General features: G+C 49.0%; 57 protein-coding genes, 1 pseudogene and 5 riboswitches (1 of these 63 cut by a window edge). Of the genes and pseudogenes, 20 read left to right on the plus strand and 38 right to left on the minus strand.

Going from position 1 to position 56,875, the window contains the following annotated elements; all coding sequences use genetic code 11:
• Window positions 1–269: 269 nt before the first annotated feature.
• From KNP94_RS11145 to mtnK, 13 genes are all read right to left on the minus strand, one after another.
• Window positions 270–1,181, minus strand: coding sequence for a proline dehydrogenase family protein (locus KNP94_RS11145; RefSeq protein WP_215115654.1), 912 nt, complete (start codon window positions 1,179–1,181; stop codon window positions 270–272).
• 92 nt (window positions 1,182–1,273) lie between these two features.
• Window positions 1,274–2,578, minus strand: coding sequence for an NCS2 family permease (locus KNP94_RS11150; RefSeq protein ID WP_029332579.1), 1,305 nt, complete (start codon window positions 2,576–2,578; stop codon window positions 1,274–1,276).
• Window positions 2,579–2,713: 135 nt separating this feature from the next.
• Window positions 2,714–2,815, minus strand: a riboswitch (purine riboswitch).
• Between the two features lie 79 nt (window positions 2,816–2,894).
• Window positions 2,895–3,377 carry a hypothetical protein gene (locus KNP94_RS15935; RefSeq protein WP_251132635.1) on the minus strand — a complete coding sequence of 161 codons (483 nt, stop codon included), beginning with the start codon at window positions 3,375–3,377 and terminating at the stop codon, window positions 2,895–2,897.
• 772 nt (window positions 3,378–4,149) lie between these two features.
• Window positions 4,150–4,686, minus strand: coding sequence for a hypothetical protein (locus KNP94_RS11160; RefSeq protein ID WP_214767147.1), 537 nt, complete (start codon window positions 4,684–4,686; stop codon window positions 4,150–4,152).
• Window positions 4,687–4,987: 301 nt separating this feature from the next.
• A complete protein-coding gene (gene guaA / locus KNP94_RS11165) occupies window positions 4,988–6,508 on the minus strand; it encodes a glutamine-hydrolyzing GMP synthase (RefSeq protein ID WP_088838417.1) in 1,521 nt (506 codons plus the stop codon).
• 129 nt (window positions 6,509–6,637) lie between these two features.
• Window positions 6,638–6,739, minus strand: a riboswitch (purine riboswitch).
• A gap of 37 nt (window positions 6,740–6,776) precedes the next feature.
• Window positions 6,777–8,849, minus strand: coding sequence for a transglutaminase TgpA family protein (locus KNP94_RS11170; RefSeq protein ID WP_214805480.1), 2,073 nt, complete (start codon window positions 8,847–8,849; stop codon window positions 6,777–6,779).
• Window positions 8,846–9,928 carry a DUF58 domain-containing protein gene (locus KNP94_RS11175; protein WP_088836260.1) on the minus strand — a complete coding sequence of 361 codons (1,083 nt, stop codon included), beginning with the start codon at window positions 9,926–9,928 and terminating at the stop codon, window positions 8,846–8,848. Before KNP94_RS11175 ends, KNP94_RS11170 begins: the two co-directional genes overlap by 4 nt.
• Window positions 9,925–10,881 carry an AAA family ATPase gene (locus KNP94_RS11180; protein WP_029332575.1) on the minus strand — a complete coding sequence of 319 codons (957 nt, stop codon included), beginning with the start codon at window positions 10,879–10,881 and terminating at the stop codon, window positions 9,925–9,927. The genes KNP94_RS11175 and KNP94_RS11180 overlap by 4 nt, the downstream gene beginning before the upstream one ends.
• Before the next feature lie 370 nt (window positions 10,882–11,251).
• Entirely contained in the window at window positions 11,252–12,277 is a 1,026-nt protein-coding gene (locus tag KNP94_RS11185) for an ABC transporter permease (protein WP_204251417.1), read from the minus strand.
• Window positions 12,277–13,794, minus strand: coding sequence for a sugar ABC transporter ATP-binding protein (locus KNP94_RS11190; protein WP_215115655.1), 1,518 nt, complete (start codon window positions 13,792–13,794; stop codon window positions 12,277–12,279). The genes KNP94_RS11185 and KNP94_RS11190 overlap by 1 nt, the downstream gene beginning before the upstream one ends.
• Window positions 13,791–14,870: a sugar ABC transporter substrate-binding protein gene (locus tag KNP94_RS11195; RefSeq protein ID WP_215115656.1), complete on the minus strand. Its 1,080-nt coding sequence runs from the start codon at window positions 14,868–14,870 to the stop codon at window positions 13,791–13,793. Before KNP94_RS11195 ends, KNP94_RS11190 begins: the two co-directional genes overlap by 4 nt.
• Before the next feature lie 19 nt (window positions 14,871–14,889).
• On the minus strand, window positions 14,890–15,936 hold the full coding sequence (gene mtnA / locus KNP94_RS11200) for an S-methyl-5-thioribose-1-phosphate isomerase (protein WP_215115657.1): 1,047 nt from the start codon (window positions 15,934–15,936) through the stop codon (window positions 14,890–14,892).
• A complete protein-coding gene (mtnK, locus tag KNP94_RS11205; protein WP_215115658.1) occupies window positions 15,933–17,102 on the minus strand; it encodes an S-methyl-5-thioribose kinase in 1,170 nt (389 codons plus the stop codon). The genes mtnA and mtnK overlap by 4 nt, the downstream gene beginning before the upstream one ends.
• A gap of 76 nt (window positions 17,103–17,178) precedes the next feature.
• Window positions 17,179–17,281, minus strand: a riboswitch (SAM riboswitch).
• Between the two features lie 204 nt (window positions 17,282–17,485).
• A riboswitch (SAM riboswitch) is annotated at window positions 17,486–17,587 on the plus strand.
• Window positions 17,588–17,667: 80 nt separating this feature from the next.
• Between mtnK and KNP94_RS11210 the strand changes: the two genes are divergently transcribed.
• From KNP94_RS11210 to KNP94_RS11235, 6 genes are all read left to right on the plus strand, one after another.
• Window positions 17,668–18,858 (plus strand): 2,3-diketo-5-methylthiopentyl-1-phosphate enolase, encoded by a 1,191-nt coding sequence (locus tag KNP94_RS11210; protein ID WP_088836252.1) that lies wholly within the window; start codon window positions 17,668–17,670, stop codon window positions 18,856–18,858.
• On the plus strand, window positions 18,855–19,514 hold the full coding sequence (locus tag KNP94_RS11215; protein ID WP_215115659.1) for a 2-hydroxy-3-keto-5-methylthiopentenyl-1-phosphate phosphatase: 660 nt from the start codon (window positions 18,855–18,857) through the stop codon (window positions 19,512–19,514). The genes KNP94_RS11210 and KNP94_RS11215 overlap by 4 nt, the downstream gene beginning before the upstream one ends.
• Window positions 19,511–20,131, plus strand: coding sequence for a methylthioribulose 1-phosphate dehydratase (locus KNP94_RS11220; RefSeq protein WP_088836250.1), 621 nt, complete (start codon window positions 19,511–19,513; stop codon window positions 20,129–20,131). Before KNP94_RS11215 ends, KNP94_RS11220 begins: the two co-directional genes overlap by 4 nt.
• Before the next feature lie 15 nt (window positions 20,132–20,146).
• A complete protein-coding gene (locus KNP94_RS11225) occupies window positions 20,147–20,686 on the plus strand; it encodes a 1,2-dihydroxy-3-keto-5-methylthiopentene dioxygenase (protein ID WP_088836249.1) in 540 nt (179 codons plus the stop codon).
• A 188-nt stretch (window positions 20,687–20,874) separates the two neighbouring features.
• Window positions 20,875–21,375, plus strand: coding sequence for an arsinothricin resistance N-acetyltransferase ArsN1 family A (locus KNP94_RS11230; protein ID WP_088836248.1), 501 nt, complete (start codon window positions 20,875–20,877; stop codon window positions 21,373–21,375).
• Between the two features lie 73 nt (window positions 21,376–21,448).
• A complete protein-coding gene (locus tag KNP94_RS11235) occupies window positions 21,449–22,204 on the plus strand; it encodes an MBL fold metallo-hydrolase (protein WP_215115660.1) in 756 nt (251 codons plus the stop codon).
• A 91-nt stretch (window positions 22,205–22,295) separates the two neighbouring features.
• Here KNP94_RS11235 and KNP94_RS11240 read toward each other — a convergent pair whose 3' ends face one another.
• Entirely contained in the window at window positions 22,296–22,943 is a 648-nt protein-coding gene (locus tag KNP94_RS11240; RefSeq protein WP_214808764.1) for a pentapeptide repeat-containing protein, read from the minus strand.
• Window positions 22,944–23,152: 209 nt separating this feature from the next.
• Between KNP94_RS11240 and KNP94_RS16135 the strand changes: the two genes are divergently transcribed.
• The 3 genes from KNP94_RS16135 to KNP94_RS11255 all read left to right on the plus strand — a co-directional run bounded on the left by KNP94_RS16135 (window position 23,153) and on the right by KNP94_RS11255 (window position 25,670).
• Window positions 23,153–24,478, plus strand: a complete 1,326-nt coding sequence (locus tag KNP94_RS16135) for a Y-family DNA polymerase (protein ID WP_215115661.1) — start codon at window positions 23,153–23,155, stop codon at window positions 24,476–24,478.
• Window positions 24,462–24,791, plus strand: coding sequence for a YolD-like family protein (locus KNP94_RS11250; RefSeq protein WP_088836242.1), 330 nt, complete (start codon window positions 24,462–24,464; stop codon window positions 24,789–24,791). Before KNP94_RS16135 ends, KNP94_RS11250 begins: the two co-directional genes overlap by 17 nt.
• Before the next feature lie 66 nt (window positions 24,792–24,857).
• Window positions 24,858–25,670: a ZIP family metal transporter gene (locus KNP94_RS11255; RefSeq protein WP_029332569.1), complete on the plus strand. Its 813-nt coding sequence runs from the start codon at window positions 24,858–24,860 to the stop codon at window positions 25,668–25,670.
• 107 nt (window positions 25,671–25,777) lie between these two features.
• Here KNP94_RS11255 and KNP94_RS11260 read toward each other — a convergent pair whose 3' ends face one another.
• Complete coding sequence (locus KNP94_RS11260) at window positions 25,778–27,868, minus strand: heavy metal translocating P-type ATPase (RefSeq protein WP_214808760.1); 2,091 nt, start codon at window positions 27,866–27,868, stop codon at window positions 25,778–25,780.
• A 172-nt stretch (window positions 27,869–28,040) separates the two neighbouring features.
• Here KNP94_RS11260 and KNP94_RS11265 point away from each other — a divergent pair, with 172 nt between their 5' ends.
• The 5 genes from KNP94_RS11265 (at window position 28,041) to KNP94_RS11285 (ending at window position 31,779) form a co-directional block, all read left to right on the plus strand.
• A complete protein-coding gene (locus KNP94_RS11265) occupies window positions 28,041–28,877 on the plus strand; it encodes an undecaprenyl-diphosphate phosphatase (protein ID WP_215115662.1) in 837 nt (278 codons plus the stop codon).
• Between the two features lie 111 nt (window positions 28,878–28,988).
• Entirely contained in the window at window positions 28,989–29,582 is a 594-nt protein-coding gene (locus KNP94_RS11270; protein WP_088836239.1) for a LemA family protein, read from the plus strand.
• On the plus strand, window positions 29,579–30,319 hold the full coding sequence (locus tag KNP94_RS11275; RefSeq protein ID WP_088836238.1) for a TPM domain-containing protein: 741 nt from the start codon (window positions 29,579–29,581) through the stop codon (window positions 30,317–30,319). The genes KNP94_RS11270 and KNP94_RS11275 overlap by 4 nt, the downstream gene beginning before the upstream one ends.
• Before the next feature lie 9 nt (window positions 30,320–30,328).
• Complete coding sequence (locus KNP94_RS11280) at window positions 30,329–30,601, plus strand: DUF1294 domain-containing protein (RefSeq protein WP_369834755.1); 273 nt, start codon at window positions 30,329–30,331, stop codon at window positions 30,599–30,601.
• A gap of 215 nt (window positions 30,602–30,816) precedes the next feature.
• Window positions 30,817–31,779 carry an EAL domain-containing protein gene (locus KNP94_RS11285; RefSeq protein ID WP_215115663.1) on the plus strand — a complete coding sequence of 321 codons (963 nt, stop codon included), beginning with the start codon at window positions 30,817–30,819 and terminating at the stop codon, window positions 31,777–31,779.
• 392 nt (window positions 31,780–32,171) lie between these two features.
• Here the strand turns inward: KNP94_RS11285 and KNP94_RS11290 are convergent.
• Together KNP94_RS11290 and KNP94_RS15950 are read right to left on the minus strand one after the other, a co-directional pair.
• Window positions 32,172–33,002: pseudogene (locus KNP94_RS11290) on the minus strand (iron-containing alcohol dehydrogenase); the annotation flags it as partial.
• A gap of 15 nt (window positions 33,003–33,017) precedes the next feature.
• On the minus strand, window positions 33,018–33,197 hold the full coding sequence (locus KNP94_RS15950; RefSeq protein WP_251132638.1) for a hypothetical protein: 180 nt from the start codon (window positions 33,195–33,197) through the stop codon (window positions 33,018–33,020).
• A gap of 145 nt (window positions 33,198–33,342) precedes the next feature.
• Here KNP94_RS15950 and KNP94_RS11295 point away from each other — a divergent pair, with 145 nt between their 5' ends.
• Window positions 33,343–34,167, plus strand: a complete 825-nt coding sequence (locus KNP94_RS11295) for an aldo/keto reductase (protein ID WP_215115664.1) — start codon at window positions 33,343–33,345, stop codon at window positions 34,165–34,167.
• A 59-nt stretch (window positions 34,168–34,226) separates the two neighbouring features.
• On the opposite strand, the gene KNP94_RS11300 is transcribed toward KNP94_RS11295, so the two are convergent.
• From KNP94_RS11300 to KNP94_RS11310, 3 genes are all read right to left on the minus strand, one after another.
• Window positions 34,227–34,940, minus strand: a complete 714-nt coding sequence (locus tag KNP94_RS11300) for a general stress protein (RefSeq protein WP_088836233.1) — start codon at window positions 34,938–34,940, stop codon at window positions 34,227–34,229.
• A gap of 122 nt (window positions 34,941–35,062) precedes the next feature.
• Window positions 35,063–35,380, minus strand: coding sequence for a DMT family transporter (locus KNP94_RS11305; protein ID WP_088836232.1), 318 nt, complete (start codon window positions 35,378–35,380; stop codon window positions 35,063–35,065).
• Window positions 35,377–35,703 (minus strand): DMT family transporter, encoded by a 327-nt coding sequence (locus tag KNP94_RS11310; RefSeq protein WP_088836231.1) that lies wholly within the window; start codon window positions 35,701–35,703, stop codon window positions 35,377–35,379. Before KNP94_RS11310 ends, KNP94_RS11305 begins: the two co-directional genes overlap by 4 nt.
• 273 nt (window positions 35,704–35,976) lie before the next feature.
• Here KNP94_RS11310 and KNP94_RS11315 point away from each other — a divergent pair, with 273 nt between their 5' ends.
• Window positions 35,977–36,528 carry a GNAT family N-acetyltransferase gene (locus KNP94_RS11315; protein ID WP_214805506.1) on the plus strand — a complete coding sequence of 184 codons (552 nt, stop codon included), beginning with the start codon at window positions 35,977–35,979 and terminating at the stop codon, window positions 36,526–36,528.
• Between the two features lie 296 nt (window positions 36,529–36,824).
• On the opposite strand, the gene tnpB is transcribed toward KNP94_RS11315, so the two are convergent.
• Entirely contained in the window at window positions 36,825–37,997 is a 1,173-nt protein-coding gene (gene tnpB / locus KNP94_RS11320; RefSeq protein WP_215115665.1) for an IS200/IS605 family element RNA-guided endonuclease TnpB, read from the minus strand.
• A gap of 40 nt (window positions 37,998–38,037) precedes the next feature.
• Between tnpB and KNP94_RS11325 the strand changes: the two genes are divergently transcribed.
• Window positions 38,038–40,263 carry a C40 family peptidase gene (locus KNP94_RS11325; protein WP_371816042.1) on the plus strand — a complete coding sequence of 742 codons (2,226 nt, stop codon included), beginning with the start codon at window positions 38,038–38,040 and terminating at the stop codon, window positions 40,261–40,263.
• 55 nt (window positions 40,264–40,318) lie between these two features.
• Here KNP94_RS11325 and KNP94_RS11330 read toward each other — a convergent pair whose 3' ends face one another.
• A complete protein-coding gene (locus KNP94_RS11330; protein ID WP_029332555.1) occupies window positions 40,319–40,612 on the minus strand; it encodes a putative quinol monooxygenase in 294 nt (97 codons plus the stop codon).
• 88 nt (window positions 40,613–40,700) lie between these two features.
• Between KNP94_RS11330 and KNP94_RS11335 the strand changes: the two genes are divergently transcribed.
• Window positions 40,701–41,873 carry a M20 metallopeptidase family protein gene (locus KNP94_RS11335; protein WP_215115666.1) on the plus strand — a complete coding sequence of 391 codons (1,173 nt, stop codon included), beginning with the start codon at window positions 40,701–40,703 and terminating at the stop codon, window positions 41,871–41,873.
• A 70-nt stretch (window positions 41,874–41,943) separates the two neighbouring features.
• A riboswitch (SAM riboswitch) is annotated at window positions 41,944–42,050 on the plus strand.
• 107 nt (window positions 42,051–42,157) lie between these two features.
• On the plus strand, window positions 42,158–42,688 hold the full coding sequence (msrA, locus tag KNP94_RS11340) for a peptide-methionine (S)-S-oxide reductase MsrA (RefSeq protein WP_088836228.1): 531 nt from the start codon (window positions 42,158–42,160) through the stop codon (window positions 42,686–42,688).
• Window positions 42,689–43,084: 396 nt separating this feature from the next.
• Here msrA and KNP94_RS11345 read toward each other — a convergent pair whose 3' ends face one another.
• The 4 genes from KNP94_RS11345 to KNP94_RS11360 form a co-directional block, all read right to left on the minus strand.
• Window positions 43,085–43,564 (minus strand): DMT family transporter, encoded by a 480-nt coding sequence (locus KNP94_RS11345; protein ID WP_215115667.1) that lies wholly within the window; start codon window positions 43,562–43,564, stop codon window positions 43,085–43,087.
• Window positions 43,565–43,576: 12 nt separating this feature from the next.
• On the minus strand, window positions 43,577–44,254 hold the full coding sequence (locus tag KNP94_RS11350) for a Crp/Fnr family transcriptional regulator (RefSeq protein WP_215115668.1): 678 nt from the start codon (window positions 44,252–44,254) through the stop codon (window positions 43,577–43,579).
• An 11-nt stretch (window positions 44,255–44,265) separates the two neighbouring features.
• A complete protein-coding gene (locus tag KNP94_RS11355) occupies window positions 44,266–44,694 on the minus strand; it encodes a DMT family transporter (RefSeq protein ID WP_029332550.1) in 429 nt (142 codons plus the stop codon).
• A gap of 412 nt (window positions 44,695–45,106) precedes the next feature.
• Entirely contained in the window at window positions 45,107–46,045 is a 939-nt protein-coding gene (locus KNP94_RS11360) for an NAD(P)H-dependent flavin oxidoreductase (protein ID WP_214803346.1), read from the minus strand.
• Between the two features lie 83 nt (window positions 46,046–46,128).
• Here KNP94_RS11360 and KNP94_RS11365 point away from each other — a divergent pair, with 83 nt between their 5' ends.
• Window positions 46,129–46,644, plus strand: a complete 516-nt coding sequence (locus KNP94_RS11365) for a gamma carbonic anhydrase family protein (protein ID WP_214767199.1) — start codon at window positions 46,129–46,131, stop codon at window positions 46,642–46,644.
• 105 nt (window positions 46,645–46,749) lie between these two features.
• Here KNP94_RS11365 and paaX read toward each other — a convergent pair whose 3' ends face one another.
• The 12 genes from paaX to KNP94_RS11425 all read right to left on the minus strand — a co-directional run.
• Entirely contained in the window at window positions 46,750–47,637 is an 888-nt protein-coding gene (paaX, locus tag KNP94_RS11370) for a phenylacetic acid degradation operon negative regulatory protein PaaX (RefSeq protein ID WP_088836220.1), read from the minus strand.
• Window positions 47,638–47,713: 76 nt separating this feature from the next.
• Window positions 47,714–48,484 carry an enoyl-CoA hydratase-related protein gene (locus KNP94_RS11375; protein ID WP_215115669.1) on the minus strand — a complete coding sequence of 257 codons (771 nt, stop codon included), beginning with the start codon at window positions 48,482–48,484 and terminating at the stop codon, window positions 47,714–47,716.
• Window positions 48,481–49,689 carry an acetyl-CoA C-acyltransferase gene (locus KNP94_RS11380; protein ID WP_214767203.1) on the minus strand — a complete coding sequence of 403 codons (1,209 nt, stop codon included), beginning with the start codon at window positions 49,687–49,689 and terminating at the stop codon, window positions 48,481–48,483. The genes KNP94_RS11375 and KNP94_RS11380 overlap by 4 nt, the downstream gene beginning before the upstream one ends.
• Window positions 49,686–50,555 carry a 3-hydroxyacyl-CoA dehydrogenase gene (locus KNP94_RS11385; RefSeq protein ID WP_215115670.1) on the minus strand — a complete coding sequence of 290 codons (870 nt, stop codon included), beginning with the start codon at window positions 50,553–50,555 and terminating at the stop codon, window positions 49,686–49,688. Before KNP94_RS11385 ends, KNP94_RS11380 begins: the two co-directional genes overlap by 4 nt.
• Before the next feature lie 52 nt (window positions 50,556–50,607).
• Window positions 50,608–52,116 (minus strand): aldehyde dehydrogenase family protein, encoded by a 1,509-nt coding sequence (locus tag KNP94_RS11390; RefSeq protein WP_215115671.1) that lies wholly within the window; start codon window positions 52,114–52,116, stop codon window positions 50,608–50,610.
• 15 nt (window positions 52,117–52,131) lie between these two features.
• Window positions 52,132–52,908 carry an enoyl-CoA hydratase/isomerase family protein gene (locus KNP94_RS11395; RefSeq protein ID WP_214770467.1) on the minus strand — a complete coding sequence of 259 codons (777 nt, stop codon included), beginning with the start codon at window positions 52,906–52,908 and terminating at the stop codon, window positions 52,132–52,134.
• Window positions 52,886–53,209, minus strand: a complete 324-nt coding sequence (locus tag KNP94_RS11400) for an EthD family reductase (RefSeq protein WP_029332541.1) — start codon at window positions 53,207–53,209, stop codon at window positions 52,886–52,888. Before KNP94_RS11400 ends, KNP94_RS11395 begins: the two co-directional genes overlap by 23 nt.
• A 15-nt stretch (window positions 53,210–53,224) precedes the next feature.
• The gene (paaD, locus tag KNP94_RS11405; RefSeq protein WP_088836214.1) at window positions 53,225–53,722 is read right to left on the minus strand and encodes a 1,2-phenylacetyl-CoA epoxidase subunit PaaD; all 498 of its coding nucleotides are present in this window, start codon (window positions 53,720–53,722) and stop codon (window positions 53,225–53,227) included.
• Between the two features lie 13 nt (window positions 53,723–53,735).
• Window positions 53,736–54,521, minus strand: a complete 786-nt coding sequence (gene paaC, locus KNP94_RS11410) for a 1,2-phenylacetyl-CoA epoxidase subunit PaaC (protein WP_088836213.1) — start codon at window positions 54,519–54,521, stop codon at window positions 53,736–53,738.
• Complete coding sequence (gene paaB, locus KNP94_RS11415) at window positions 54,518–54,862, minus strand: 1,2-phenylacetyl-CoA epoxidase subunit PaaB (RefSeq protein ID WP_029332538.1); 345 nt, start codon at window positions 54,860–54,862, stop codon at window positions 54,518–54,520. Before paaB ends, paaC begins: the two co-directional genes overlap by 4 nt.
• 14 nt (window positions 54,863–54,876) lie before the next feature.
• The gene (gene paaA, locus KNP94_RS11420) at window positions 54,877–55,848 is read right to left on the minus strand and encodes a 1,2-phenylacetyl-CoA epoxidase subunit PaaA (protein ID WP_214770465.1); all 972 of its coding nucleotides are present in this window, start codon (window positions 55,846–55,848) and stop codon (window positions 54,877–54,879) included.
• 20 nt (window positions 55,849–55,868) lie between these two features.
• Window positions 55,869–56,875, minus strand: partial view of a phenylacetate--CoA ligase family protein gene (locus KNP94_RS11425; RefSeq protein WP_215115672.1) — the 3' portion only. The gene runs 295 nt beyond the window's last position; 1,007 of the gene's 1,302 nt are visible here — the last part of the coding sequence; its start codon lies beyond the right edge, outside the window; the stop codon is at window positions 55,869–55,871.

Consider the following 56,875-nt stretch of genomic DNA (forward strand, 5'->3'; position numbering starts at 1 on the left):
GCTTCATTCATTGTTTGTATCCGAAGATACGTTTTTTGCCTCATCGTTCAGTTTTCAAAGTTCGTCGTGTCGTGTTAGCGACTTTAATAGATTAACAGGTTGTTTTGATTATGTCAACCGTGTTTTTGAAAAGATTTTTCAGCCCCAACAAACCGTTTATAAAAGGCGTCTCGCTGGAACATTTATTAATATAACAACAAAATTCGACAAACACAAGCATTATTTTAAAAAAACTTTACAAAAGCTTGTTTTGCGTTTTACATACAGCATCAGAGTCTTAACATACTCAATAAAGTAAACCCGATATTTGCAGGTCGTTCAGCCAGACGTCTCATCAAGTACGTATACCAGTCTACTCCGTGCGGTACATACACGACAACACGATATCCTGAATTGACCAACTCTTTCTGACGTTGCGGTCGCATCCCTTGAAGCATTTGAAATTCAAAACACTCATCTGAAATGCCCGATTGTCGAATAAAGTCGAGTAGTTCCTCAATCATATCGTCATCATGTGTCGCGATTTGCGTATAACGTCCTTTCATCAAATTCTGTTTTACTAATAGAAGATAGTTGGCATCTACCATCGCCTTATCCTCGATGTAATGTTCCTTCGACCCCGTATATGCCCCTTTTACGATCCGGGTCATCGGTTGGAGTTGATCTAAGTCAAAACGACTACGGTGCAGATTTGCTTGAAGCGCCACGCCAAGGTTCGGGTAAGAGAACTGAAGCACACGGAAAATTTTCAAAATCGACTCAGTCATTTCGTACTCTTCCATGTTGATCGTCACCCGGCGATTCAGCTGAAGTGCGACTTCAAGGATACGCTCCATCTGCATGAGGGCGAGTTCCGGATCTAACCGCACGCCGACGGATGTTAACTTTAATGAAATTTGTCCATCCACTTGTTCTTTCTCTAATCGGTACAAAACATCAATGCATTCATCCGCAATCGCCTTTGCATCCTGCACATTGTGAATAAACTCTCCTAAACAATCAATCGTGACTGCCCGACCCTGCGCATTCAACGTCCGGACTGTTCGGAACGTCTCATCAATTGTTTGCCCTCCTACGAATAATGTTCCCCCTAAAGGTAAGCCGACTGCTCGGGCCACACGAATAAGACGTTTATCAACAGCGAGTCGTTCGAATATCGGACCTGTTAGTTTTTCCAACACGTTCATCACCTCCTGTTTGTTGATTCCCTACTCTCCATAAAAAAAACGCCTTTCTTCTATATAGAAGAAAGACGTCAGCTTAATAAGAAAAATTAGTGTAACCAGATGAAGTATGCTAGGAACCCGAGTGACATGGCGTACATGATCGGGTGCACTTCTTTCGCGCGACCTTTCGCGATCATCGTGATTGGATAGAATAAGAACCCGAATGCGATTCCCGTTGCGATCGAATACGTAAGTGGCATCATGATGACTGTCAAGAAGGCTGGAACTGCATACTCGAACTTTTTCCAATCAATCTGGAGAAGTGAGGATGCCATTAACACACCAACGATGATGAGTGCCGGTGCTGTGACCGGCGCCGTGATGACGGCGAGAAGTGGTGAGAAGAATAAGGCAAGTCCGAAGAATAAGCCGGTTACGATTGCCGTCATTCCTGAGCGACCGCCTGCTGCGACACCTGCACTTGATTCAATGTATGAAACCGTCGTTGATGTTCCAAGGATTGAACCCGCGACTGTTGCTGTTGAGTCAGCGATCAAGGCGCGTCCTGCACGCGGAACTTTATTTTCCTTAATTAATCCTGCCTGGTTCGCGACGGCAACGAGTGTTCCCGCTGTATCGAAGAAATCAACGAAGAAGAACGTTAAGATGACGACTGCCATCTGGACAGTAAAGATTTCATTGAAGTGAAGGAACGCTTGTCCGAATGTCGGTGCGATACTCGGTGGAGCTGAAACGATTTCCCCAAGGCTTGACGGAACAGGAATCAATCCAAAAATCATTCCCGCGATTGCCGTCAAAATCATTCCGAAGAAGATGGCGCCTTTAATTCCGCGTGTCATTAAGATCGCTGAAACGACTAAACCGAACACAGCAAGCAATGTTGTCCCTTGACCCAAGTTACCGAGTGAGACGAGCGTCGCTTCGTTTGCGACGACGATTCCACCTGTTTTCAAACCGATGAAGGCGATGAATAAACCGATTCCGGCAGCAACTGCCATTTTAAGTGGTTCTGGAATCGCATTGATGATTGTTTCACGAATTCCTGATGCCGTGAGTACCATGAAGACAAGACCCGATACTAAAACACCGGATAATGCCGTTTCCCACGGGATCCCCATGCCGATGACGACACTGTAGGCGAAGAACGCGTTCAGTCCCATACCGGGTGCGAGAGCAATCGGATAATTCGCGAGTAAGCCCATCGTGACTGAACCGATAACGGCGACAAGCGCCGTTGCACCGAAGACAGCACCAGGATTCATCCCGGCGTCTGCTAACGTATTCGGGTTAACGAATAAGATGTACGCCATCGCGAAGAATGTTGTCATACCGGCGATGAACTCTGTCCGCATGTTCGTACCGAGTCCGTCGAAGTCGAAGAATCGCGCGATCGCGTTCTCCTTTTGTTTAGGTTGTTGCGGTTTCATCTGTGTGCTCATGGTTGCCTTCTTTCCAAATAAGCCGTCTCAAGAAACGAAAAAAACGGCAGTTACCTAAGCGGTAAAAGCCGTTTCTTTAAGCGCACACCAGAAATCAGTGCACGCCGTAGTAGGAACCTTTAAGGTGTTCCTGTAGAGACTTCCGGGCCATATCCCCAGAATTATACGGCATTATTTTTTGTTTTTTAGTAGATGATTTAAAATAAGAACAGACACATCGTAGCACGCTCAAAATAGACGGTCAACCATAAAAGCGAAATTTAGTGGATTAAATAAGCCGAACGTTCGGTTTTGGAAGCGTTTTTTTAGACTGACTGACTTTTTCTTTGTTTTTCTTCTCACGGTTATTTTGCTTTAATATGTAAGGCAATAACTGAAAACGGATGGGCAATCTTCCAAAGACCATCACGAGGACTGCCGCTAACATCGGAAGAAAAAGCACTCGTCCGATTGTGAGCTCATCAAAGTAAGACGCAGCGACCAGTCCTTTGACGATAAAGCCGTGGAGAATATAAATCGTCAATGTCTTCGTTCCAAGATGGGAAATTACGAATGGTTTTCTCGGCAACAACGTAAAGAATGCCATGATCATCAGACACTGAATCATATACAGAACAAGCCGCAAGATTAATCCAGTTTCATCTAACCCCATCTTGAAATATGAATTCGCTCCACTCAGCAAATCAAACTGAAAAAGGTTTGGCCATGTCCACATCATTAGAGCACTAGTCAGCATGACCACTAAAGCCATCCCGCGGTTCGGGAACACCTGATAGATGATTCATCCACGACGCTTGAAGTAATAGCCGAGCACATAAAACGGAAAAAAGACGACAATGCGCGATAAGCTCCATGCTCAGCCGATTTGATCGATGTAGCCGGCTGGCCAGCATACTGACCAACAAAATGTGCCCGATTCCCATCTTGACGGATCGCCTCAGCCAAAGAACCGCCGGCAGCAGGGGACTCCAGACAAACATCGCAAACAGATATCAATAGATATAAGCCGGTTGTACCGCCAAGAATTGATATTGGTCAATTCCGTTCCCTTTCATCACCGCTACAAATACCAGTTGTATCAGGATGAATAACACAAGATAATCCAAAAAACAGTTTCAGCCCGGTTTTAAGAGTTAATTCCCCCTTTGTAAAATAACCCGATATGAAAATGAAAGCTGGCATGCATATGGAAGAAATAAAATTAAATACACTTTCCAACTCTGGGCTTTTTAAAATAAAGGGCTCGATTATATGACCGAGAACTACTTAAAAATCAATACTAATTTGGCATGATCGTAAACCCAATCGCGTCCGTTCATTGCCTTCCTCCAACTCTTTTTTTCGTCTGTTGATTGATATCTCTCTTTTTAAGTTACTAAAGTCTATATTTAAACACACGTTTTTTTGAAGAAAAGAAACAGAAATGTTGTAGACGCATCACGCGAAAAAGAAAGTAACTGACAGTCGCTCTTCCGATTGGAAACAAATTCTTAATTCATATGGAGCTTGTTCCTTATTGAAAGTTAACGTTGACGGAGTACTTCTTTAAAGTATTCTGTCAATAAGCCTTCTCCTTTAAATCGATCTTCTAAAACAGGTTGTATCTGCTTTAATTCATTCTTAAGTGTTCCATAGGTATTCGGGAAATATCCTAAGTAAGAATACTTATATACAGGTTCCTCAGGATACAATTCATAAGCACGTTTTAACATAGAAATCCCTTTTTCTTCCCACTGTTCATAGTCGCCAAAATAATAGGGAAACATAGAAATCATATAACCAAAACACCAGAGAAAATCCTCATTCGTCATAAAATGCGCTAAGCCGAAATGTGTAACTTCCTCCAGTAACGACTCTAATTCATCCATATCTACATCTGCATCTGTAATTCCTAGCGGTCCTTGTTCGACTACGACATACCAACAAAAAAAGCCCAGTCGAATCACAGTTTTTAAGTCTATGGGATTTTGTTGCCATGCTTTTAAAAGATATTCTTTTGCTTCATTCCACTTCTCTTGATGCTCTAATCGATCAACTTCAGCCCATGTCCAATCAATCATAATGGTTCGCCACCTACTCCATTTAGTTATTCACTTCATATTATATCAAGTGCCCGATGCACATCTCGATATATCTTGGTCTCCTCCCTTGAATTTGTTGGTTTAGTTTAAAGTCATCCAACAGTTCCATGATTTTGGTCACGAAAAAAAGCCCCCTTTCATTCACAAATAATGCGAACAAAAGAGAGCTTCATTTTGAAATAGAGTTGTTGAAGGTGAAACGGTCTTCATTTCACCTATCCCCTTTAACACGTTGGTACGACAGGCTTCATGAGACGATTACCCTCATCAAGTCTAGTACTTATTCCCACTCAATCGTTGACGGTGGTTTCGACGTCACATCGTACAGGACGCGGTTAACGTTCTGGACTTCGTTGACGATCCGGACAGAAATCTTCTCGAGCACGTCCCACGGGATGCGTGCCCAGTCCGACGTCATGCCGTCGATTGACGTAACGGCACGGATGCCGACTGCATAGTCGTATGTCCGCTCGTCACCCATGACACCGACTGAACGAAGTGGTGGCAAGACCGTGAAATACTGCCAGATTTCACGTTCGAGACCGGCTTTTTTGATTTCGTCGCGGAGGATGAAATCTGATTCACGGACGATTTCAAGTTTCTCGTCTGTGATTTCACCGAGGACACGAATTCCGAGACCTGGTCCTGGGAACGGTTGCCGCCAGACGATTTCGTCAGACAAACCAAGTTCTTTACCGAGTGCACGGACTTCATCCTTGAACAACGTGTTGATCGGTTCAATCAACTTGAACTGCATGTCTTCCGGTAATCCACCAACATTATGGTGCGATTTGATCGTTTGTGCCGTATCCGTTCCGCTTTCGATGATATCCGTATAAAGCGTTCCTTGGGCCAGGAAGTCCATATCCGTCAATTTCGACGCTTCTTCGTCGAAGACGTACACGAACTCGTTACCGATGATTTTACGTTTTTGCTCCGGATCCGAAATCCCTTTTAATTTGTTCAGGAAACGGTCCTGCGCGTCGATTTTGATGACGTTCATATGGAAGTGATCGGCAAATGTCTTCATGACACTTTCCGCTTCCCCTTTACGTAACAAACCGTGGTCAACGAACATACATGTCAATTGGTCACCGATTGCCGCATGAATCAGTGCTGCGACGACAGACGAGTCGACACCGCCTGAAAGGGCACAAAGAACTTTTTTGTCGCCGACTTCTTCTTTAATCTTCGCGATTTCGATTTCGATGAAGTTTTCCATCGACCAGTCGCCTGTACACTGACAGACTTCGAACAGGAAGTTTTTCAACAATTCTTTGCCGAACATCGTGTGGTTGACTTCCGGATGATACTGAACACCATACATTTTTAACTCTTCGTTTTTGATTGAAGCGATCGGGCAGGAAACGTTTGTCCCATCGACGACGAAACCGTTCGGAACCGTTGTGACGAGATCACTATGGCTCATCCAGACCGTCTGCTCGAGTGGTAAGTTTGCATACATCGCTGACGGATCGTTCAGCGTCAATGTCGCTTTTCCGTACTCCCGGTGTCCGGCACGCTCGACTGTCCCACCGAAGTGTTGCGACATCAATTGCATGCCGTAGCAAATACCAAAGATCGGAATTCCGAGTTCGAAGATTTCCGGATCACAGCGGTACGCGTCTTCTGCGTAGACACTGCGTGGTCCACCGGAGAAGATGATACCCGCTGGTGCGATGTCTTTGATTTCTGCTGCCGTAATCTTGTGCGAATGCAGTTCACTGTAAACTCCGAGATCACGGATGCGTCGTGTGATCAATTGGTTGTACTGACCTCCAAAATCGAGGACGAGGATCATTTCTTGGTCCAAATGTGCTTCCAAATCTATTCCCGCCTTTCAAGTTTCATGCGTACCCCTATGAAAAAAGCCCACTCTTCCCCCATGAATAAATGGAAAAAGAGCAGGCCGCTTCACAAAAAAATGTATACGAAGGGTCTGCTCCTTCATAGTCAGGTCGTTTAAGGTGACCCGGTAGAGACTCTCGCGCCATATCCGCGAGTATATACAAAGGAGATGCATGTATGATTTACGTTGTTCTCATTGTAACTGTATCAATTCAAAAATATCAACCCTCTACGCGACGAATCATATTTTCGAAATATTCACGTTTCTTTTCGAGCGACAACGTCTCACCACCATAAATCATCCGTTCATAGGCATCCGTCAACGGGCGCATCGCGTACGTTTCGTAATACCCATCGACTTCATGTGCAAGTTCCGCGAGCGTCCGTCCATCCTTATAATGGAACCCTTGTTTATCGAGACGTCGGAGCAAGAAGCGATACATCCGTTTGAATCCTTCCGGTCGTTTGATTTGGCTACGGAAGAAGAGAATTGCGGCCGTTCGTCTGATTGGTTTTCTAAACAGATAGAGGAACACAAGACCGAGCAACGCACCAATGATCGGCCAGACGGGAATCGAACGTTTTTCCGCCTGATTCGCTGTCGTCGCTTGGGCGTCATCGAGAAGATTTTCCTGCGGACGGTTCGGTGTTGCCGTTTCCGTATCTGTCTCTGTATCCCGTTGCGGATTTGATTGTTCCGTTTCGTTATCGGTCTCTTGATTGATCGTATATTGCCCTGTACCGTCAAAACTTACAGTCGGCTCGAGCGGTACCCAACCCGGTCCTTCGATGTAGACTTCGACCCAGGAATGGGCATTTTTGTTTCGGACCGTATAACTCGTGACAGCAGAACCGATGACATCGGATTCGCCACCTGTAAATCCTTTTACCCAGCGTGCCGGTAATCCAGCCGCCCGTAGTAACACAGTTGCTGAAGTCGAAAAGTTATCACAATAACCGAGCTTCGTCTCGAACAAGAATTGATCGACATAGTCTTGATCTTCTGCCGGGACAGCAACATCTTCCGTATTGTACTCAAAGTTTTCTTGCTCGAAGTAATTTTCAATCGCTTTCGCGCGCTCCCACGGTGTTTCTTCATCAGCAACGATCTCAGCCGCTAAATCACGAACCCGGTCCGGTAATGTTCCCGGCAGTTGCAGGTAACGATCTTGTTCCATTTCTGAAAGTTTTACCGGTTCATCCGTTTGGAGTAGTTTTTCAGTAAACAGTGGATACGCGTACTGAATCTGATAATTTTGCTGGCGCGTTGCATCGTCAAGATACGAAATTTTTTGATTTTCCGGGTTGATTAAAAGATTTTGCCGTTGATCATCTGCCGTCAAGCGCACATTATCTCCATTGTAAGGGACAAACGGCAACTCGCGAGCCAACTTGAACGTCGCACTCTCTTCACGTGTCTCGACGTCATCGCCAAAGTGCGAGAAGAAACCACGCCCGTTAATCTCCGGACTTGACTCCGATAAAATCCAACCTTTACCGGTGTAGACGTCCTTCGTCTCGACCCGCCAGTAACGATTCCCTTCACTCTCGACTTGAAAAACTTCCCGGTCGTCCATTTGGAATGGACCACCGAGCTGTTCATCGTTCGAGCCGTATCCGACTTTTTGAATCGCATTCGTCGATGTACCTTCTCCTTCAAAACGTGACGTCCAGTCATACCAACTGTTTTGCCACGTCGCTGTGATGACCGGACTTTGCAGTGCCGCAACGATCGTTACACCGATAATCAACAAGGCACTAATCGGCCGAACGTAAGAGGCAGTCGGTCGTTCATTGATTTCTGTCGCATACAACAAAAGTAATGCCAGGAGGATTGGATACAAGATGAACTGGTCACCCGAGTAATCCGTCCATGTGTCACAATAGGCGATGAAACCGATCACACCGACGGTCAACCCAACAACAAATCCTCGATTCGGGAAGGTTCGGCGACCAAGGTAGCCGATTAAAAAGCTAATTAGACCGATCGATAAGGCGAAGGCCGGTCGTCCCGGCAACTCCCCATTGATGACACGTGATACATCATCCGTAATTTCACCTAATAGTCGCCACGGTGCCTCTCCCGGTGTCAAGATGAAGTAAAAAGACACCATCAAAGCAAGTAGACTGCCACTTAAAAACCACCGTCTTCGGACGTGCGATAGCAGGAGTGGTGTCAAAAGAAGCGGCAAGAAAGGAACGATGCTGTCAAACGTCGTCAGTTCCAGTAGCGGGGGCATGAAGCTCGCAAGTAGTAACGCCGCGAGTAAGTTCCAAATCAGTCGTCGACTCATCGGCTCCCCCTCCTTTCCGGCGTATAGACATGCACGGTCGCTTCCTGTCTGATTTTAGACATCCACATCTCGTTATTCGATTCAAGATCCGGCGTGATGAAGAGGACGTTTCCACTCAGACGTAATGCTTTTGAGGAATACTCCCACGACTCAATGAACGAACGGGTCCGACTCGGTTGAGCCGTCATCAAATAATGTGTCAGCTTCGCCCCTTCAAGCGGTAGAGAGAGGGACTGGACAGCATGGCCGACGAGATGGATCCGGTAATTCAAGCGCCGTTTGTTGAGTTGATCGGTCGCATCGGCAAGCATCGAAATGCTCCGTTCGAACTGCGCATCACTCACCGTTCCTTCATCAAAAACAATTGTCGTTTCCCGCTCTTGTTCCCGTTCAAATGTCTTCGTCATCAAACCTTGACGTTTCGCCGTTGCCTTCCAATCAATCTGGTTCATCCGGTCGCCACTGACATATTCCCGGACTCCAACGACGGTAAAGGATGACTGCCGCAAATCGAGCGAGACGGGCGAAATTCCGCCGTCCCCCCGATCGTCTTCATGTGGCAACTGCGTCGCGAGCCGTGCCGGTTCTATCGCGAGATATGTTTCGACCGGGTAGAGTTTTTTTCGCATGAATACACCGAACGGATCCGTAATTTCAATCACACAACCAGGAATCTGATACAGTCCACGACGAATCGATGGAATGACATATTCAATCTGTTCCGTCTTCCGGTAATGGGCACGTAACGAGCGCCGAATGTCTAAACGCTCCGCACTCAATGCTTCCGGTACTTCCTCTGTTACTTCGACGGTCCCGACAAGAAAAGGGTATTTTCGTCTAACTTGTAAAACGACAGGAATGTCCGTCCCGGCAATCAACATCTTATTCGAAACTTCTCGCGTCGCGACGGCTTTCGTCACGGGCCAGATTAAAAAAATCGTCCAGTAGACAGTCAAACCTGCCATGACGTAGAACAGTAACGAGGCTACATTTCCACCATCCACACGGGCGTAAATCCACAATGCCGTGACCATCAGGAGCAGGACGGCATAACGCCAGCCGATTTGCCACCGTTTCATAAAGACTCCACGTCGTGTTGAATCGGCACCGCAACTTCTTTTTTCACCTGTTCCAATACCCGTTCAGCCGACTGTCCGTGGTAGCGAGCATCTGCCGTCAAAATCAACCGGTGTGATAAGACGGGTGTCAACAGGTGTTTCACGTCATCGGGTAATACGAATTTCCGCCCTTCCATATAAGCCCAGGCTTGCGCGACTTTCATTAAAGCAATCGATGAACGCGGACTGGCTCCAAGGTAAAGCGAAGCATGCTCACGCGTGGCCTGGACGAGCTGAACGATATATTTTTTAACCGGTTGTGAAACGTGGACTTCCTTGACTTCTTCCTTCATCCGTAACAATTCGTCGCGCCCGATGACCGATTCGAGCGTGTCGATTGGTTCATCGCGTTCGAATCGATTCAGCAACTTCATCTCTTGCTGAAAATCCGGATAGCCCATCTTGACTTTGACTAAAAAGCGATCGAGTTGTGCTTCCGGCAATGGATATGTCCCTTCATGCTCAATCGGATTTTGCGTCGCCATGACAAAGAAGGGATTCGGAAGCGTATGGATTTCTCCGTCCACCGTTACATTTGCTTCCGCCATCCCTTCCAGTAACGCCGATTGTGTTTTCGGAGAAGTTCGGTTGATTTCATCCGCGAGAACGATATTGCCCATCAATGGACCCGGACGATACTCAAATTGACTCGTTTTTTGGTTATACATCGAAACACCCGTTAAATCCGAGGGGAGTAAATCGGGTGTGAATTGAACACGCTTAAAAGTCAGGCCGATTGAGCGACTGAATGCGCGCACGAGCATCGTTTTCCCGACCCCCGGTACATCCTCAAGTAAGACATGTCCTCCGGCAAGTAGCGCTGCTAACGATTGTGTAATAACATCTTCCTTACCGACGATTACTTTTTCTACGTTGTCGATGATTGCTTGAATCTCTCTTGTGTATGTTCGCATTGTCAGGCCCCTTGCTCTTTAGTAGTTGAATTTTCTGACTCTTTCTATCTTCTCATAACCGTAGTCCCTTTGGAAAGGCATATGAGTCTCTCAATACGCACAAAAAAGGGGGCGCCGCAGAGCGACTCCCCCTTTGTGTTTCAGGAACGATTACATGCCGTAAACCGTTCTTGATTCGTGCAGAGTGCACGTAAAACACGGGTACAATCCGTGTCTATAAACTTATTCCGTTCGTCAAGTCCGGTGATCCTCTTCTACTCGAAGCGACATGCGATCGTTCCCTCTACATTGATAATCATTCATGTGCATCACCATCCTTTCATATATTGAATATTACCGAATCTATTCGAAGTTAAACCTTGTTTTTTAATTATTTTTTTCGAAACCGGTAATACGTCGTTGCTAAAGCAAGTGCAAGGACAAGCCCCTTAATAATATTCAATGAGTAATACGGAACAGATAACATAACGAGCCCATTCTCAAGAATCCCGACTAAGCAGGCTCCGACTAATGTCCCGAGTGCGTTCGGTTTCCCTTGTCCGGCAAACGATGAACCGATGAAGGCAGCCGCGACTGCCGGCATCAAATAGCCGGATCCGGCATTAATCTGTGACGATCCAACCTGCGACGCAAGCAGGATTCCTCCGACTGCCGCGAGTAGTCCGGCAATCACATAGGCCAGTGCCCGGTAACGGTGCACCGGGATTCCCGTCAAGTGTGCCGCCTCCGGGTTTCCGCCGATGATGTATAAGAAGCGGCCGTGTCGTGTATGGTTCAAAAACAGATGCGTCACTGCTACGACGGCGAGCATGATTAGGATGATCCACGGTGCCTGACTGATTTTTAGGAAGGACTCCGGAATCATCCCGACTGTCGGTGTTCCGTCGAGACGGGGCATCCCGGCACTGATTGATCCGCCGCCGGTATACGTCATCGCCACCCCTTCAAAGATGAACATCGTCGCAAGCGTCGCAAACAAGTCGGGAATCTTGAATTTGACGATCAATAACACGTTGACCAGCGCGACGCTTAAGGCAATCAAAATCGCCAAGCCGATCGACAGACCAAGCGGAAGGCTGTACCAGACAAAAAATGAGACGACGAGCGAGCTGGCAAAGGTCGCGGTCGAACCGACCGATAAATCAAAACCGTTGACGGTCAGCGAAACGGTCAACCCGATTGCGATGATCGTCACAATCGAGATACTGCGCAAAATATTAATCAGGTTCGCGCCCTGTAAAAAGCTTGGTGCCGTCACGGCAAAAAAGACGATGAGTGCAAGGATTGCGAGGACGATCCCCCAGTCATTCAAAAAGCGTAACAACCGTTTACCGGATGCGTGTCGTTCCGTGTTTGGTTTTGATTCCGTCGTTGGTTCGTGAAGTACCTCGTTCATCAAGTCATCCCCCCTGTCGCATACAGCAGTAATTGGTCTTCCGTCGTCTCCGACGTATTCGTCTCGAACACGATTTTCCCGTCATACATGACATAAATCCGGTCTGTCACCGCCAGCAATTCATCGAATTCACTGGACGCATACAGAATCGCTTTTTGCTGTCCGGCCAGTTGATCGATCACGTCGAAGATTTCCCGTTTCGCCCCGACGTCGACACCTTTTGTCGGTTCGTCGAGCAGCAGGACCGCAGCATCGGCGAGGAGCCATTTGCCGATCGCGACCTTCTGCTGGTTCCCGCCGGATAAGCCTTCCACGCGTTGCGTTTCATCCGTTGATTTGATCGCCAATCGTTTGATGATAGCGTTGGCGGCAGTCCGTTCCTTTCCGGTTTGGACCCAACCGAACCGATTGACGAATTGTCTGAGACTTGCCGCGGTCATGTTTTGATAAATCGGATCCGTGACAAGGATGCCTTCTTTCCGGCGTTCTTCCGGGACCAGACCAATCCCGTGTCTGACTGCCTCGTGCGGCGACCGGATAGTCGCCGGTTCGCCGGCTATCCGAATCTGTCCCGCCACAGTCGGAGTCACTCCGAAAATCGTCTTACAGAGCTCGGTTTTTCCCGCTCCAACAAGTCCGGCAATTCCAATCACTTCACCTGCATGAACCGTCAATGACAGCTGATTGAGTTCACCCGGGACCATCACTTGATTGAGCTCGAGCAACGCTTGCCCGACGGTTCGGGTTTGCCGGTCCGTCTGTTGCAAACGTCTTCCGAGCATCTGTTCAACGATTGTCTCTTTCGTTTGCCCGGCTAATGCTTGGCGGGCGACAAGTTTTCCGTCACGCATGACGGAAATCGACTCACAGATTTCAAATAATTCCTGAAGGCGGTGTGAGATGAAAATCACGCCCAATTGTTCGCGTGTCGCGAGTTCCCTGATGATGCGAAACAAACGTTCCGTCTCCCGTTGACTGAGCGGCGCCGTCGGTTCATCCAGGATTAAAAAACGGCTGTCTTGAACGAGTGCCCGGGCAATCAAGACCAACTGTTTGTGGGCAAGGCGCAGTTCACTGACCCGTTGCCGGACATCAATCGAAGACTGGAGTTTCCCGAGCGCCTCCCGTGCAATCTGTTCCAACCGGCGTTGCCGGATGACCCCTTTGAGCTGTCCGTTCGTCAACAAATCGAGGCAAATGTTTTCCGCGACCGTCAAGTATGAAATCAATGCCGTATCGACTTCTTGGTAGACGATTTCAATTCCCGCCCGTTTCGCGGCACGCGGCGAATCGATCGTCAACGGCACACCTTCAAACGAAATCGTCCCGTCATACGCCGCATGCGCTCCCGCCAATACTTTCATCAGCGTCGACTTACCGGCGCCGTTCGCTCCGACGAGCGCATGAATTTCCCCGCGGCGGACGGAAAAGTCAACAGCATCAAGCGCTTTGACACCGGGGAATTCAATTGAAATCCCACGCATCTCGAGCCGGTTCGTCGCGTCCAGATGCGTCATTTCGCAGCATTCGCTTTCCGCAGTTTTTCCATCCACGGTTCATTGAATTTCTCAGATGTGCTCCAGCCCTTGATGATTGTATCGAGATTGTACATCGTCGTATCGGCTTTGAGCGCCTTTTGCTCGACTAATTTAGCGTCCAGATCAAAGCTGCCCGGTGTTTTTTCGCCGGCCAGTTTTTTCGCCAGCAGGCGCATGTCCGTCTGTCCGATCAAATGCGGATCAACGGCACTCGTCGACACCCAGTTGCTGCCATTCTCACGCATCAGGTTGATGTCCTGATTCGAGACATCGATTGAAATCAACGGGATTTCCTGACGTTTGTTGTCTTTTAAGGATTTATAGGCGCCTTTTGCGACTTCATCCCACGCTCCCCAGACGGCATCGATGCTTCCTTTCGGATATTTCGCGAGAATCGCGTTCATCTTCGTCGCGATATCGCCCTGGACATCCTGGAAATTCGTCGGTCCGACCGTTTCAAGCGTCTTGATTTTGCCGTCCGCTTCATACGTCTTATAGATTTCCTGACGGCGGTCAAGCGGTGCAAACCCCGGACCGAACCACAATTTGATGACCCGGACCGGCTTGTCGTCTTTCACTTTCGTCACTTCATCGAGTGAAAGTTCTGCCAGTTTGTGATCATCCTGGAACGTCTCCGTGATGCCTGTTAACGTCTGGTCCTTTTTCTTCGTCACCGTATCAAACGTCACGACCTGAATCCCTTTGTCGATCGCCGGTTTAATCATGTCGTAGGAATAATCTTCTTTTCCGTGCGAGATGATCAGTCCGTCATAATCCTGCTGAACGGCTTGCGCCACCAGTTCCTTGAACTTGACGTCATTGCCTTCGGAAATGAACGTGTTGACCTTAAACCCAAGCGACTCCCCTTCCGAACGGGCACCGTCTAAAAATTGTTTCGTATGATCATCGGACGCCAGATTGCGGATGACGGCAATCTTGATGTCGCCTTGGACACTTTCCGGCACACCGCTGATTTTTTTCGTCGGTGTCGCTTCACTATTGGCGCAAGCAGCCAGCAAGACCGCCGGTGCGAGTAAGAATGCTAATTTTTTCATCTCGATCTCTCCTGTCTGTTTAGATGACCTGTTGTCCAATCGCCTGTTCGATCGTTTCCACGCTCGGCCGTTCAATGACGCCGAGTTCCGTGATGATCGCCGTGATGAGCTCGTGCGGTGTCACGTCAAATGCCGGATTAAAGACCTTTGTTCCGGCTGGTGCCGTTACTTTCCCCGCCAGTTGTGTCACTTCACTAGCATCGCGTTCTTCAATTTCAATCTCGTCACCTGATAAACTCGTCACATCAAACGTCGACAGCGGTGCCGCGACATAAAACGGAATCCCGAAGGCACGTGCGAGTAACGCCAGCTGGAACGTCCCGATTTTATTGGCCGTATCCCCGTTACGGGTGATCCGGTCCGCGCCGACGATGATGGCGGTGATCTGCTTTTCCTTGATCGTATGCGCGACCATATTGTCCGTGATCAAGGTGACGTCAATCCCTGCCCGTTGCAGCTCCCATGTCGTCAAACGTGCCCCCTGCAACAAAGGCCGGGTTTCCGACGCATAGACGGATAACGGAATGCCTTGTTCTTTCGAGAGATAAAACGGGGCCAGTGCCGTCCCGTACGCCGCTGTCGCAATCGATCCGGCATTACAAATCGTCAACACCCGGTCTCCCGCTTGAAACAGCTCCAACGCATGCACACCGATTTGCCGTGACGTCTTGGCATCGGCTTCATAAAGGGCAAGTGCTTTTTGTTCCAGACGTTTCGGCAGTTCCTCGAGCGTTGTGCTCGAAAGGATAAGCTGATTGAGCGCATCGAGTACGTTCCGCAAATTGACGGCGGTCGGCCGGGTCGCCAGTAACTCCGCCGATACCGTCAACAGTTTTTGTTTGACCTCGTCAAGCGATCCCGTCGTCCGGAACGCTTCCTGCACGAGGACGAATCCACCGAACAGACTGATTGCCGGCGCCCCCCGGACACGAAGTTGTTTAATCGCCTCAACCGCTTGCGCCAAATCATGAATGACTTCGTACCGTTCTTCTTGCGGGAGACGGGTCTGATCAAGGATCTTTAAGCACGCCCGCTCATAGATGACACTACGGATAAACTCGCTCATCGGCTCAATTCCTCCGTCACGTCAAAATTCCGGAGATCGGTAAACGTCTTACATTCGCCGCGCCGTTTAATCAATGCCGTCCCGAGGCGTAACGCATGACGTTTCCGTTCAAGGCGCGTCGTAGCATCCGGAATTTGTTCCAAATCAGCGACCGGTGCCAAACCAATCGTCCGCCGGATCAGTTCACAACCGGCGAAACCGAGCGCGTCTTGGAGAATTGTACTGAGGACATCATCGACAAGCCCGGGTACCGTCCGGAAAGGTTCGACGGCTTCCCGTTCCCAAAGTGCCGTGAACGTCGAAGCAAACGTCAGCCAGAACGTATCGATATCCTTCACCCGCGTCTCCCGCAACTCAGCATAGTTCGGATACGCCGCAAAGCAGAGGTGGGCAATGAACTGACCGACATCAAACCCGAACGGTCCGTAAAAAGCGAACTCCGGATCGATGATTTTCGTTTCGCCCGCCGAAGCAAAAATGCTTCCTGTATGTAAATCCCCGTGTAATAAAGCTTCCCCTTTCGTGATGAACAACGTTTCGAGCTTCGCCACTTCCCGCTTCAGTTTTTCGTCCTGCCAGAGCTGCTGTACGTCTGTTTCCAAGCCGCTCTCGATGTTGTTTGTTTCCGCGTCGTAAAACGGATCCGTAAAGATTAACTTTTCCGTGATGTCGCATAAATCCGGGTTGTAATAGTCACGTGCGACCTGCTTTTTTCCGACTGGACCGAGCGCAAAATCTGACGTGAAAAATAACGTCCGCGCCAAGTAAGAACCGACATGTTCTGCAAGGAGCGGATACGTTTCGCCGGCGAGCAATCCCGTCCGAACGATTTGCAGGTGCGACAAGTCCTCCATCACCGTATACGCTTCTTCATGACTGGCATGAAAGACCCGTGGAACGAATGGCGTCGCGTATTTTGCGAATTCCTTCAGTGCCAACTGTTCGATCCAGGCCCGCTCGAGTGACAAGGGCCAGCTTTCCCCGACGACTTTTGCATAAGGTAATGCCTGCTTCAAGATCAAACGTTCTTTCCCTGCCTGAATCCGAAAGACTAAGTTCAAGTTGCCGTCGCCGATTTCTTCTGCCGTCGCTTCTTCCTGTCCGATGAGTCCGAGTTCCCGGACACGTTTAATGGCGTCTTGTTCTGTAAATGCTTGATATGCCATCTTGCTTCCCCCTTCATTTCTACACAAAAAAACGCCGCTTTTCGTCATAGAAAAGAGGCGCGGGGTATCATCCGTCCTCTTATCTCTCAGACGAATGTCTGTTGGATGTAGCACCGTGCCGGATGGTCGGTTGCTGCGGCGTCTTCGGGCCAATTCCCTCTGCCAACTCACGATAAGAGTCATATGTGGTTGTTGTGTTCGATGTTGATTCGAATATTACGCCCGTCTTAAATCATCTGTCAATTCCAATTTTTAGTGAAAAACCATTTAAAAGACCGCCATCTATAGAAGCGGATTTCAAAAAAAATAAATTTTCAAAAAATTATTTGACATCACGTCCATCTCATGTAAAAATTGCAATTAGATTTCACAATTTCATCCAATTCTTATCAAGAGCAGACGGAGGGACGAGCCCTATGATGTCGCAGCAACCGACCAGTTGGCACGGTGCTAATTCTTGCAGCTAACACGCTGACAGATAAGAGTCCACGCGCAATTTTTCATGGTCTCTTGTCATTGACGAGGGACCATTTTTGTATTTTTTAACAAGGGAGAGACGACGATCATGGCGTACATTACCGCAACTTACCAACTCGGCGTGACCGATCAGTTACCAAAACGGGCAGAGCAAATCGCCCTCGGTCTGACGGTCGGCTCATGGACCGATTTGAATCACTTGGAACAACAACAGCTTGAATCCTTTAAAGGACAAGTCGTCCATACGGAAGAACACGACGGAAAAGGGTATGTCACGATCCGTTATCCGGAACACAACGTCTCACGAGACTTTTCGGCGATTTTGACGACCGTCTTCGGCAAGCTGTCACTCGACGGTCAAATCAAACTGACGGATCTTCAGCTTCCCGCTTCATTCACACCGGATTTCCCCGGTGCTAAATTCGGCATCGAGGGCGTCCGCCAATTGATCCAAGTCCATGATCGCCCCCTGTTGATGAGCATCTTCAAAGGCGTCATCGGACGGGATCTCGTTTTTTTACGGGAACAACTGGAAGCCCAGCTCGCCGGCGGGATTGATCTCGTCAAGGATGACGAAATCTTATACGACAATCCGCTGACACCGGCACTCGACCGGGCGCGGATTGGACGGGAAGTCCTCGATGCACACTATGAACGGACCGGTAAACGGGCCCTTTATGCGATTACATTGAGTGGTCCGGTCTTCCGCTTGAAAGAGCAGGCGAAACGACTGGTCGAAGCCGGAGCGACAGCCCTCCTGCTCAACACGTTTACATACGGGCTTGATGTCTTGCGGGAACTGGCAGCCGATCCGGAAATCCCGGTCCCGATCTTTAATCATCCGGCGTTGAGCGGTGCCTTGATCGCCAGTCCCGAGTACGGGATTGCCGCCCCGGTCCTGCTCGGAACGTTGCCGCGGATTGCCGGTGCCGACTTGACACTGTTCCCGTCGCCGTACGGGAATGTCGCCCTCGCCAAAGACTTGGCCCGCGGGATTGCCGTCGAAGCGACCCGAATCGGTGAGACCAAAACAATTCTCCCGGTCCCGTCCGCCGGAATCCACCCGGGTCTCGTCGCCCAGCTTGTTCGTGATTTCGGCGTCGATTCCGTCATCAATGCCGGAGGCGGTGTCCACGGTCATCCGCAAGGTGCTGCGGCCGGAGTCATCGCTTTCCGCCAGGCACTGGGCGCAGCACTGGCCGGCGAATCACTGACAAGTGCCGCCCACCGGCACGAGGAATTACGTGTCGCTCTCGATGCTTGGGGGATCACGAAATGACGATCCGGATTTTATGTGACTTTGACGGAACAGTAACGGAGCACGATAATATCATCGCCTTGATGCAGGAGTTCGCTCCGCCGGAAAAATTTAAACCGTTAAAACAAGGTGTGCTCGACCGGTCGCTCTCGATTCAATCCGGCGTCGGACAGATGTTTCAGCTGCTTCCGTCCAGTCAAAAACAGGACTACATTGATTTCTTGATGACACAGGCAGTCATTCGTCCCGGCTTCGACACCTTACTCGCTTTTGCCAAATCAAACGAGATTGATTTTTCCATCGTCAGCGGCGGGATCGACTTTTTTGTCCAGCCGATTCTTGCGGATGTACTGACGGACGAAGCGATTTATTGCAACGGTAGTGACTTCAGCCAGGAGACGGTTCGAATCGAATGGCCGCATGCCTGCGACTCAGCCTGTACAAATCAATGCGGCTGTTGCAAAACCTCGATCGCCCGGAAGTTGAAGCAGAACGGTGACACGATCATCGCGATCGGCGACTCCGTAACAGATTTTGAACTAGCTAAGCAGGCGGACCACGTTTATGCACGGGATTATCTGATCACGCTATGTGAACAACACGGCATCCCGTATACGCCGTTTGGAAACTTTCATGACATATTGAATCATCTGCAGACAAAGGTGGTGTACACATGACCTTCTTAAAACGATATGAAGAATTACGTGCCGTCAAACAGGAACTTGCAGCACGCGACTGGTTCCCCGGCACAAGCGGCAATCTCGCCATCCGGACAGCCGATCAACCGACTGAATTTCTCGTGACGGCAAGCGGGAAGGACAAACGGCAGGATACACCGGACGACTTCGTCCATGTCGACGCGTCCGGTCAACTGATCGGCGAACAGACAGGTCGTCCCTCTGCCGAAACATTGCTCCACGTCGAGGTCTTCAACCGAACGACTGCCGGGTGTTCCCTTCACGTCCATACGATTGACAATAATGTCATTTCGGAACTGTACGGCGATCAAGGCGAGATTCGGTTTGCCGGTCAGGAAATCATCAAGGCACTCGGCCGTTGGGAAGAAGATGCGGAAGTCCGTGTGCCGATTATCCCGAACCACGCCGACATTCCGACGCTTGCCGCTGCCTTTGCAGCACATGTACATGCCGAGAGCGGTGCCGTCCTGATTCGCAATCACGGCATCACCGTCTGGGCACCGACTGCCTTTGAAGCGAAAAAACAGTTGGAAGCATTCGAGTTTTTGTTCAGTTACACCTTAAAACTACAAACGTGCCGACAGGCAATTCATTAAAAGGAGGAATTTACAATGGCAACAGTACTTTTCCAACAGACAAACGAACGGTATACGGATCAAAATGAGGTCTCTTCATTCCTTGCCTCACGCGGCGTCTTATATGAACAATGGGACGTCTCGAAGTTACCGGGCGACCTCGTCGAGAACTTTACATTAACGGATGACGACAAACAGACGATCTTAACGACATTCGCGGACGAGATTAAAGATGTTTCGGAACGTCGCGGTTACCAGACGGCTGACATCATCGCACTGTCGGATACGACACCGAATCTCGATGAATTACTCGTCAACTTCCAAAAAGAACACCATCATACCGATGACGAGGTCCGCTTCATCGTCAGCGGCCATGGCGTGTTTGCGATTAAAGACGAGGAGGTCGGCTATTACAACATCGAGCTCAATCCCGGTGATTTGATTTCCGTTCCCGTCAACACGCGCCACTACTTCACGCTCCAGGAAGACCGGAAAGTGGTGGCGATCCGAATCTTCGTCACGACGGACGGCTGGGTGCCGATTTACGAGCGGGACGCCCTGTCTTCAGCAAACTAATTCAGTCCGGTCCGGCCCAAGTCTTCTAGCAATAGAGGACCTGGGCTTTTTTTGTACGGAAACGTCGTCTGACAAACATGTTTGAGGAAAGCGCGTGTCCGGGAGCATTTCCTATTCTAGAAACATGCCGTTTGTTTCGTCCATCTCCGATATAATGAAGAAAAGGACACAAAAAGGAGCTGACGTGTATGATGATTCGTCTCGTTCAAGAAACCGACTTACCGGATGTGCTCGCCATATATAATGAAGGAATCGAAGACCGGATCGCGACGCTCGAGACGGATACGAAAGATCTCGCCTTCATGCAGCAATGGTTCAGTGAACGCTCCGAGCGACATGCCGGTTACGTTGCCTATGAAGGGGCAAAGATTCTTGGCTTCATTTCGCTCGATGCCTACAATCCGCGTCCCGTCTATCAGTCCGTCGGCGAACTGTCCGTCTACATCACACGGACCCACCGCGGACAAGGAATCGGAAAACGACTACTCGACATCATCGAAGAACATGCAATCATTCACGGCATGCATAAGCTGATTCTCTTTACGTTCCCCTTCAACCGGATCGGACAAAAACTCTACATCAAAGCCGGATTCCGAATCGTCGGTACCTTTAAAGAACAAGGAATGTTAAACGGGTATTACGTCGATGTCCTGGCCATGGAAAAAATTCTCCCTAAACCGGACCAATGATGTTTTGGATTAAAGGTTCGGCAAGTCGGGAATATGAGACGAGGAAGATTCGTACAAGAAAGGAAGATTGCCTGTGAACATCCAGCAAATTCGAAATGCGACACTCGTCTTGACCTATGCCAACCAAGTTTTTTTAATTGATCCTTTTCTCGGTGAAAAGGGTTCGCTTCCTCCGTTCGACCATACACCGAACACCCACCGCAACCCCCTTGTCGACTTACCGGTCGATGTCTCGACCTTACTCGACCCGGATGCCGTCTTCGTGACACATCTTCACGCCGATCATTTCGATGAGGCCGCAAAACAATTGTTACCGAAGACGGTTCCGCTCTATGCTCAAAACGCGACGGACGCCTCTGTCATTAAAGAGGGCGGTTTCACCGACGTTCAGCCGTTCGACCAGGGTGTGACACTCCGTGATGTCAAAGTTTTCCGCACGAACGGTCAACACGGCGTCGGCGAAATCGGAAAACGGATGGGACACGTATCCGGTCTCGTCTTTACACATCCCGATGAGCCGACGCTCTATATCGCCGGTGATACGATTTGGTGTGACGACGTCGATTCTGCGATTGATACCTATGCACCGGACGTCATCGTCGTCAATAGTGGTGCCGCCCAGTTCCAGACCGGTGAACCGATCACGATGTCGGAACGTGATTTATTAGCGGTCCACGCGGCAGCGGCTGAAGCGACGATCATCGTCTCGCATCTCGAAGCTGTCAATCACTGCCTGCTCCGCCGCGATATGATCGCTGACTTTTTAGCAGCAAATCATCTCTCCGCTCACTTTTTGATTCCGGACGACGGCGAGACGCTCTCCTTTTAAGTCTCTCCTTCGAGAGTCGTACGAATACAAAAAAACCGGACGTTTTCCGTTTCCCTAAAAGGAAGAGGAACAGCGTCCGGTTTTTTCATGTTCATTCTTGCGGAATGACAAGACCGAGTAATCGGGCAAATGCGATTGCTTGTCCTTCCGTCACGATCGCCCCTGTCAAAAAGCGTGGATCAATCGTAATCCCCGAGACGTCCGCTTGTCGCAAATCGAGTCCTTTTAACGGAGTTTCAACCCACTGGCTTTCCATCAATTCAACATCCTCAAAACGTAAATCGATGAGTTTCCCTTCGAAGAATTGTGTCTCCCGCATCGCCGTCTGCTCGAACGTTACTTGTCGGAGCGATGTCCGAATCACTTGTAAGTAATTCGCCTGGCATGCTTTTACCGTGACATGATCAAGCGTCGTTTCTTCTAATTGAACCCCCGTCAGGCGGCAGTCCTGAAACAGAACGCGATGAAAACGACTGTCACGGAACTGACAACCCGTCAAATCGCACTGCTCAAACCGGACATTTTCAAATGACGCGCGATCAAACACGAGACCCGCAAATGAGACATTCCGAAAACAGACTTGATTGGCATCGATCCGCTCCGTCAGCTCGATGGGTAACGTTTCTTTTTCATACATCATTTGATACAAGTACGGATCATCGATTTCGATTTCTGCAAATGTTTCGACTGCTAAATTATTCGGGACATCCGGTAGATGGATCATCGGTTTTTTCTTCATTCTCTCCCAACCCTTCTTCTTCTCAGTCCTTAGTGTACCAAACCTGTTACCTAAATATGACTCAAGAGGATGATCTCTAAAGTCATGCCGCGCTCTAAAAAGTGATGACATGTACACTCTTTTTCAATTTTTGATTTGAGACACTTTGAGACCGTGCTAGAATCAACATAAATAAAATAAGAACAAACGTTCTAAAAGGAGTGATTTTCGTGTCTTCTGATGCGGACTTTCCAAACCAACGTATTTTTTGCGTGGATAGTGTCTCTTTTTATGCCAGTTGCGAGTGCCATTACCGAAATCTACCACCATTAACAACAAAATTAGCCGTCGTTTCCGATTTAAAACGGAGCGGCTCCGTCATTTTAGCGGCGAGCCCTGCTTTAAAGGCCCTTGGTATCAAAACGGCAAGTCGTCTCTACCAGATTGAACAACTCCCGTACAAGGAACGAAAGCAGATTCACCTCGTCGAACCACGCATGTTATGCTACATGAAAACGTCGATTCGTGTCCTCGATGTGCTCCATCAATTCGGACCACCGGAAGCAATCCGGGTATACTCGATTGACGAAAGTTTCATCGACATGACGGGAACGGAGCACCTCTTCGGTACGGATTTTGAAGCTGCTAACCAATTACAGTCAGCCATCCTGGAACAAACCGGCATTCACGTCCGAATCGGGATTGGTCCTAATAACGTCATCGCGAAACTTGCCCTTGATTTACTCGGGAAAAAACAGAGCATTGCGCGTTGTGGTTATGCTGATGTCCCCCGTCTCTTACATGACTTTCCCGTTCGCAAGATGTGGGGGATCGGTCATCAAATGGAGCACCATCTGAATCAATTAGGCATCGAGACGATCGGCGATTTGGCGGCCGCACCATTAGAAACACTACACGAACGTTTTGGTGTCATCGGTGCCGAACTTTGGCATCATGCATGGGGCATCGATCAATCTCCGACGACGATTGATCCGACCGCTTTATTTCGTCCGGCATCATCCCGACAGAAGACGATTGGTCATGGCGTGACACTAATGCGTGATTATTACGAATACGACCAGATTCGGCTGGTCTTAAGTGAGCTCGCAAGCGATGTCGCAGCCCGCGTCCGCTTTTCCAATCAACTTGGATGGACGGTTCACTTAGGTGTCCGTTACTCGAGACATATCGTCCGGGCAGGGTTTTCAAAGCAACTCCGTATCCCTTATCCGACTTCAGACGAACGGATTATCCTGCGGCATATCCTTCAGCTGTTCGAGCCGAACTGGCTCGAACACGAACCGATTCGTTTTTTGTCCGTCTCGCTCGGTCAACTTGTCCCCGACCAAGGTGCACTGCAACTGTCGTTGTTCGAAGACAATACCCGTGTTTGGAAACGCAAACGCTTGTTAAAGGCAATCGATCATGTCAACGTCCGTTACGGGAAGGGAACCATCCGCCTCGCTGTTTCTTTTCTTGATACAAGTGTCGCCAAGCGCCGCCTCCGCTTCGTCGGTGGTCATCCGGGAGGTGACGGCAATGACACGGTATCGTGACCGTGGCAATTTAAAATGGATTCCGTTTTTGATGCCGGAGTACATTCAACTGTTGCGCGACTATTATAAAGATACGCATCGTTTAACACTACCGCCCATCGATGAACAACTTCAAGAATCATGGCAATTCATCCTCGAAGAAGCATTAATGGAAGGAAAAGAACTTGAAATCACGTATTATAAGGAAGGAAGCTATATCACACTGACCGGATTCATCGAACGAATCGAGCGCGAACGAGGACTTCTGTACGTCCGGAGTCAAAATTCGATCGAAATTCCCCTGATGCGACTAGTTCGGATTGAAAACGGGTAGGAGTGAAAGTGGGCTTCAATAATGCACTTATCTCTTGAATTATGATTTGAAAGAAGGAATGTTTGTATGTTTGAATGGTTTACTTCACTCCCCGTCGTGATCCAGGCATTACTCGCCGGGATGATGACATGGGGCTTGACCGCACTTGGGGCGGCACTTGTTTTCGTCTTTACGACAATTGAAAAAAAGGTCATGAATATGATGCTCGGCTTCGCCGCCGGTGTCATGATCGCTGCGTCCTTTTGGTCACTGCTCGCTCCGGCGATTGAATTTACGGAACAGGATGGTGGCATCGCCTGGCTTCCGGCTGCAATCGGATTTTTAGCAGGTGGCTTCTTCGTTCGCTTACTCGACTTCGTAACACCACATTTACACTTATCCGCACCACTTGAAAATGCAGAAGGCCCTTCGACCGGTCTTAAAAAGGCAACTCTGCTCTTTTTAGCGATCACCTTACACAACATCCCGGAAGGTCTAGCAATCGGTGTCGCTTTTGGTGCTGCTGCGTTAAATATGGACGGGGCGACAGTCGCTGGTGCTTTGACGCTCGCACTCGGAATCGGAATTCAAAATATGCCGGAAGGTGCTGCCTTATCGATTCCGCTTCGTGGTGAAGGCATGTCACGCCGTCGCGCTTTCAATTACGGTCAAATGTCCGCCATTGTTGAACCGATTGCGGCAATGATCGGGGCGGCTGCCGTTTTCTTCATTCAACCGTTACTGCCTTACGCACTCGCCTTTGCAGCCGGCGCGATGATTTTTGTTGTCGTTGAGGAATTGATTCCTGAATCACAAGCTGAAAACGGCTCGGATTTAGCGACACTCGGTCTAATGGTCGGCTTTACCGTCATGATGATTCTTGATGTCGCCTTAGGCTAAAAACAAACTGATTGAACAAAAAAAAACTCCTTCATCGCCGGTGAAGGAGTTTTCAGATTGATATTGGAATGACTTTTGAGTCCTTACCTTTCAACGTGTACCTTTAATTATTTTTTGAGGATGCGCATCGCATTTAAAACAGCCAGGACGGTTACACCAACATCCGCAAACACAGCTTCCCACATCGTCGCGAAACCAAATGCACCAAACAGGAGAAACACGGCTTTCACGCCAAGTGCGAAGAAAATGTTTTGATAGACAATTTTTCGTGTCGCACGGGCAACCTCAATTGCTTCGACCAACTGCTTTGGTTCATCTGTCATGAGGACGATATCTGCGGCTTCAATCGCCACATCACTGCCGAGTCCGCCCATCGCGATTCCGACATCGGCTCGTGTCAAAACAGGGGCATCATTGATGCCGTCGCCAACAAAGGCCACTTTTCCATCCGCTTGCTTCAAAATCAGTTCGAGTTGTTCGACTTTTTGATCAGGTAATAGTTCTGCTGCAACTTCGTCAATCCCGATTTGACGACCAATCACTTCTGCTGTTGCCAGACGGTCCCCTGTTAACATAATCGTTTTCTTCACACCGAGTGCCTTGAGGCGAGCAAGTGCTTCAACCGTGCTGTCTTTAATGTGATCAGCAATTCGGATGTAGCCCAGGTACGTATCATTGCGTGCGACATGAACGTACGTCCCGTCTGCCGTTTGATCAAGCGTCTCATAACCAAGTTCATTGAACCAACGGGCATTCCCGGCACGAATCGTATCCGTTCCGAAGCGACCGACGACACCTGATCCTGCGACTTCGCGATACTCTTGAACGGATTCCGTCACTTCACCATAACTTGCATATGTCCGTTGGATGGACTTTGCAATCGGATGATTCGAATGCTGTTCAACAAGCGTTGCCACTTTCAATAATTCTTCGTCTGAACAGGCAACCGGGCGGAGTTCCGTCACTTCAAAGACCCCTTCTGTCAAGGTCCCTGTTTTATCAAAAACGACCGTATCCAGCTGTTGTAATGACTCGAGGTGATTTCCACCCTTCACGAGAATCCCTCGTTTTGAAGCGGCACCAATTCCACTGAAGAACCCGAGCGGAATTGAAATGACGAGCGCACAGGGACAACTGATGACAAGAAAAACAAGTGCCCGGTAAATCCAGTCCTCCCATGTCGCACCCGTGACAAACAATGGAGGCAAGACAGCAAGCAATGTCGCAATCCCGACGACTGCCGGTGTGTAGACACGAGCAAATCGGGTGATGAATTTTTCCGTCGGCGCCTTGTGGCGCGAAGCATTTTCAACGAGATCAAGAATTTTTGCGACCGTTGACTCACTATAGAGACGGTCGACTTGAATCAACAGTCGCCCATCTGTATTGATCGTTCCTGCAAGAATCGTATCGTTCGTGCGGACACGTCGTGGTACTGATTCTCCCGTCAAGGCGACGGTATCGATGAATGCTTCTCCTTCAAGGATTGTTCCGTCGAGCGGAATCTTTTCGCCCGGTCGGACTAAAATTCGTTGCCCGACCTTCACTTGTAACGGACTAATCGTTTGTCCATTTTCAAGAGTTGCCGTCTCAGGACGAATATCCATTAATTCAGCAATCGATTTGCGGGATTGATCGACTGCCCGGTGTTGGAAAAACTCACCGACTTGATAAAACAGCATGACGGCGACCGCTTCCGGGTACTCGCCAATTAGAAAAGCACCAACCGTCGCGATGACCATCAAGAAATTTTCATCAAATACTTGCCCCTGACGAATATTTCGGATCGCGTTTCGTAACACATCCCAACCGATTAAGAAGTAAGCCAGCGCAAATGAGATAAGTTCAATTGAGCTCGGTAAAAAGAAGGCACTGATGAAGGCAACCCCACCGATGCTGTATTGAATCTTTTTCATTTGCGTTAAAAATGGACCGTGGTCATGAACATGACTTTCGTCAGATGGAACGTCACGAGAAACTTCGACGTTCGGCTCTAATTCTTGTACCCGTTTGACGACCGCATCGTATGTCGCGTCATCCGGTGCCTCTCCTTGATAAGTGATATAAAGCTTTTGTCCCGTAAAATCAAGATTTGCCGCTTCGATTCCTTCGACAGTCGAAACACCACGCTCGACCTTCGCCGCACAATTGGCACAATCAATTCCTGAAATTCGTAATCGCTCAGTTTTCGTTTCCATTCCTCCACCTCATTCAAATGTTCGTTTGATTATAAGTCCATCCTACTCTTTTTTTATTCATTCGACAAGGTGTTTTCGTTATCGGTCTTGCGCCCGATATTCAGATTAGTTCTATCTCAGAAGAATGAAACATGATATGTTTTTAGATAGTAAAATATAGAAGGAGAATAACATGACTATCATTGAATTACTTAAAGCACTCTTACTCGGTTTCGTCGAAGGGATGACGGAATTCGCCCCTGTCTCTTCAACTGGTCATATGATCATCGTCGACGATATGTGGCTTCAAACTTCAGAATTCTTAACTCAGTATTCCGCGAACACCTTTAAGATTGTCATTCAGCTCGGATCAATCCTTGCCGTCATCGTCGTCTTTTGGAAACGGTTGTTCAGCTTAATCGGACTCTATAAAATCGAAGGCGAGCATGATGCGACGGGCACACACAAATTAAAATTGCGTCACGTCTTAATCGGACTGCTTCCTGCTGCCGTGCTCGGTTTATTGTTCGAAGACTTCATCGATGAAAATCTCTTTTCGATCGATACCGTCATCATCGGTCTCGCTGTCGGTGCCATCTTGATGATTGCAGCAGATAAACTCGGTCCAAAAGAACCGAAAACGACGACACTCGACCAAATTACTTACCGTCAAGCAGCACTCATCGGATTGTTCCAATGTATTTCACTTTGGCCAGGATTTTCGCGTTCCGGTTCAACGATTTCCGGCGGTGTCTTCCTCGGGATGAATCACCGGACGGCGGCTGACTTTACGTTCATCATGGCCGTACCGATCATGTTCGGGGCCAGTTTCCTCTCGCTCGTCAAAAACTGGAATTACATCGAAATGACTCACCTCAATTTTTACATCGTCGGTTTTGTTGCATCGTTCGCGTTTGCGCTACTCTCGATTCGTTTCTTCTTGAAACTGATCAATAAAATCAAACTTGTTCCGTTTGCGATCTATCGTCTTGTCTTAGCTGGGATTCTTGCAATCGTCGTTTACATGTAAGAAACAAAAAAACTATCAGTTTTTTGCTGATAGTTTTTTGTTTTTTTGAAACTTATTGAAACCGTTTAGGGTATATAGTAGATGAGATACAGAAAAAGGAGTGAACGAATTATGGCACGTAGAAATCGTGGGGGTTCTAAATTACCTCTCATCATCGGAATTGCTGTTGTTGTCATCATTGCATTTTTAGCAATCGGACAATACAACAGTCTCGTAAACGTCGAAGAAGATGTTTCGAACAAATGGTCACAAGTCGATAACCAAATTAAACGACGGGCGGATCTCATCCCGAATCTCGTCGAGACTGTTAAAGGTGTCGCTGGTCAAGAAGAAAAAGTTTACGGCGATATCGCAGAAGCACAAGCCGGCCTTGCCCGCGCTGCTTCGACAGAACAACGGATTGAAGCCGACCAGCAAGTCACGTCTTCTCTCCGTGGATTAATCGCCTTACAAACGACGTATCCGGACCTTAAATCAAGTGAACGATTCCAATCATTGATGGATACGCTTGAAGGGACAGAAAACCGTCTCGGTATCGCACGGAAAGATTACAACGATTCAGTCACACTCTACAATAAGAAACGTCGCAGTTTCCCAACTTCGCTTTATGCTTCGGCGTTTGGTTTTGATAAAAAACCATACTATGAAATTTCAGAAAGCGACCGCGAAAACCCAACGGTCGATTTCAACAGTGATTCGAAATGATTTGGCGAAGAACGCGCCTCCTTTTGAGTGCGTTCCTCGTTTTCTTCCTTCTGACTCCGACTGCCGAAGCCGTATCAGAACGCACGGGAGCCGCTTTCTTCATCCAAGATGATGCAAAGTTGCTGACCGCGTCGGAAGAAGCGGAACTCGCTCGTCTTGGTCAGGAACTCGAACAATATACGACCGCACAAGTCGTTTTAAAAACTGTCCCCGACTTAAAAGGACAGGACTTGAGCACGTATGCGAATGAAACCTTCCGTGCCCAAGGGATTGGACAAGAAGGAAAAGATAACGGTGTCATGGTGATCGTGGCACCAAACGAAAAAAGCCGGAATTTCCGGATTGAAGTTGGCTACAAGCTTGAGGGTGTCCTGACCGATATCACGGCAGGCCGGATCCTCGACCAATATGCCGTTCCTTATCGTGACGAAGGCGATTACGGAAAAGCAGCTTCAGAAACCTATAAAGCCGTCATCAGTGTCGTCTCGAAGGAACAGTCACTCGAATCACAAGATCCGCCTAAAGCGAATGCTGAAGAGGGATTGAGTCTTTGGGTCAAAATCGTCATCGGTGCAGGCCTTGTCCTGTTATTGTTCTTGGATATGAAATTTACAGGTGGCATGTTCTTCTTCGCAATCATCAACATTCTGTCAGCCGTTATGCGCGGCGGTGGCGGTGGTGGTGGTGGAAGTCGTGGTGGCGGCGGTAGTTCCGGCGGCGGTGGCGCAGAAAGGTAGGCGCAAATAATGAACGGATTATACATGGTTCTTATTTTTTACGGCGTGATGACCGTCGTCGGCTTCTTCTCGATGTGGTCCGATAAACGTCGCGCGAAACAACACGCGCAACGGACGCCGGAAGCTACATTGCTTTGGATTGCCTTTCTCGGAGGTGCGCTCGGTTCATTACTCGGGATGCAACTCGTACGTCATAAAACACGCAAACCGAAATTCCAGTTACTTGTCCCGCTTGCTCTTTTGTTACACGCGACGGGCTGGGTTTTGTTCATGACAGCATGATCGATCGTTTTACTTTTCGTTTCAATCACCCGATAAAGAAGATAGAGGATTCGATTTTCTTCGAATTCTCTATCTTTTTTTAGTTTGGTCAATAGCGTATTAAATGTTTGAATTCAGGTTACATTTCAATTATCTTTGGGTAAAGTATTTAACCAATTTAATAAATACATCTTTTTTTAGATGTATCTCTCTACAGGAAAGGTGGAAATCATTTTATGTGGCATCCTTGCGCCGAATGTACGACAACGATTCGTTTTATAGAGGCCGGCTCCTTACATATCCAGTCGAGCATCCCTCAAGTTTATTCGTACACATCGTTTAACCAGTTAGAGGAGCTTCTTGAATCAACGTTACAGATTAATGATGTTCCCGTCTCATGTCGAAAAGATGGATCGCGCTTTTCTACCCCAATGCTTCTCGCTTCTGTTCTACTCGAGCAATTACGTCATCGTCAAGCCATCGACTTCATCCAAACAGGTAACATGACGAGTCACCTGCAACCGATTTACGATATTCAGGCCAACACGCTGTTCGCGAATGAGGCACTCCTTCGCGCCGCTGATCACAATGTCTCGATGTCACCAGGTATTCTTTTTTCGACTGCTTCAAAGATGGGACTCCACTCACGACTTGATCAACGCGCACGCGAAGAAGCGATTCGCGCGACACATCATATTGGCGGAACAGAGAAAACGTTCATCAACTTCCTTCCCTCGACGATTTATAACCCAGAATACTGCCTTCGTCATACGTTCGAAATCGTTGAACGATATAATGTCGACCCGAGTCGTCTTGTGTTTGAAGTCGTCGAAACGGAAAAAATTGAAGACGTCAATCACTTGAAACATGTCTTCGAACAATATAAAAAACAAGGGATACAAGTCGCGCTTGATGATGTCGGCGCCGGCTTCTCGACACTCGATATGTTGACGTTGTTGCAACCGGACTATATCAAAATCGATCGGTCTTTCATCTCGAACTGTGATACGGTCGCAGAAAATGAAGCCTTCTTACGAAAAGCTCGCCATCTTACGAAAGAAATGGGAATCAAGATTTTAGCAGAGGGCATCGAACGCCAGGAAGAACTCGAGCTTTGCCGGCAACTTGGTTTTGATTTCGGACAAGGATATCTGCTTGGTCGCCCTGCACCTTACGCACAATTCGCAAAGGCACAATAATAAGAAAAACAGCCCCCATTTTTAAGCAGGGGCTGTTCAGACTTTAGGCGAAGTGTTATCGGGAGATCAAGCGTCTTTTTCGTTGCTTTCCTCGGGCGAGGCGCAAGCCGTTGCTCCTTGATCCTAACGGACAAGAAGCAGGGTCTTGCCTGCCTCTGAACGTGCGTTAAAAACGCACGTTTCCCCGCAGGAGTCAACGAAACGTGACGCTTTTTAGGTCATACCGTAAAGGAAATTCATGCATACAGACGCTTTAGATTGCCCTGCATCTTTGCTGTAGCGACGAGACAGGGAAGCACGAACGGATTGCCTCTCGTTATAACATGTTCACACTTCATAAAAGTTTGTCTACACGCTGAAACAGCCCCCGATTTTAATCGGAGGCTGTTTTTTCATGAGGTTGTGATACTCTCGACATCATTTTGCTTAAGCACGCCCAGTAAACGTGCTGGCGATAAATCCGTCTCAATCAACTGACATAATGGTTCTTGTCCGATTCGTGCTGCCAACTGACTAAGTTCTACCGATGTCAGTCCTAAATCAAGACTCGTTATCGGTTGTCCGTTTTTTTGTAAATACGTCCGCAACTCGTTGTATGCTTCACTTTCACCCAACAACTGCTCCTGGACCAAGAGACCATATCCGACCTTACTTCCGTGTAAAATTGAATGTGTTGATGCAAAAGGAGACATCGCATTATGGACACCATGACCAATTGCCCCACGCGTCGCATCATCACCAAACCCGCCGACACTACCCGCTAACGGAATGACGGTTTCCACCAAGTGTTCGATGCTGGACGGATACGCCCGAAAAATCTCCTCGCTGATTGGTGTTTTTAAGATGAGGTCTTTGCACTGCTCTGCAACCCGTAAAGCCATTTCAATGATTGGATTCTCCACTGTGATCCCACTTAAAGCACGTGCCTCATACCATTTTGCAAGTGTGTCTACGAGACCCGCGACAAAATAATCATAGGGGCTCGCCGACAGAATCCGATGGTCGAGTAAAAGTGCCTCGATGACAACCGGCAGCGTATCAAAACGAAGATATTGACCTTGCGTGTCGTACATGACGCTAAGTGGCGTCCACGGCGCACAATTCGAGATGATCGTCGGAATGACAATCAAAGGTCGGTTCAATTGAACAGCAACTTTCTTTGCCGTATCAATCAATGATCCGCCCCCTAACGCAACGATGACGTCATATGTCGCACATGCCTTGACTAATTCCGCGACTTAAAAATCCGTACAATGCCCTTGAAACAGGACTTTCGGTAATGCTGGCAAGTAAGGATTCGCCGCTTGTAAGGCTTTTGCTCCGTGTAGTAGCACGCCACTCCGCTTCCCAAGCAACGTGTCAAGCTGAGATACGGCTTCTTTTTCATGTATGTATTGCAAAACTGCTTGACGAATCATCTAAATCCCCTCATTCCATTATTTGTTATTGCTCAGTATACGCAGACTGTTCCTTTCTTACAACCCCTCATTTCATTCGATTTTCATACTGAATAAGCGTACACTTATGAAGATAAAACGATTACATGAAGGAGGACTTCCACTCATGCAACACGTCACACTCAACAACGGTCTAAGTATGCCTCAACTCGGTTACGGTGTTTTTAAAGTACCTGAAGAAGAAGTGTATCAAGCAGTACTGGAAGCGTTACGTGCCGGCTATCGTTCAATCGATACGGCGATGATTTATGAAAATGAAGCAGGTGTCGGACGCGCATTACGTGACTCTGGAATTCCGCGCGAAGAAATTTTTCTGACGACGAAAGTTTGGAATGCGGATCAAGGATATGCAGAAACGCTCGCAGCCTTCGAAACAAGCCTCACTAAACTCGGGGTCGATTATGTCGATTTATATCTTATCCATTGGCCGATGCCGAACGAAGATCGTTACGTGGACACATGGCATGCGCTCGAAGAACTGTACAAGCAAGGAAAAACAAAAGCCATCGGTGTTTCGAACTTCCATATCCCCCACTTAAAGCGGATTCTGGAAGAAGGAACCGTCGTACCTGCTGTCAATCAGATTGAATTACATCCGTTCTTAAGTCAGGAAGAAATTCGGACGTTTTGTAAGGAACACGACATTTTAGTTGAAGCATGGAGTCCGCTCATGAAGGGACGCGACGCCTTGACTGAACCTGTCATCACGGACCTCGCGACGACAAAAGACAAAACACCAGCCCAAGTCATTCTCCGCTGGCACATTCAACACGGGATTATCGCAATTCCGAAATCGGTCACGCCGAGTCGAATTCGTGAAAACCTGGCAGTCTTTGACTTCGAACTTTCAGCACCTGAGATGCAACAACTTGATGCGTTAAATCAAAATCAACGAACCGGTTCGAATCCGGATGAAATGCATAAAAAATAATCAAAAAAGGGAGGGGCCGTTTTCGGCTCCTCCCTTTTAGTAACTTTTTCAAGAGCGGATTAACGATCGAGATTGTTTCCGTGATCTTGCTCGGCTACATCATCCGAGTGTGACTGCGTCTGTTTCTTATTTTCTTCATCACGCTCAGAGTCGAGCCGTTTGAAATCGTCATCGCGACGCATCGCAATGTCCGGCTTGCGGTCCTGTTCTACTTTTGCCCGATTGATGGCTTGTTCGTCTTGCGGCATCTGATCCGTTCCGGCTCGGTGTAAATCAACTTCGGCATGTTCTTCCTTAGAGTCCCGATCGACATCAAGCGTATTCCCTGAACCGAGTTGAGCATTTGAATTTGCAGCGCTCGATGTGTGCGTCTCATCATAACTGCCGTAACGGACTTTGACATCTTCATGTGTATTGTCCGTGTTCAAATGCGGATCAAACTGAATATCCTGAACCTCAATCAGAAGTACGAATCCGCCGCCTTCGACTTCGACTTTACGTTCTTCTACATCTTCTGCAGGTAAATCAAGTGAGTCGAATAACTGATCGACTTCTTGATCGCGCCCTTTATTCCCTCGGATTCGATCCATCCATGATGGTTTTGTCGCCGCAATTTCCGCGTCCATTTGACTGCGGACGAGTTCAATATCTGATTTTTCCTTGACGATGACATAAAAATCTTCTTCCCGGTGCCCCTGAATATGCAATTCATCCATTTTCGAGATTAGCTCTTCTTCCGAGTAATACGTACCGATGTATTGTTTCGTTTTCATATGAATCTCCCCTTATGTTCGTTTTGTCGTACAACGTATCCTTATAAGGAGTATTTCCTGTTTCTCTGTAAAATATGCCAACAAGTCGGCTCTTCCATAAAAAAATAATCTATTTGACATGTTTATTCGCCAATCAGCTTTAATCCGACCGTCGCACTAAGAATCAGACCGATACATACTATCCGCTTCCAGTCTTTCGCTTCCTGATAAAAAATCATACTCAGTACTGTTCCACCGGCTGCCCCGATTCCTGTCCAGACAGCGTAAGCTGTTCCCATCGGCAATCCGTTCATCGCAAGTGATAGGAATAGGAAGCTCAAGCCGAATCCGCCAAACATCAATAGACCATTCTTGAACGTTTTGTGTTGATTAAACGTATTGATGAAGACAACACCCAGCATCTCAAACAATCCGGCAATAATGACAAACAACCAACTCATTCTTCCACCTCCCCACTGACTAATTTCAATCCGATGACACCCATCAACAGCACACCAATCAATCCTAACTTCATGACTGACGCACTTTGGTCAAATAAAATGATGTCCAATATGACCGTCCCGACTGTTCCAAGGCCGACGAAGACCGCATAAACTGTTCCAACCGGCAAATGGTTACTCGCCTTAATCAAGACAGCAAAGCTGATGATGATGCTGATGATTGTTCCCATCCATTCAAGTACGCTATCTGCATGTTTCAAACCGACTACCCAAGCAACTTCAAAAAAGGAAGCCACTAGAATTCCTAACCAGTATTTCGTCATCACTTTTCCTCCTAACATTCATCCTAAAAAATAAAAAAAGCCCGGAAGCAGGCGTCTAGACGCTCTACTCCCGGGCTTTTATCCCTCCGTTGCATGAGGTGTACTCATGTGCCTCCCTCGGTCCAAGTCTACGTTGCCGTACGGAACCCTAGAGGCTAGCTATTTCGTTCGATGTCTTCACCCTAGCACGCTTGATTTTATGTGTCAAACAGGAGAATCCACTACCGTTAGCCAATATAGATAAGTGAATCAATGAAAGAGGAGGGTCTCATCATGCGCTACAAAATCAACGATCAACTTCGGATTCGACGTTTCACACCAGAAGATTTGGAAGCTGTCCATTCCTATGCCTCACAACCAATCGCCAGTCAGTATCAGTCGTGGGGACCGAACTCTGAGAGTGATACAAAACAGTTTTTACACGATGCACTTGAAAGTGAACTCGAAAGTCCACGTCGTCGCTATGTCTTCGCCGTCACCTTTCCTGACGATCATGTCATTGGCGCGGGAGAGCTCATCGTCACCGACACAGAACATAAAATCGCAGAAATTGGATATATTTTATCGCCTGACGAATGGGGCAATGGTTACGCGACATCGATTGCAACATTTTTACTCGAATTCGGCTTCGAAAAATTAAACTTACATCGCATCACGGCAACATGTGATCCGCGAAATGTCGCTTCGGAGCGTGTCTTACAAAAAGTCCGGATGACGCGCGAAGGTTTGTTACGGGAAACCGTTTATTTAGAAGACCACTGGCGCGATTCGTTGATTTACAGCATGCTCGACTGGGAGTGGCAGATTGATCACGAAGCAGAATAACTTCATTTCACCAAAAGAGATGGTTGAATTTCCAGCGAAATTTGTCCGTCTCTTTTTTGATTTATTCACGGCGGAATATGTCCTACGAAACCGTTCCCATAATTTAGTTCATTTTTACTATTTCTGATATCCAGCTCTTTTTCCAAAAAGAAAGTGCTAAACTTATCTTTAGACATGCTAAATTACATTTTTAATGATAGGAGCTCAATGAATGAAATCTTTTGAACTACCTCCACCTACGCTTCGCTTAGAGGTGGAGGATTCCTGAGTTATCCGATCTAACGGTCGAAAATTGATCAGGCTAACCCCGTCGTCCCGACGGTTGAAGAAGCTAAGAGGCGTTCAGCTTCTTGTTTGAGGTTCAGTCCTGCGTTCACATCGCGGTCGTGGTGGATGCCGCAACTTGGGCATGTCCATTCACGCAAGCCAAGATGTTTCACGTCTTCGTGTTGATGTCCGCAACTGGAGCACAGTTGACTAGAGGCGAAGGTCTTGCCGACTTTCACGACGGTCTTCCCGTACCATGCCGCCTTATATCCGAGCATGCGGAAGAACTCCGACCAACTGACCTCAGAGATTGACTTGCTCAACTTGCGATTCTTCTGCATGTTCTTCACTTGCAAGGTCTCGATGCCGATGACGTCGTGGTTTTTGACGATCTCGGTCGATACCTTGTGCAGGAAATCGGTTCGCTTGTTCGCGATCTCCTCGTGGATGCGGGCGACCTTCCGCTTCTGCTTCTGATAGTTCTTCGCCTCGGAAAGTGTTACTTTCTTGTCCAAGGCCAACCGTTGACGACGAGAGAGTTTACGTTGCTCGCGTGCCAGCTTTTTCTCAAGCGAACGGAAGTAACGGTCGTTCTTGTACACCGTGCCGTCCGACAGGATGGCGAAGTGCTTCAACCCGACATCGACGCCGACGGATGAGCCCGTCTTCGGCATTTCGTTGCTCTCCTGCTCGACGAGCAGGGAGACGAAGTATTTTCCTGAAGCGTTACGCCGGATGGTCGCGTTCAAGATGCGTCCGACGACTTGCCTCGAGTTGGCGAAACGGACCCACTTCAGCTTCGGAATTTTGATTTTGGCGCCGACGATCGAGACTTCTGGAAGTTGAGACTTGCCTTGAATGTTCGTCTTATACGATTGAACAGGGTTGCACTTTGACTTGAAGCGGGGTCGTTCGTTCTGCTTCTTGAAAAAGCGGTCAAAGGCATCGGCAAGATGTTTGACGCTCGTCTGCACAGACGTGCTATCGACTTCCTTCAGCCAGTCGAACGCTTGCTTCAACAACGGGAGTTCTTTCGAACAAGACCCGTAGGACAGTCCTTTACCTGTCGCTTTATACGTCTCATCCCACTTCGCCAAGAAGTGGTTGAAGACGAAGCGCGAACAACCGATCGTCTTCGCGATCAGGATTTCCTGCTCTTTTGTCGGGTAGATTCTGAATTTATAGGTCTTGTGAGTCAACATGAGGTTCACCTCCTTACAACGGATATACCCGAAAGAGAGGGTGGCGATTCATCTCCCACTTTCACTCGGGCTTCACCCGGATCGGTTAGAAGTGGGCGTATTCTCGCCTGATTTTGATAAATATTGGTTTACGAGTATCACGGCATCTGTCATGTTACTCGGGTCTCTCCCACTACAAGGCCACGCGGATACGAATCCGACACCAATGGAAGTGACAGAACAAACAGAAACAGAACAAGCAACCGGAACGCAGTACACACTTTCCGAAACTCCTGTTTTTGAGACTGCTGACGAGACGACCCTCGTCAAGACGTTACCAGCAACGACCGCCGTCGAAACCTTTGGCACAGATGGTCTCTTTACACGCATTTCAATCGATGGCGTCTATCGCTTCGTCAAGACAACGCAACTTGCAAAGCAACCGGTTTATCAAAAAATCGATTCGCAATACATAACAGCACTCGCGCCTTCCTATACGACTGCTTCAATTGATACGCCGACAGGAAAATCAATCACTCAAAATACGTTAATCGATACGTACGGGACATCGGGTGACTTCACGCGGGTTAAACAAGGCGACGTTTACGTCTTCGTTTCAAGTAAATTCTTAAGTAAGACACCTGTTTATGAAACGACGGGCACTCAATTCGCCCAACAACAAACTGTGATTTATACAGATGCCGATACGACAAGTAAACAACTTGGGAGCTATTCTTTAAATGCTACCGTCAAAACATACGGGACATCTGGTCTTTATTCCCGCGTCCGAATCAATGATACCTACGGATACGTATTGACGGCGCACCTCGGCGATTCCGTCGTCTACGCAAAGACCGATCGGCTTTACGTCCAAGATACGACACCGATTCAGGTAGAGCCAAACAGTTCGAGCACCGTCTTGAAGCATCATAAACAAAATACACTCTTGACGATTTACGGCACGAGCGGTGCCTATAGCCGAATCATCTTCCGCGGTGAATATGCGTACGTCTTGACGAGCTCACTCGCGAAATCAAAAGTCTATGCCAAAACAAATCGCCTGTACATCCAAAAAACAACACCGATCCAGCAATCCCCAAGCAGTTCAAGTACGGTTCTTAAGCATCATCAAAAGAACACGCTCTTGACGATTTACGGGACGAGTGGCGCCTATAGCCGAATCATCTTCCGCGGTGAATATGCATACGTCTTGACGAGTTCGCTCGCAGCAACGAAAGCAGATCTGTATGCGACGACAGGAACACGTTACGTGACCGAAGACAAGTTGGTCGTCCATCCAAAAGCCAGTCTTAGCGGAAACATTGGGACACTGAAAAAAGGAGCATTAATCACGACCTACGGAAAAAGCGGTTACTACACACGCGTTAAAATCGGATCACGCTTCGGATTCGTTGACTCAAGTCGGCTCGGTTTAAATAAACCGACATCTAAAGCCAAAGTCGGGACCGTCTTTTACGTCCATTTCAACCAAACACCACTCTTTTCTGCTGACGTCGCCTACAGTCGTCCGGCGAGTCACTTAAGCAAAGGAACGAAATTGATCGGATTAAAATCGATTGATGATGACTTTTGGCAAGTCCGTCTACCGAATGGTCAAACGGGTTACGTCCTCAATCCTTATATCGGAACGAGCAAACCGGATATGCGGTATAACGAGCAAGCCATCAATCGTTCAAAAGTCTATACGGTCAAAGCAACGACTTCATTTTATGACACACCTGCCAGTCCAAAAAGTGCCGGGTTGGTCGAAAAAGGCAAGCGTGTGTATCCGCGTTACCGCGTCGGTAATTTCTATGTCATTCAGTCCGGCTGGACGCCCGTCTACATCCCGGTGACGGCCCTTACAGTGACGAGCGAAACAAAAGTTGACAAGAAAAATAATTCACGTGGCGAAAAGTTGATTCAAGCTGCTGTTGCCCATATCGGTACTCCGTACACATGGGGATCACAAAACGTGGCGAATGGTGGATTCGATTGTTCCGGCTTGATTCATTATGCGACGAACCAAGCCGGAAAATACGGCGGACGGACGAATGTCCGCGGTTACTGGTACGGAGCGTTCTTTACAAATCAACGCACAAGTATCAGTTCCGGAAAACGCTCGGATATCGTCTTCTTCGAAAACACGTATACGGATGGCCCCTCGCATATCGGGATCATGTTAGATAGTAAACACTTCATTCATGCCGGAGGATCACAACTGCAAATCAGTTCAATTTACGAGCCGCACTGGCGTGAGCACTTCCTCGGTTTCAAATCAATGTAATGATTAAAAAAACGGACCTTCCCTAACCCGGGAGGTCCGCTTCTTTTAGCTAACATTAAAATGTCATTTCCGCATATTTCGTAACTTGGCGATCGATTAAGTACAATTCGATTTGTTCGCGATACGCTTTATAGTGGTCTGACGCAATATGCGCTTCTAACGCTTCTTCATCTTGATAGACTTCATACAGCATGAACTGATGTTCATCTTCAATCGATTGATGTAAGCTATAACGCAAGCACCCCGGCTCGTTTTGTGAAGCTTTGTAGACCGTACTTAAAATCGGAAAGACTTGATCGGCTAAACCTGCTTTGACTGTGATGACCGCGTTGACAATAATTTCTCCCATGACTTGTTTTCCTCCTCATCATTCATTACTCCTATCTGTACCCGTTTTATAGAAAGTCATACCTCAAAAACCTGAAAGGATGATTATGATGCAACAGCAACTCTTCACTCAACTCGATCAACTCGAACAACAAATCATTGAAAGACGTCGTGATCTGCACCGTCACCCGGAACTCTCTTTTCAAGAAGTGCGGACACCAAACGCCATCGCCTCATTTTATGATGAGCTTGGTCTCCCTTACCGCAGGAACGTCGGTGGTAGCGGGATCGTCGCGACCCTCAAAGGAAAACATCCTGGAAAGACCATCGCCATTCGGGCCGATTTCGATGCCCTGCCACTGCAGGAGGAAACGGATCTCGCCTTCCGTTCGATTCATCCGGGTGTCATGCATGCGTGTGGACATGACGGACATACGGCGATTGCACTCGGTCTTGCCTCGGCCTTTACAGCACTGCAAGAAGACCTTCACGGAACAATCGTATTCATTCATCAACACGGGGAAGAAGTCTTCCCGGGTGGTGCCATTCAAATGATTGAAGACGGCTGTCTTGACGGGGTCGATGCAATTTTCGGTACGCATCTCGAAAATGACTTACCTGTCGGAACAATTGGCTATCACGCAGGACATACGCTGTGCGCCATCGATGAATTCGAAATCGTCGTCCACGGACAGGGTGGTCATGCGCAAGCCCCTCATAAAACACAAGATGCACTCGTCGCCGGGGCACAACTCGTCTGTAATCTCCAACACCTCGTCAGTCGGCGCGTTGATCCGTTTTCACCTGCCATCATCGCAATCGGTTCATTCCACGCCGGAACGGCTCCGAACATCGTTACTGGTGAGGCACGGATTGTCGGAGAAATTCGAACATTTGACGAAGCGCTGCGTCACCAGTTACGACAGCAGGTCGATTTGGTTGCCCGGACGACGTGTGCCGGAATCGGTGCGAGCTATTCCATCGACTTTACGACGGGTTATCCTTCCCTTTGGAATCATCCGGTAGAAACAAATCTCGTTAAAGAAGCGACGGCTTTCTTAGGTGAGGCATCTGTCAAAGAACTCAAACCGATGATGGCAGCCGATGATTTCGCCTATTATTTAGAGCGTATCCCAGGAAGCTACTTCTTTACGGGGTCCGCCAAAACGGACGGGAGTACGATTTATCCGCAACACCATCCGAAATATGAAATCGATGAACGGGCACTACTCGTCGGCGCGAAATCTCTAGGTGCGACCGTCCTGCATGCCTTACAATCTTAATGATTGACTTTGTCGTTTTAGAGATGCTATTATCACATCAATGATAACGAATTTAATCAACTTCATATAACACTTATCAAGAGTGGACTGAGAGATCTGGATCGATGACGTCCCAGCAACCTGCCTTCAGTGGCAAGGTGCTACGACCAGCAAAGCGCAAGCTTTGGTTGATAAAAAGCGACGACTCCTTTTGCAACCAAGCAAAGGAGTCGTTTTCGTTTTCTCGCTGTCAGAGCACGAATGATTATAGGGCGACTACCGCCAGCGGAAAGGACGAGATATAGATGGAAAAAGCAACATTCGCAGGAGGCTGTTTCTGGTGCATGGTGACACCATTCGAAGAACTGCCCGGTATTCACGGAATTGTTTCCGGTTATACAGGAGGACAAATCGAAAATCCGACATACGAACAAATAAAAACAGGCACGACCGGTCATTCGGAGGTCGTCGAGATTACATTTGATCCGGCGTTATTCTCATACGAGCGGTTACTCGAACTTTACTGGCCGCAAACGGATCCGACTGACGCCGGCGGACAGTTCCAGGACCGTGGGACACAATACGCACCTGCCATCTTTTATCATACGGAAGAACAGCGCCTTGCTGCGATTGCTTCACGTGACGCGCTTGCTGCGAGCAATCGCTTTAAGCAACCGATCGTCACACGAATCGAAGCGGCACAAGCCTTCTACCCAGCAGAAGACTATCATCAAAACTTCCACAAAAAGAATCCGGAGCACTACAAAAAAGACCGGAAAGCATCCGGTCGCGATGAATTCATCGATGTGGCTTGGAAAGAAGAAGTATCTGTCTAAACTAAAAAAAGCCCGCTTCGTGCGGGCTTTTCGTTTGTAGATACACTCTTATGAAGAGTGAATATGCTATAACAAGAGGCAATCCGTTCGCGCTCCCCTGTTTCGCCTCGTCTTCAAAGCGATTCGAGACGGATTGCGCTCTAACACTACTCTATGATTTTCTCTACGGTACACCCTGAAAGCTTCGTTTTTCGTTGACTCCTACGGGAAAAAGCGCGTGAACACGCGCTGCCAAGAGGCTGGCAAGACCCTGCTCGTTGTCCGTGAGGATCAAGGCAACGGCTTGCGCCTCGCCCGAGGAAAGCAACGAAAAAAGGAGAAGCTTTCATTTCACAACTACTAATTCGTCTTCGTGCTGAAAAATCGACTTGATGTTGCCAGAGCTAACCGTAAGAATTACGATACCTTTTCCGACAACTCATCCGAAGATTCGATTTCTACGACTTGATATCGTTTCAACACAAAAATACCGGCTAGCATCACAAGCAATCCAGCGACTTGTCCGAGCGAAAGCTCAAGCTTCGGTAAACCGAACCAACCGAATAAATCGACACATAATGCAAAACTGAGTTGCGAAATCAAGACGACCGAAATCGCAATCGATGGACCGAGCAGCTGAATCCCGCGCATCACACAAAATACAACACCGACCCCGACCAGACCACCAAATAAATAAAGCGGTTCGACCGTTTGAATCTTCGAGAGTGTGCCACCCCGAAATACGAGTAACGCGAGCAGTGAACCGATGAACCCGACAAAAAAGACGAGGGTCGTCGTCGCCCATGCCCCGAACGCATGACTCATCCGTGCATTCAATACCGTCTGTAAACTAATCATCATTCCTGCCGTAATCGCACAAAACATACCTAGTCCCACGCTGTTCCCTCCTTATTCGTAACTATTTCCGTTCGCTTTTTCTTTAATCCGCTCTACATCTAAAATAATGATTTTCCCGCGTCGCCTCGCCAAGATTTCTTCGTCACAAAGTGTTGAGATGATACGGTTTAAATGACGGTAACTCGTCCCGAGCCAATCGGCGACGTCATGGAGATTCGATGTTCGCATCTCTTGGTAAAACAGGCTGTCGGAAACGTCCGAGGTAATCGATAACAAATATCCGGCAAATCGTTCTTCGACCGAATAAAGGACATGAAATGATGCTGATTTCGAGTCGGCGTACCACTTGGTCGTAATGACCCGCAGTAAAAATTGTAAAAAGGTGTTCGTCGTATTGTGCTCACGTAAGATCGCATACGGAATGCTGAGTGCCACGACATCCGTAATCACCTCGATGGTATTCAAGACTTCCCGTTCATTGATATATTCCGCGTCCCCAATCACCGTCATCGCCTTTTTGAAGCGTAAAATCCGTTGTTTCCCTTCAGCCGATGCTGCAGAGATTTTAATTTTTCCTTCGACGATGAAATACATCCGGTCAATCGGTTCACCCGTCACACATAACAGGTCCCCTTCCGAAAACGTTTCGATGCGTAAATAAGATTTACTGGTCTCCGTAAAAATATCCGCTAAGTCGTACTGTTTTAAATAGGTCTCAATCGTCTGCATAGATCCTCCCTTTAGGACAGTGAAAAAATCGCAACTCCGGCAAGCATCAAACTGATCCCGATCCACTGTCCCCGGTTACTCCTTTTTTTGATGACACCAAACCAGCCGTTCAAATCAATCACGAATGCACATAAAATTTGTGCGACGAGCAACAAACACATCGCCCACGTCATGCCGAGTAACTGAATCGACGTCAGTTCGGTTACGACGACGAGTACGCCAAGCAATCCGCCACTGGCGTAGATGAGCGGAAGCTGCCGAAAGCCGCCGATTTTCCGGTCGCGGACCACACTATAAATCGCTAAACACCCCATCAATCCGACGAAATGAACGATTGTCACGGAAAACCATGGGCCAATGGCATCTCCTAAACGGGCATTAAAAATTCCCTGCAACGCAATGAACAGTCCACTCATTAATGCGAATATAACTCCCTGCACTTCAAAGGACCTCCTTTTGTTTCTTCTGTTATGAGTAGACACTATTTTCACCTTATCTGAAAAGGACAAATGTCCCATTTTAAAAAATTGTATAAAAAAAGGCGGATTGCCCGTCTTCAGCGTGTAGATAATCGATTAAGAGGCGTAACCATGCGATATCGGGATGCAATCCGTTCGCGCTTCCCCGTCTCGCCTCGTCTTCAAAGCGGTATTACCTAAAAAAAGCGTCGTGTTTCGTTGATTCCTACGGGGAAAAGTGCGTTTTTTAACGCACGTTCAGAGGCAGGCAAGACCCTGCGCGTTGTCCGTTAGGATCAAGGAGCAACGGCTTGCGCCTCGCCCGAGGAAAGCAACGAATAACGATGCTTAATCTCCCGATCGCACGTTGTCTACAATCCGCCTCACTTCTCGATTACATATAATCCGCCCGCACCCGTTCAATTTGCGTATACGCTTCCTGTTGCATCCGCTCGAATAATTCAGATACGGTCGGAATATCTGTAACGAGACCAGACACGAGACCGGCGTTGACATACCCGTTGACCTCGTCACCATCGACCGCACCCGTCACGTGATACGCTTCTGTCGTCTTCGCGTTAAACTCATCAAGCGATGAAACACCTTGTAGTGCAGCAACGTACGGTCCATTTAACACACGCCGGACACGACCGACGGAACGACCGATGATTCGTGTCTCAAGATCCGTTGCTTCTACGAGATGGTTCTTGTAGTTCGCATGAACGACTGCTTCTTGCGTCGCAATCAGCCGCGTACCGAGTTGAACACCGGATGCACCAAGCATCCAAGCGGCTGCAAGGCCACGACCGTCTCCAATTCCACCAGCCGCGATGACGGGAAGCGTGACCTGATCCACGATTTGCGGAACCAGTGTCAGCGTCGTCAGCTCGAGCGGTGAATTGATACCTGCCGCTTCCACACCTTCTGCAACAAGCAAATCGACCCCGGCCGTTTCTGCCTTTAATGCATGTTTGACTGACGCGATGACCGCAATCGTCGTAATTCCGGCCGTCCGTAAACGTTCAGTATAGGGTGCTGGGTTTCCGGCTGATAAGGACACGACCGGAATCTGTTCTGCTATCGCTAATTCAATCAGGGCTTCCGTATGCGGCGAGACACCAATCGCAATGTTCAAGGCAATCGGATGCGTTGTTAATTGACGGGTCTGCTCAATCAAACGGCGCATTTCTTCCGGCGAACGTGTGCCACAACCGAGTGTTCCTAAACCACCGGCATTCGAGACGGCTGCCGTTAAGGCAGCATGACTGACATTTCCCATTCCGCCTTGGATGATTGGAACGCGGATTTGCAGTAACTCACATAATCGGGACATCGTCTTCCTCCAATCTGCTGTTTAAGAATGATATACTAAGTAAGACTGAATTGAAATTCATTAATCGGAAAAGAGGGATTTTTATGAATATTCCATATCGTGATACGACACCTAGACTTGCGGAGACCGTCTTCGTGGCGCCGGGAGCATTCTTAATCGGTGACGTAACGATCGGTGAAGAGTCAACGGTTTGGTTCAACGCCGTATTACGCGGGGACGAAGGACCGATTACAATCGGGAAGCGTTGCAGCATCCAGGACAACGCGACGATTCATTTATACGAAGGGGCACCTGTCATCGTCGAAGACGAGGTGACGGTCGGACATAATGCGATTCTCCATGGCTGTCGCATCGGTCGCAGATCGATCGTCGGCATGGGGGCGACGGTCCTTGATCACGCCGAAATCGGTGAAGAATGTATCATCGGCGCCAATACGTTGATTCCCCCGGGCAAGAAGTTCCCGCCCCGCTCCTTGATTGTCGGGTCCCCCGGTAAAGTCGTGCGGCAGTTGACACCAGCTGATCTCGAGATGATTCAGGAATCAATCGACTCCTATGTTGATAAAGGTTACGCCTTCCGGGAACAGCTCGGACAATAACTGTTTTCCACATGCGAAAAGTGAACTTCCAGAAGACCGGAGTTCACCTGTAATAGATTCATTTCTCAATTGACGCTACGGTCGTAAGCACAAGGTTACTTGCGCTTACGACCGCTCCGCAAACAATGGATGCTCCGACGCATCGTAGTCAGCACTTTTTTGTGTCACGTCGTGTGTCTCTTTGAAAATCGACTCAAAAAATCGGCTGGCCGGTGCCGCAAGCAGGCGATAGTATTGTTCGAACAATACTGCCGCATGGTGTCCGTTCCAGGCATCCGGAAGTAATTCTTGCGGGAGACCAGGATCCGTAAACAAAAACTTCCGGTATTCATGGACGAGCTTCGTCCGTTCGACAAAACACTGTTCCTCATCCATCTCTCCGAGTTGGATTTGGCTTTGGTGGACGATGTAACGCCGGCTGTACTCAACGATGAATGCTTCGTACCGCGCTTGCAACTCGTCGAGCGGAAAAGCACGTTCGACGAGCGATTGATCTTGTTGCGGTCCGTGGTATTCACCGACAAAAAAATCAACGTATTCGGTAATCTGATACGCCTCGATCAGACGTGTCGCTTCTTTTTCAAGCGGGTTCGGAGAAATCCAGACCCCGTTTGATAAGTTACCGAAACCACTCCACGTCAGTTCCTTCCGCAACTCATCCCGAATCTGACGTTTTTCCTCCGGAATCGTATACATCAATGTCCGCCATTTCCCATCCCAGACGTGTGGCGTCGACTTGTAAATCCGCCGCGCCGCCTCTTCCATCCGTTCGACCCCACGGTCCGTCAGCGAATAAAAACTTTTTGTCCCTTGTTTTTCAGAAATCAACCATCCTTGCTTGACCATTCGTGAAACGGCAACGCGAACGGCTTGTTCGTTATGTCCGAACTCCTTCAACAACCGAATCAGACTTCCCACCCAAACCTGATTCCCGTAGTGCCGGATGTAATCGCCATAAATCGTAAAAATCATCGATTGGGTATTCGCACTCATGTCATTCACTCTCTCTTTGATATAACGTTTTTTTGTGTACCGTTAGTATACGTGTTATTTCAGGTGGCGACCATCCTCATCTCCCTTGAAACTGCGGTGTTCGCTTCTCAGCAAAGGCGCGGAGTGCTTCAAGCCGGTCCTCGGTCGGTATGACTGCCTCATAGGCTTCCGTTTCAAGTCGTAAGCCGTCAGCGAGCGACACATCCATTCCGCCGTCGATCGCTTGTTTCGCCTGACGAATGGCAATCGGCCCATTGCGGAGCATCGCTGCTGCCAGTTCAAAGCAAGCCGGTAACAACGCATCCTTTGTCGCGACGACTTGCGAGACGAGCCCGTATCGTTCTGCCGTCTCGGCATCAATTTTCTTCGCCGTAAAGATCAGTTCTTTCGCCCGTGTCTCCCCAATCAGACGCGGAAGGCGTTGCGTCCCACCTGCTCCCGGGATGATACCAAAGCTCGTTTCCGTCAGACCGACCAACGCGCCGTCGATGATGATCCGGAAATCGCAGGCAAGCATCCACTCAAATCCCCCGCCAAGCGCGTGACCGTTAACTGCTGCAATCGTCGGTTGAGGCAACGCCGCGATGCTCGCAAAGACTTCACGGATTGCCAGCACATTCCGACGGACTTCTGTTTCATTCAGTGTCACCCGCTCTTTTAAGTCAGCACCGGCACTAAATGCTTTCCCTGTCCCGGTAAATACGACGACCCGGACCGATTCGTCCGTTTTGACGGCATCCACAAGTTCCTGTAGCTCGACCAGCGTCGGATAATCAAAACAATTCATCCGTTCCGGACGATCAATCCGAATCAGCGCAAGTTGTCCACTTCGTTCAAAATGAATCATGTCAGTCCCTCCCGTTCGACTATCAAGGCGATTCCTTGTCCGACCCCGACACACATCGTCGCCAGCCCGTATGTCCGGTTCGTCCGCTTCATTTCATGCAACAAGGTCGTCAAAATCCGGGCACCACTTGCACCGAGTGGATGACCGAAAGCGATCGCCCCTCCGTTGACATTGACCTTGTCTGCATCAAGACCAAGTTCGGCAATACAGGCTAGACTTTGTGCCGCAAATGCTTCATTCAGTTCAACCAGGTCGAGTTGCTCGATCGTCAGTCCTGCGCGCCGTAACGCTTTTTTCGTTGCGTCAATCGGACCAATCCCCATGATGGCAGGTTCGACACCTGCCGTCGCACTTGCCCGGTAAAACCCGAGCGGCGTCAGTCCAAGCTCGCGTGCGTGTTCCTCACTCATCAACAGCAAGGCTGATGCACCATCATTGACACCTGACGCATTCCCCGCCGTGACCGTTCCGTTTGGAAACAACGGGCGCAATGTGCCGAGCTTCTCGCGCGTCGTCTCTGGGCGCGGGTGTTCATCTTGACTGACCTCAAGCATCGCTCCCCGTTTGTTTGCGTAACGAACAGGAACGATTTCGTCCGCAAAACGTTGACTATCGATCGCCTGTTTTGCCCGGAACTGGCTTGTATACGCGAAGTCGTCCTGGGCGTCCCGGCTGATTCCATAACGCGACGCGACATTCTCCGCCGTTTCCGGCATCGAATCGGTTCCGTATTGTTCGGCCAGCCGTTCATTGACGAACCGCCAGCCGATTGTCGTATCGTATAACGTTTGATTGCCACGCGGGAACGCCGCATCCGGTTTCCCCATCACGAATGGAGCACGCGTCATACTTTCCGTCCCGCCGGCGATATAGACGTCGCCTTCGCCTAAGGCAATCGCCCGTGCGGCTGCGATGACAGCATCAAGTCCGGAACCGCATAGCCGATTCATCGTCGTTCCGGCGACGCTGACCGGTAAACCGGCAAGTAAGCCCGACATCCGGGCGACATTCCGATTGTCTTCGCCCGCTTGGTTCGCGTTGCCGAAAATGACTTCTTCGATTGTTTCAGGGGCAACTTGTGTATTACGGGCGAGTAAGGCTTCGATGACGACCGCTCCTAAGTCATCCGGCCGGACGTCTTTTAACGCCCCATTGTACCGTCCGATCGGTGTCCGGACGGCGTCGATGATCGCGACACGCCTCATGGTGCCTTCACCCCGCTTTTCGCATAGTCATATACTCCGCGTCCCGTCTTACGACCGAGTCGTCCCGCTTTGACGTATTGCTCGAGCAATGGAGCCGGACGGTATTTTTCTCCGAGCTTCTCATGTAAGTAACGTAAATTATGCAGGCGCGTATCGAGTCCGACTAAGTCTCCCAGTTCGAACGGTCCCATCGGATAATTCAACCCAAGCTTGATTGCCTTATCGATTTCTTCCGGCGTTCCAAGTCCTTCTTGCAGCATGTAGAAGGCTTCGTTACCAACGAGCGCACTGATCCGTGACGTGACGAACCCCGGGAATTCCTGAATGACGACCGTTTCTTTCCCCATCCGTTCGGCGACGTCCGTCAGTGCCGTCACGGTCTCATCCGACGTCTCAAGTCCACGGACGAGTTCGACGAGCGGCATCAGATGAACCGGATTAAAGAAATGCATCGCCATGACACGGTCCGGTCGCATCGTGAACGAGGCGATTTCTGTCGGACTCATCGTCGACGTGTTCGTCGCGAAAAAACACGCCGGCCGCGCTGCGGCTTCAATCGTCCGGAAGACGGACTGTTTAATCTCGAGCCGTTCCGGGACGGCTTCAATCACGAGATCGGCGTGTGCTGCGGCCGCTGTTAAGTCTGTCGAAAAACGAAGGTGCAAAAACAGTTGTTCGACTTCATCCGCCGACATCTTCCCGCGGACGATTCCTTTTTCGGCAATCCGTTCCAACTCCTGTTTGGCAGAAGTGAGCAAGGCAGTTTCGATATCGACGAGTGTGACTTCGAATCCTTTTGCGGCTGCGACGTAGGCGATTCCGCGCCCCATGACGCCTGATCCAACAACGACAATCTGATTAATCATCTGAATTCCTCCTTATAAAAAAATGTGCGGACTCGCGTCCGCACGTTGGTGTTTACAGTCCGAACGGATTAAGCGGACGGCTTCCGTAATACGATAAGATACTTTTCGTTTCCGTATATAAATCAAGCGTTTCGATACAGAGTTCACGACCGAAACCGGATTGTTTGTAGCCACCGAACGGCGTACCCGGGAACGCGGAGAACGGACAGTTAACCATGACGATCCCGGCTTTGATTTGGTTCGCGACTCGTGTCGCCCGCGCCCCGTCCTTCGTCCAGACCGCTGAACCGAGACCAAATTCCGTATCGTTCGCGAGACGGACTGCTTCTTTTTCATCTTTGAATGGCATAACGACGACGACCGGTCCGAAGATTTCTTCCTGGACTGCCTTCATGTCCTGCGTGACGTCCGTGATGATCGTCGGTGCATACCAGAAACCTTTTTCGAATCCTTCGACCTGTTCGACTTGACCGCCCGCAAGGATCGTGGCCCCGTCCGCTTTTGCCGATTGGACGTACCCGTCGATGACATCGAGTTGCTGTTGATCAATGATCGCCCCGATGTGTGTCCCTTTATCGAACGGGTTCCCGAGGACAAGTTGCTTTGTCTTCGCGACGAATTGTTCCATGAATGTTTCGTAGATGTCTTCATGGACGTAAAGACGTGACCGTGCCTCACACGATTGACCGCTGTTATAGAAGATGCCGAACAATGAGCCGTCGACAGCAGCCGTGATATCCGCATCTTCAAAGACGATGTTCGGTGACTTGCCGCCGAGCTCGAGCGTGACACGCTTCAGTGTCTCGGATGCCCGACCCATGATGTCTTTCCCGACCGGTGTTGAACCGGTGAAGGCTACTTTATCGACGTGCGGATGCTCGACGAGATGGTTTCCGATTTCGCGTCCTGATCCCGGAATGACGTTAACGACGCCTGCCGGGACACCGGCTTCCAGACAAATTTCTCCGAGAATGATGGCAGTCAGCGGCGTCAGCGTTGCCGGTTTGACGACGACGGAACAACCGACCGCGATCGCTGGTGCGACTTTCCAGGCAGCCATCATCAACGGATAGTTCCATGGAATAATTTGGGCACAAACACCGACTGCTTCTTTTTCTGTGTAGTTGTGGAATTGTCCCGGCACGTTATTGACGACACCGCGGTGACCGACGATCGCCCCGGCATAAAATTCGAAGTCTTCGATTGCCTGCGTGACTTGTCCTTGCGCAGCCGCTAACGATTTCCCGGTATCGAGAATCTCGAGTTCCACGATTTCATTGAAGCGCGACCGCATGATGCTTGCGATTTTGTTCAGGATTTGCGCACGACGACCAACTGGCCACATCTTCCATTTGCCATGGTCAAACGCCTCACGTGCTGCTTTGACGGCACGGTCAGCATCTTCTTTGGACGCTTTCGCCACTTCTGCCAGGACTTCTCCGGTCGCCGGGTTATAGGTCTTAAACGTCTCGCCTGTCGTGCCTTCGACTTGCTCCCCATTGATGACGAGGTGGTAGACCGACCGTTTCATTTCGATTGTTTTTTCGTGTACCGTTGACATGACATCCACTCCCTTTTAGTTTCCTTTGAATGTAGGTTGACGTTTTTCGAGAAAGGCTTGCATGCCTTCCGTTTGATCGTCTGTCGCAAATAACAAGTAGAAATTTCTCCGCTCGTGTTCCATTCCGTCCTGAATCGACAAGTCGCCGGCTTTATCGACGGCATCCTTAATCAGGCGGACCGACATCTTCGGTTGCGCCGCAATCCGGTGGGCAACGGTCAATACCGTCGCTTCGAGTCGGTCGGCTTCGACGAGTCGGTTGACGAGCCCAAAACGCTCCGCTTGATCTGCTGTCATCTGCTCCCCCGTCCATAACCATTCGAGGGCACGTGTCCGGCCGATCCGTTTCGTCAGTCGCTGTGTTCCGCCTGCTCCCGGCATGACACCAAGATTGACTTCCGGGAAACCGAACCGTGTCGTATCTGTTGCATAAATCAAATCGCAAGCAAGTGCCAGTTCAAACCCGCCACCCAGGACATAGCCGTGAACGGCAGCGAGCAGCGGTTTCTTCAGCCGACTGATGCGGTCCCAATCGGCGAACGGGTCCAGGAGCTCCATCGAAATCGGTGTTGCCTCTACCATCTCGTCGATGTCTGCTCCGGCAGAAAATGATTTTCCGGCGCCACTCAATACGATGGCACCAATCGTTTCGTCGCGGTCGAACTGCTCCATCGCTTCAACGATTTCACGAATCATCGCCCGGTTGAGGGCGTTGTACCGCTCCGGCCGATTGAGAGTGATGCGTCCGACCGCTCCATCAATCGCTGTTTTAACGTACTGTTGCATCGGCATGGACTTCTTCACCAATCATCAATGTGACGAGATCCCCAGCGAAGCTCATCAAGTCCTTCCCGGATGCTTTCCCTTCAAGTGAACGCATACCGGCCTGCATTGTCTCGTGACTTTCGTAGACCATTTCACACATCAAATAATATTTTCCTTCGCCACCCATCGGTGAACCAACGATTTTCGTCACGGTCATCTCTTGTAAGCCGGGAATTTTAGCCGTGATCGGACCATGAACATTGAAGTAGTGCTCGTCAAACTGTTCCTTGTTCTCCGGGTGTTTATAAAGCGCGATTAGTTTTACCATATCAATTACCTTCCTTCACATGAGAGTAGAGACGGGTTTCATCGCCTCGAATGGATTTTTACACGTTTTACAGTACAGAATGCTGCGACATGCCGTCGGACCAAAGAGGTTTTCGATCGATACGAACGTCGAACCACAGTACGGACAATCAATTTCCCAAGATCCATCGACGACGCGTGGTGGTGCAATCCCGAATGACTTCAGTCCCTCGATGCCCTGCTCAGTGATCCGGTCCGACGTCCACGGCGGGTCAAAGATGAAGACGACGTCGATTGTTTGTAACGCCGTAATTTGCTCGAGTGCTGCAATCGTATTTTTTTTGATGATGTCGAGTGCCGGACATCCGAGGAATGTCGGAAGCAACGTCACCCGAATCGCGTAACCGGTCGCAGATTCCGTCAACTCCATCTTGTCGAACATACCGAGATCAAGAATGCTGACGGCATCGATTTCCGGATCCTTGACGGTATCGAGCGCGGCCTGGATTTCTTGTTGTAACGCAAGCGTCGTCATGACGCATCCCTCCTCACCATACGGCGGACTGGTCAATCAAGTAGACTTCTCCGAGCGTCGACAAGGCATCGTTCAAGTCAGCCGAATGTTCACCGTTGCGACCATTGGCTGACATCCGCATCTCCGGTAACGTGACATCCAACTCGACGAGCGTCGGCGTCAATGTCTGATACCACCGATCAAGTAAGATGCCTTGCCCTTCAATCAATCGCATCTCTTCAATCACGTCACCGTGCTCCCCGTAATCAAACATGTCGCCGAAGTCCGCCAGCACTTGTTCGAGTGCCGCATCCATCTTTTGACGTGCCGTCGGAGTCGCTTGATAAAGTTGCGTGAACCACGTTTGCCAGTGGAGCAGGTGATAGTACAATTCCATATTGATTTTGACAGCGGCTGCCGCGAGTGGGGCATAGCTGCTGTTTTTTAAAGCATCGATGCGGATTTTTTTCGCCAGCGTGTAACAGTAGTTCCGGACGACGGCATACGCCCAGTCATATTCCGGTGTCTCCATGTAGTATCCGGGACCGTTGACCCGTTCGACGAGAATCGAATTTTTCCGTTCATGCGCCAGCCGGACGTGTGCCAATGCGTCCGCCTTCCCCTCCCCTAACTCTTCGAGCAACTGATAATACATCGCCGCGTGTCCCATCGAATCCTGGGCAATGGATGAGGACGCAACATCTTCTTCGATATGCGGTGCCAGACCAAGCCATTCCGAGCCGCGGAACGCATAAAGAAAATCGTCATCCGCTAACTGATACAGTAACGCTGCGAGCGCTGTCCGTTCTTGCTCCGTCATTTCGAGTCGCCTCCCTGCCAAGACATGATTTCTTTTTCGTCGAGCATCTGCTGTTCATAATGGCGCCACTTTTTCTTCAAGTAGCCGTACCCTTTCGTCGTCCGGTAATCCTTGTTATCGAGTCGCGTCAACATCTGCTTTTCGTCCGGAGTCAGGCCGCGGACGTCCGTCCGTTTGACGACCCAAATGTCGACGACCGGTTCGCGGCGCATGAAGTTTTCTTGCGCCATCAGTAACGCCATTTCCTTGTTTGGTGCAAGCAAGCTGAATTGATGCGTGAACGCGGCGTTCGGCGTCCGTTTACTAAACACTTCGAACTCCTGATAAAATGTTTCCGTCATGTCGTTCCCCTCCTTCATGCCATCGTCTTGGTCAACGCTTCACGGACCCACGCGTTATTTTGATAAGACGTCCGGCGTAAGGCGAGACGCTCCTTCGAACGCGGTCCTCCGCCTTGAATGATTTTCTTAAACTCCGACCAATCGGGCTGGGCATAAATCCATTGTCCCGATTCTTCGTCAAAACGGAGCGTTGGATCCGGAATGACCAGTCCAAGCGATTGAATCCGCGGGACATACTTCGTAAAGAAATTTTGGCGGAGTTCTTCGTTTGTCTTCGTCCGAATCTTATAGGCAATCGTGATGTCTTGTTTCGATGTTCCGGTCGTTTCTTTTGTCGCCGGACCGAAGAACATCAAGAGCGACTCCCACCATTCATCCAGTGATTCCTGAATCATCGCTTTTTGTTCGGGTGTTCCTTCAGCAAGTGCCATGATGATTGATTCACCATGCTGCGCATGGAACACTTCTTCCGCACAAATTCGTTGTAAGGCACGGGCATACGGACCGTATGACGCCCCTAACATGTTCGTCTGGGTGATGATTGCTGCACCATCAACGAGCCAACCGATCGTTCCGGCATCTGCCCACGTACGGGTCGGCATGTGGAAGACGTTGTGAAACTTCAGACGTCCCGTAAACAGGTCATCCATCAAATCACCGCGCGTTTTCCCGTACGGTTTCATCAAATCCTCGACGACGCGGAGCAACAGTTGTCCGTGCCCCATTTCATCCTGGACTTTCGCCATGATCCCAAGTTTTCGCCGGAGGGACGGGGCTTTTGGGACCCATTCCTTCTCTGGTAAGGCGCCCATAATTTCGCTGATTCCGTGCATCGAAATCAATTTGATTAACGTATCGCGGTAAAACGCAGGCATCCAGTCATCGGCTTCAATCTTTTCACCGTTCTCGATTCGTTCCGTGAACCGGGCGAGCTTTTCATCTTCCGTCATGACTTCCGGTTCGAACAAGTGTGTTGCATCGTACATGTTGAGTTCCTCCTCTTGTCTTAAACAGGTTCTTTATCCGACGTTTCGGTCCGACGATCGACAATCCGCTCTGCTTTTCCTTCTGAACGGGTGACGCCATACCGCGGGTGACAGATCATTTCAATCGAAATCAGGCATTCTGATTTGATGGCTTCACAGACGGTTCGCATGACTGCTTCCTGCTGCGTCTGTTCTTCGAGCTCGACGTGCAGCTCGATCGCATCAAGTCCATGTCGTTTGACGAGATGAATTTGATAATGTGGTGTGACACCATCTTGTTTCAATAGGACACGTTCAATCTCCGACGGGAAGACGTTGACACCGCGGATGATCATCATGTCATCCGTTCGTCCTGTAATCCGGGACATCCGGGTCGTCGTTCGACCGCAAGCGCATGTTTCACGTGTAATCGAAGCGAGGTCCCCCGTCCGGTAGCGGATAATTGGAAGCGCTTTCTTTTTTAAACTTGTAAAAACGAGTTCCCCGACCATCCCTTCTGGTAACGGTTCCCCCGTGCTGGGATCAATGACTTCCGTGATGAACAAGTCATCCATGATGTGTAATCCCTGTTGCGCTGGACATTCGATTGCGACGCCCGGACCCATGATTTCGCTCAGTCCGTAAATATCAAGTGCAGTAATATTCAATTTTTCTTCGAGCGTCCGACGCATTTCTTCCGACCACGGTTCAGCTCCGAAAATTCCATAACGTAAGCCCGTTGCCCGGGGATTGATGCCCCGCTCTTCCATCCGTTCTGCAAGGCGCAGCACATAAGAAGGTGTCCCGCAAATCCCTGCCGGTTTGAAGTCTTCGATCAATGTGATTTGCCGATCCGTATTCCCGCCTGATACGGGGACGACCGTCATCCCGAGTTTTTCTGCTCCGGCATGTAAACCGAGACCACCCGTGAATAGTCCATAACCATACGCGTTATGCAACAAATCCGTCCGTTTTGCACCTGCCATGACGAGGCCACGTGCGACGGCACCTGCCCAGTCGTCCAAATCTTCCTGCGTGTACCCGACGA

Source organism: Exiguobacterium sp. s80, assembly GCF_018618725.1.
Classification (GTDB): Bacteria; Bacillota; Bacilli; order Exiguobacteriales; family Exiguobacteriaceae; genus Exiguobacterium_A; species Exiguobacterium_A oxidotolerans.

Excerpts from the sequence above, each read along its gene's own strand:
- KNP94_RS11395 (WP_214770467.1), bottom strand. The coding sequence starts at position 52,908 with ATGCCGATGCAACAGTACGTTAAAACAGCGATTGATGGAGCGGTCGGA.
- KNP94_RS11305 (WP_088836232.1), bottom strand. The coding sequence starts at position 35,380 with ATGAGTTGGTTGTTTGTCATTATTGCCGGATTGTTTGAGATGCTGGGT.
- KNP94_RS11275 (WP_088836238.1), top strand. The coding sequence starts at position 29,579 with ATGATTTGGCGAAGAACGCGCCTCCTTTTGAGTGCGTTCCTCGTTTTC.
- KNP94_RS11220 (WP_088836250.1), top strand. The coding sequence starts at position 19,511 with ATGACCTTCTTAAAACGATATGAAGAATTACGTGCCGTCAAACAGGAA.
- KNP94_RS11310 (WP_088836231.1), bottom strand. The coding sequence starts at position 35,703 with ATGACGAAATACTGGTTAGGAATTCTAGTGGCTTCCTTTTTTGAAGTT.
- paaD (WP_088836214.1), bottom strand. The coding sequence starts at position 53,722 with ATGACGACGCTTGCGTTACAACAAGAAATCCAGGCCGCGCTCGATACC.
- KNP94_RS11280 (WP_369834755.1), top strand. The coding sequence starts at position 30,329 with ATGAACGGATTATACATGGTTCTTATTTTTTACGGCGTGATGACCGTC.
- KNP94_RS11270 (WP_088836239.1), top strand. The coding sequence starts at position 28,989 with ATGGCACGTAGAAATCGTGGGGGTTCTAAATTACCTCTCATCATCGGA.
- guaA (WP_088838417.1), bottom strand. The coding sequence starts at position 6,508 with ATGATCCTCGTCCTCGATTTTGGAGGTCAGTACAACCAATTGATCACA.
- KNP94_RS11365 (WP_214767199.1), top strand. The coding sequence starts at position 46,129 with ATGAATATTCCATATCGTGATACGACACCTAGACTTGCGGAGACCGTC.
- KNP94_RS11180 (WP_029332575.1), bottom strand. The coding sequence starts at position 10,881 with ATGCGAACATACACAAGAGAGATTCAAGCAATCATCGACAACGTAGAA.
- mtnA (WP_215115657.1), bottom strand. The coding sequence starts at position 15,936 with ATGAGCGAGTTTATCCGTAGTGTCATCTATGAGCGGGCGTGCTTAAAG.
- KNP94_RS11315 (WP_214805506.1), top strand. The coding sequence starts at position 35,977 with ATGCGCTACAAAATCAACGATCAACTTCGGATTCGACGTTTCACACCA.
- KNP94_RS11215 (WP_215115659.1), top strand. The coding sequence starts at position 18,855 with ATGACGATCCGGATTTTATGTGACTTTGACGGAACAGTAACGGAGCAC.
- KNP94_RS11330 (WP_029332555.1), bottom strand. The coding sequence starts at position 40,612 with ATGGGAGAAATTATTGTCAACGCGGTCATCACAGTCAAAGCAGGTTTA.
- paaX (WP_088836220.1), bottom strand. The coding sequence starts at position 47,637 with ATGAGTGCGAATACCCAATCGATGATTTTTACGATTTATGGCGATTAC.
- KNP94_RS11375 (WP_215115669.1), bottom strand. The coding sequence starts at position 48,484 with ATGATTCATTTTGAACGAAGTGGACAACTTGCGCTGATTCGGATTGAT.
- KNP94_RS11335 (WP_215115666.1), top strand. The coding sequence starts at position 40,701 with ATGCAACAGCAACTCTTCACTCAACTCGATCAACTCGAACAACAAATC.
- KNP94_RS15935 (WP_251132635.1), bottom strand. The coding sequence starts at position 3,377 with ATGGCTTTAGTGGTCATGCTGACTAGTGCTCTAATGATGTGGACATGG.
- KNP94_RS11360 (WP_214803346.1), bottom strand. The coding sequence starts at position 46,045 with ATGTCCCGATTATGTGAGTTACTGCAAATCCGCGTTCCAATCATCCAA.
- KNP94_RS15950 (WP_251132638.1), bottom strand. The coding sequence starts at position 33,197 with ATGATTCGTCAAGCAGTTTTGCAATACATACATGAAAAAGAAGCCGTA.
- KNP94_RS11295 (WP_215115664.1), top strand. The coding sequence starts at position 33,343 with ATGCAACACGTCACACTCAACAACGGTCTAAGTATGCCTCAACTCGGT.
- KNP94_RS11225 (WP_088836249.1), top strand. The coding sequence starts at position 20,147 with ATGGCAACAGTACTTTTCCAACAGACAAACGAACGGTATACGGATCAA.
- KNP94_RS11385 (WP_215115670.1), bottom strand. The coding sequence starts at position 50,555 with ATGATTAATCAGATTGTCGTTGTTGGATCAGGCGTCATGGGGCGCGGA.
- KNP94_RS11260 (WP_214808760.1), bottom strand. The coding sequence starts at position 27,868 with ATGGAAACGAAAACTGAGCGATTACGAATTTCAGGAATTGATTGTGCC.
- KNP94_RS11160 (WP_214767147.1), bottom strand. The coding sequence starts at position 4,686 with ATGATTGATTGGACATGGGCTGAAGTTGATCGATTAGAGCATCAAGAG.
- KNP94_RS11175 (WP_088836260.1), bottom strand. The coding sequence starts at position 9,928 with ATGAAACGGTGGCAAATCGGCTGGCGTTATGCCGTCCTGCTCCTGATG.
- KNP94_RS11300 (WP_088836233.1), bottom strand. The coding sequence starts at position 34,940 with ATGAAAACGAAACAATACATCGGTACGTATTACTCGGAAGAAGAGCTA.
- KNP94_RS11285 (WP_215115663.1), top strand. The coding sequence starts at position 30,817 with ATGTGGCATCCTTGCGCCGAATGTACGACAACGATTCGTTTTATAGAG.
- KNP94_RS11390 (WP_215115671.1), bottom strand. The coding sequence starts at position 52,116 with ATGTCAACGGTACACGAAAAAACAATCGAAATGAAACGGTCGGTCTAC.
- mtnK (WP_215115658.1), bottom strand. The coding sequence starts at position 17,102 with ATGGCATATCAAGCATTTACAGAACAAGACGCCATTAAACGTGTCCGG.
- KNP94_RS11210 (WP_088836252.1), top strand. The coding sequence starts at position 17,668 with ATGGCGTACATTACCGCAACTTACCAACTCGGCGTGACCGATCAGTTA.
- KNP94_RS11400 (WP_029332541.1), bottom strand. The coding sequence starts at position 53,209 with ATGGTAAAACTAATCGCGCTTTATAAACACCCGGAGAACAAGGAACAG.
- KNP94_RS11190 (WP_215115655.1), bottom strand. The coding sequence starts at position 13,794 with ATGACGCATCTGGACGCGACGAACCGGCTCGAGATGCGTGGGATTTCA.
- KNP94_RS11240 (WP_214808764.1), bottom strand. The coding sequence starts at position 22,943 with ATGAAGAAAAAACCGATGATCCATCTACCGGATGTCCCGAATAATTTA.
- KNP94_RS11185 (WP_204251417.1), bottom strand. The coding sequence starts at position 12,277 with ATGAACGAGGTACTTCACGAACCAACGACGGAATCAAAACCAAACACG.
- paaC (WP_088836213.1), bottom strand. The coding sequence starts at position 54,521 with ATGACGGAGCAAGAACGGACAGCGCTCGCAGCGTTACTGTATCAGTTA.
- paaB (WP_029332538.1), bottom strand. The coding sequence starts at position 54,862 with ATGACGGAAACATTTTATCAGGAGTTCGAAGTGTTTAGTAAACGGACG.
- KNP94_RS11255 (WP_029332569.1), top strand. The coding sequence starts at position 24,858 with ATGTTTGAATGGTTTACTTCACTCCCCGTCGTGATCCAGGCATTACTC.
- msrA (WP_088836228.1), top strand. The coding sequence starts at position 42,158 with ATGGAAAAAGCAACATTCGCAGGAGGCTGTTTCTGGTGCATGGTGACA.
- KNP94_RS11230 (WP_088836248.1), top strand. The coding sequence starts at position 20,875 with ATGATGATTCGTCTCGTTCAAGAAACCGACTTACCGGATGTGCTCGCC.
- KNP94_RS11350 (WP_215115668.1), bottom strand. The coding sequence starts at position 44,254 with ATGCAGACGATTGAGACCTATTTAAAACAGTACGACTTAGCGGATATT.
- KNP94_RS11380 (WP_214767203.1), bottom strand. The coding sequence starts at position 49,689 with ATGAGGCGTGTCGCGATCATCGACGCCGTCCGGACACCGATCGGACGG.
- KNP94_RS11195 (WP_215115656.1), bottom strand. The coding sequence starts at position 14,870 with ATGAAAAAATTAGCATTCTTACTCGCACCGGCGGTCTTGCTGGCTGCT.
- paaA (WP_214770465.1), bottom strand. The coding sequence starts at position 55,848 with ATGTACGATGCAACACACTTGTTCGAACCGGAAGTCATGACGGAAGAT.
- KNP94_RS11265 (WP_215115662.1), top strand. The coding sequence starts at position 28,041 with ATGACTATCATTGAATTACTTAAAGCACTCTTACTCGGTTTCGTCGAA.
- KNP94_RS11170 (WP_214805480.1), bottom strand. The coding sequence starts at position 8,849 with ATGAGTCGACGACTGATTTGGAACTTACTCGCGGCGTTACTACTTGCG.
- tnpB (WP_215115665.1), bottom strand. The coding sequence starts at position 37,997 with ATGTTGACTCACAAGACCTATAAATTCAGAATCTACCCGACAAAAGAG.
- KNP94_RS11250 (WP_088836242.1), top strand. The coding sequence starts at position 24,462 with ATGACACGGTATCGTGACCGTGGCAATTTAAAATGGATTCCGTTTTTG.